This is a genomic window from Pantoea hericii (assembly GCF_014155795.1).
GTDB classification, from domain to species: Bacteria; Pseudomonadota; Gammaproteobacteria; order Enterobacterales; family Enterobacteriaceae; genus Pantoea; species Pantoea eucalypti.
In genome coordinates this window covers 171,392-227,663 of sequence record NZ_SCKV01000006.1, presented here as the reverse complement: position 1 = coordinate 227,663, position 56,272 = coordinate 171,392, and the positions used below count along the sequence as shown (strand labels likewise).

At 54.5% G+C, this 56,272-nt stretch carries 61 protein-coding genes (2 of these 61 cut by a window edge); 20 read left to right on the top strand and 41 right to left on the bottom strand.

The genetic code is table 11. From position 1 onward, the window contains the following. Positions 1-104 carry the end of a transcription-repair coupling factor gene (mfd, locus tag H7K52_RS15065; RefSeq protein WP_182630182.1) on the top strand. The gene continues 3,340 nt to the left of window position 1, outside the view, so the window shows 104 of its 3,444 coding nt (coding positions 3,341-3,444); the start codon falls outside the window, past its left edge; the stop codon is at positions 102-104. A gap of 142 nt (positions 105-246) precedes the next feature. Here the strand turns inward: mfd and H7K52_RS15060 are convergent, their stop codons facing one another. From H7K52_RS15060 to hinT, 8 genes are all read right to left on the bottom strand, one after another. After that, a complete protein-coding gene (locus H7K52_RS15060; RefSeq protein WP_003849847.1) occupies positions 247-789 on the bottom strand; it encodes a glycine zipper 2TM domain-containing protein in 543 nt (180 codons plus the stop codon). Between the two features lie 559 nt (positions 790-1,348). Then, positions 1,349-2,653, bottom strand: coding sequence for an NAD(P)/FAD-dependent oxidoreductase (locus H7K52_RS15055; protein ID WP_003849848.1), 1,305 nt, complete (start codon positions 2,651-2,653; stop codon positions 1,349-1,351). Between the two features lie 212 nt (positions 2,654-2,865). Beyond that, positions 2,866-3,408, bottom strand: coding sequence for an alpha/beta hydrolase YcfP (ycfP, locus tag H7K52_RS15050; RefSeq protein ID WP_182630181.1), 543 nt, complete (start codon positions 3,406-3,408; stop codon positions 2,866-2,868). A gap of 40 nt (positions 3,409-3,448) precedes the next feature. Continuing rightward, positions 3,449-4,489, bottom strand: a complete 1,041-nt coding sequence (nagZ, locus tag H7K52_RS15045) for a beta-N-acetylhexosaminidase (RefSeq protein WP_003849850.1) — start codon at positions 4,487-4,489, stop codon at positions 3,449-3,451. 39 nt (positions 4,490-4,528) lie between these two features. Beyond that, positions 4,529-5,311 carry a thiamine kinase gene (gene thiK / locus H7K52_RS15040; protein ID WP_050556826.1) on the bottom strand — a complete coding sequence of 261 codons (783 nt, stop codon included), beginning with the start codon at positions 5,309-5,311 and terminating at the stop codon, positions 4,529-4,531. Between the two features lie 16 nt (positions 5,312-5,327). Then, positions 5,328-5,924 carry a penicillin-binding protein activator LpoB gene (lpoB, locus tag H7K52_RS15035; protein ID WP_003849852.1) on the bottom strand — a complete coding sequence of 199 codons (597 nt, stop codon included), beginning with the start codon at positions 5,922-5,924 and terminating at the stop codon, positions 5,328-5,330. Positions 5,925-5,935: 11 nt separating this feature from the next. Further along, positions 5,936-6,304 carry a YcfL family putative periplasmic lipoprotein gene (locus H7K52_RS15030; RefSeq protein ID WP_003849853.1) on the bottom strand — a complete coding sequence of 123 codons (369 nt, stop codon included), beginning with the start codon at positions 6,302-6,304 and terminating at the stop codon, positions 5,936-5,938. 29 nt (positions 6,305-6,333) lie between these two features. Then, entirely contained in the window at positions 6,334-6,684 is a 351-nt protein-coding gene (gene hinT, locus H7K52_RS15025; protein ID WP_003849854.1) for a purine nucleoside phosphoramidase, read from the bottom strand. A gap of 359 nt (positions 6,685-7,043) precedes the next feature. On the opposite strand from hinT, the gene H7K52_RS15020 reads away from it, so the two are divergent. Continuing rightward, positions 7,044-8,642, top strand: coding sequence for an MFS transporter (locus tag H7K52_RS15020; protein WP_003849855.1), 1,599 nt, complete (start codon positions 7,044-7,046; stop codon positions 8,640-8,642). A 3-nt stretch (positions 8,643-8,645) separates the two neighbouring features. Beyond that, complete coding sequence (gene bglB / locus H7K52_RS15015) at positions 8,646-9,785, top strand: beta-galactosidase BglB (protein WP_008925936.1); 1,140 nt, start codon at positions 8,646-8,648, stop codon at positions 9,783-9,785. 52 nt (positions 9,786-9,837) lie between these two features. Here the strand turns inward: bglB and ptsG are convergent, their stop codons facing one another. The 14 genes from ptsG to yceD all read right to left on the bottom strand — a co-directional run bounded on the left by ptsG (position 9,838) and on the right by yceD (position 22,046). Beyond that, entirely contained in the window at positions 9,838-11,274 is a 1,437-nt protein-coding gene (ptsG, locus tag H7K52_RS15010; RefSeq protein WP_003849857.1) for a PTS glucose transporter subunit IIBC, read from the bottom strand. Between the two features lie 289 nt (positions 11,275-11,563). Beyond that, positions 11,564-12,355: a metal-dependent hydrolase gene (locus H7K52_RS15005; RefSeq protein WP_003849858.1), complete on the bottom strand. Its 792-nt coding sequence runs from the start codon at positions 12,353-12,355 to the stop codon at positions 11,564-11,566. A gap of 18 nt (positions 12,356-12,373) precedes the next feature. Continuing rightward, a complete protein-coding gene (holB, locus tag H7K52_RS15000) occupies positions 12,374-13,363 on the bottom strand; it encodes a DNA polymerase III subunit delta' (RefSeq protein WP_078804279.1) in 990 nt (329 codons plus the stop codon). Further along, a complete protein-coding gene (gene tmk, locus H7K52_RS14995; RefSeq protein ID WP_154926086.1) occupies positions 13,363-13,995 on the bottom strand; it encodes a dTMP kinase in 633 nt (210 codons plus the stop codon). The genes holB and tmk overlap by 1 nt, the downstream gene beginning before the upstream one ends. After that, complete coding sequence (gene mltG / locus H7K52_RS14990) at positions 13,985-15,004, bottom strand: endolytic transglycosylase MltG (RefSeq protein ID WP_182630180.1); 1,020 nt, start codon at positions 15,002-15,004, stop codon at positions 13,985-13,987. Before mltG ends, tmk begins: the two co-directional genes overlap by 11 nt. Further along, positions 15,001-15,816: an aminodeoxychorismate lyase gene (pabC, locus tag H7K52_RS14985; protein ID WP_182630179.1), complete on the bottom strand. Its 816-nt coding sequence runs from the start codon at positions 15,814-15,816 to the stop codon at positions 15,001-15,003. Before pabC ends, mltG begins: the two co-directional genes overlap by 4 nt. 91 nt (positions 15,817-15,907) lie before the next feature. Then, positions 15,908-17,149 carry a beta-ketoacyl-ACP synthase II gene (gene fabF / locus H7K52_RS14980; protein ID WP_008925932.1) on the bottom strand — a complete coding sequence of 414 codons (1,242 nt, stop codon included), beginning with the start codon at positions 17,147-17,149 and terminating at the stop codon, positions 15,908-15,910. 85 nt (positions 17,150-17,234) lie between these two features. After that, positions 17,235-17,471, bottom strand: coding sequence for an acyl carrier protein (gene acpP, locus H7K52_RS14975; protein WP_003849865.1), 237 nt, complete (start codon positions 17,469-17,471; stop codon positions 17,235-17,237). A gap of 154 nt (positions 17,472-17,625) precedes the next feature. Continuing rightward, positions 17,626-18,360: a 3-oxoacyl-ACP reductase FabG gene (gene fabG / locus H7K52_RS14970; protein ID WP_003849866.1), complete on the bottom strand. Its 735-nt coding sequence runs from the start codon at positions 18,358-18,360 to the stop codon at positions 17,626-17,628. 10 nt (positions 18,361-18,370) lie between these two features. Then, positions 18,371-19,303, bottom strand: coding sequence for an ACP S-malonyltransferase (gene fabD / locus H7K52_RS14965; RefSeq protein WP_003849867.1), 933 nt, complete (start codon positions 19,301-19,303; stop codon positions 18,371-18,373). A gap of 16 nt (positions 19,304-19,319) precedes the next feature. After that, entirely contained in the window at positions 19,320-20,273 is a 954-nt protein-coding gene (locus H7K52_RS14960) for a beta-ketoacyl-ACP synthase III (protein ID WP_003849868.1), read from the bottom strand. Continuing rightward, positions 20,274-21,314: a phosphate acyltransferase PlsX gene (gene plsX, locus H7K52_RS14955; RefSeq protein ID WP_003849869.1), complete on the bottom strand. Its 1,041-nt coding sequence runs from the start codon at positions 21,312-21,314 to the stop codon at positions 20,274-20,276. A 25-nt stretch (positions 21,315-21,339) separates the two neighbouring features. Further along, positions 21,340-21,510 (bottom strand): 50S ribosomal protein L32, encoded by a 171-nt coding sequence (gene rpmF, locus H7K52_RS14950; protein WP_003849870.1) that lies wholly within the window; start codon positions 21,508-21,510, stop codon positions 21,340-21,342. Between the two features lie 14 nt (positions 21,511-21,524). Then, positions 21,525-22,046, bottom strand: coding sequence for a 23S rRNA accumulation protein YceD (yceD, locus tag H7K52_RS14945; protein WP_008925931.1), 522 nt, complete (start codon positions 22,044-22,046; stop codon positions 21,525-21,527). Between the two features lie 140 nt (positions 22,047-22,186). Between yceD and H7K52_RS14940 the strand changes: the two genes are divergently transcribed. Then, positions 22,187-22,774 (top strand): Maf family protein, encoded by a 588-nt coding sequence (locus H7K52_RS14940; RefSeq protein WP_182630178.1) that lies wholly within the window; start codon positions 22,187-22,189, stop codon positions 22,772-22,774. Between the two features lie 13 nt (positions 22,775-22,787). On the opposite strand, the gene rluC is transcribed toward H7K52_RS14940, so the two are convergent. After that, positions 22,788-23,744: a 23S rRNA pseudouridine(955/2504/2580) synthase RluC gene (gene rluC / locus H7K52_RS14935; protein ID WP_003849873.1), complete on the bottom strand. Its 957-nt coding sequence runs from the start codon at positions 23,742-23,744 to the stop codon at positions 22,788-22,790. A 573-nt stretch (positions 23,745-24,317) separates the two neighbouring features. Between rluC and rne the strand changes: the two genes are divergently transcribed. After that, positions 24,318-27,770 carry a ribonuclease E gene (gene rne, locus H7K52_RS14930; protein ID WP_033761809.1) on the top strand — a complete coding sequence of 1,151 codons (3,453 nt, stop codon included), beginning with the start codon at positions 24,318-24,320 and terminating at the stop codon, positions 27,768-27,770. A gap of 391 nt (positions 27,771-28,161) precedes the next feature. On the opposite strand, the gene flgL is transcribed toward rne, so the two are convergent. The 11 genes from flgL to flgB all read right to left on the bottom strand — a co-directional run bounded on the left by flgL (position 28,162) and on the right by flgB (position 38,133). Further along, positions 28,162-29,127 carry a flagellar hook-associated protein FlgL gene (gene flgL, locus H7K52_RS14925; RefSeq protein ID WP_078804277.1) on the bottom strand — a complete coding sequence of 322 codons (966 nt, stop codon included), beginning with the start codon at positions 29,125-29,127 and terminating at the stop codon, positions 28,162-28,164. A 14-nt stretch (positions 29,128-29,141) separates the two neighbouring features. Beyond that, positions 29,142-30,791 (bottom strand): flagellar hook-associated protein FlgK, encoded by a 1,650-nt coding sequence (flgK, locus tag H7K52_RS14920; protein WP_182630177.1) that lies wholly within the window; start codon positions 30,789-30,791, stop codon positions 29,142-29,144. 123 nt (positions 30,792-30,914) lie between these two features. Next, entirely contained in the window at positions 30,915-31,877 is a 963-nt protein-coding gene (gene flgJ, locus H7K52_RS14915) for a flagellar assembly peptidoglycan hydrolase FlgJ (RefSeq protein ID WP_003849878.1), read from the bottom strand. Continuing rightward, positions 31,877-32,986 carry a flagellar basal body P-ring protein FlgI gene (locus H7K52_RS14910; protein ID WP_003849879.1) on the bottom strand — a complete coding sequence of 370 codons (1,110 nt, stop codon included), beginning with the start codon at positions 32,984-32,986 and terminating at the stop codon, positions 31,877-31,879. Before H7K52_RS14910 ends, flgJ begins: the two co-directional genes overlap by 1 nt. A 9-nt stretch (positions 32,987-32,995) precedes the next feature. Continuing rightward, complete coding sequence (locus H7K52_RS14905) at positions 32,996-33,706, bottom strand: flagellar basal body L-ring protein FlgH (RefSeq protein WP_008925927.1); 711 nt, start codon at positions 33,704-33,706, stop codon at positions 32,996-32,998. 60 nt (positions 33,707-33,766) lie between these two features. Beyond that, positions 33,767-34,549 carry a flagellar basal-body rod protein FlgG gene (gene flgG, locus H7K52_RS14900; RefSeq protein ID WP_003849881.1) on the bottom strand — a complete coding sequence of 261 codons (783 nt, stop codon included), beginning with the start codon at positions 34,547-34,549 and terminating at the stop codon, positions 33,767-33,769. A 17-nt stretch (positions 34,550-34,566) separates the two neighbouring features. Next, positions 34,567-35,322: a flagellar basal body rod protein FlgF gene (locus H7K52_RS14895; RefSeq protein WP_182630176.1), complete on the bottom strand. Its 756-nt coding sequence runs from the start codon at positions 35,320-35,322 to the stop codon at positions 34,567-34,569. Between the two features lie 20 nt (positions 35,323-35,342). Continuing rightward, positions 35,343-36,599, bottom strand: coding sequence for a flagellar hook protein FlgE (flgE, locus tag H7K52_RS14890; protein ID WP_003849884.1), 1,257 nt, complete (start codon positions 36,597-36,599; stop codon positions 35,343-35,345). Between the two features lie 26 nt (positions 36,600-36,625). Next, entirely contained in the window at positions 36,626-37,300 is a 675-nt protein-coding gene (flgD, locus tag H7K52_RS14885) for a flagellar hook assembly protein FlgD (protein ID WP_003849885.1), read from the bottom strand. 12 nt (positions 37,301-37,312) lie between these two features. Beyond that, complete coding sequence (gene flgC, locus H7K52_RS14880; protein WP_003849888.1) at positions 37,313-37,717, bottom strand: flagellar basal body rod protein FlgC; 405 nt, start codon at positions 37,715-37,717, stop codon at positions 37,313-37,315. Positions 37,718-37,719: 2 nt separating this feature from the next. Then, positions 37,720-38,133 (bottom strand): flagellar basal body rod protein FlgB, encoded by a 414-nt coding sequence (gene flgB, locus H7K52_RS14875; protein WP_003849889.1) that lies wholly within the window; start codon positions 38,131-38,133, stop codon positions 37,720-37,722. 154 nt (positions 38,134-38,287) lie between these two features. Between flgB and flgA the strand changes: the two genes are divergently transcribed. The 3 genes from flgA to flgN all read left to right on the top strand — a co-directional run bounded on the left by flgA (position 38,288) and on the right by flgN (position 39,798). Then, positions 38,288-38,947 carry a flagellar basal body P-ring formation chaperone FlgA gene (gene flgA, locus H7K52_RS14870; protein WP_008925924.1) on the top strand — a complete coding sequence of 220 codons (660 nt, stop codon included), beginning with the start codon at positions 38,288-38,290 and terminating at the stop codon, positions 38,945-38,947. 105 nt (positions 38,948-39,052) lie between these two features. After that, complete coding sequence (gene flgM / locus H7K52_RS14865) at positions 39,053-39,361, top strand: flagellar biosynthesis anti-sigma factor FlgM (RefSeq protein ID WP_003849894.1); 309 nt, start codon at positions 39,053-39,055, stop codon at positions 39,359-39,361. 5 nt (positions 39,362-39,366) lie between these two features. Further along, positions 39,367-39,798 (top strand): flagellar export chaperone FlgN, encoded by a 432-nt coding sequence (gene flgN, locus H7K52_RS14860; RefSeq protein ID WP_003849895.1) that lies wholly within the window; start codon positions 39,367-39,369, stop codon positions 39,796-39,798. A 308-nt stretch (positions 39,799-40,106) separates the two neighbouring features. On the opposite strand, the gene murJ is transcribed toward flgN, so the two are convergent. The 4 genes from murJ to rimJ form a co-directional block, all read right to left on the bottom strand. Next, on the bottom strand, positions 40,107-41,645 hold the full coding sequence (murJ, locus tag H7K52_RS14855; RefSeq protein ID WP_182630175.1) for a murein biosynthesis integral membrane protein MurJ: 1,539 nt from the start codon (positions 41,643-41,645) through the stop codon (positions 40,107-40,109). A 121-nt stretch (positions 41,646-41,766) separates the two neighbouring features. Further along, positions 41,767-42,687: a Gfo/Idh/MocA family protein gene (locus H7K52_RS14850; RefSeq protein ID WP_008925923.1), complete on the bottom strand. Its 921-nt coding sequence runs from the start codon at positions 42,685-42,687 to the stop codon at positions 41,767-41,769. Between the two features lies 1 nt (position 42,688). Further along, the gene (locus H7K52_RS14845) at positions 42,689-43,327 is read right to left on the bottom strand and encodes a DUF480 domain-containing protein (protein WP_154926076.1); all 639 of its coding nucleotides are present in this window, start codon (positions 43,325-43,327) and stop codon (positions 42,689-42,691) included. 16 nt (positions 43,328-43,343) lie between these two features. Next, positions 43,344-43,934 carry a ribosomal protein S5-alanine N-acetyltransferase gene (gene rimJ / locus H7K52_RS14840; protein WP_003849899.1) on the bottom strand — a complete coding sequence of 197 codons (591 nt, stop codon included), beginning with the start codon at positions 43,932-43,934 and terminating at the stop codon, positions 43,344-43,346. A 299-nt stretch (positions 43,935-44,233) separates the two neighbouring features. Here rimJ and grxB point away from each other — a divergent pair, with 299 nt between their 5' ends. The 9 genes from grxB (at position 44,234) to H7K52_RS14795 (ending at position 50,619) form a co-directional block, all read left to right on the top strand. Further along, the gene (gene grxB, locus H7K52_RS14835; protein WP_003849902.1) at positions 44,234-44,881 is read left to right on the top strand and encodes a glutaredoxin 2; all 648 of its coding nucleotides are present in this window, start codon (positions 44,234-44,236) and stop codon (positions 44,879-44,881) included. A 115-nt stretch (positions 44,882-44,996) separates the two neighbouring features. Further along, complete coding sequence (locus tag H7K52_RS14830; RefSeq protein ID WP_003849904.1) at positions 44,997-45,560, top strand: lipoprotein; 564 nt, start codon at positions 44,997-44,999, stop codon at positions 45,558-45,560. Positions 45,561-45,694: 134 nt separating this feature from the next. Continuing rightward, positions 45,695-46,738, top strand: a complete 1,044-nt coding sequence (gene pyrC / locus H7K52_RS14825) for a dihydroorotase (protein WP_003849906.1) — start codon at positions 45,695-45,697, stop codon at positions 46,736-46,738. 62 nt (positions 46,739-46,800) lie between these two features. Further along, positions 46,801-47,046, top strand: a complete 246-nt coding sequence (dinI, locus tag H7K52_RS14820; RefSeq protein ID WP_003849907.1) for a DNA damage-inducible protein I — start codon at positions 46,801-46,803, stop codon at positions 47,044-47,046. 144 nt (positions 47,047-47,190) lie between these two features. Beyond that, positions 47,191-47,463: a hypothetical protein gene (locus H7K52_RS14815; RefSeq protein ID WP_003849909.1), complete on the top strand. Its 273-nt coding sequence runs from the start codon at positions 47,191-47,193 to the stop codon at positions 47,461-47,463. A 246-nt stretch (positions 47,464-47,709) separates the two neighbouring features. Further along, entirely contained in the window at positions 47,710-47,964 is a 255-nt protein-coding gene (gene bssS / locus H7K52_RS14810; RefSeq protein ID WP_003849911.1) for a biofilm formation regulator BssS, read from the top strand. Positions 47,965-48,058: 94 nt separating this feature from the next. Further along, on the top strand, positions 48,059-49,171 hold the full coding sequence (gene solA, locus H7K52_RS14805) for an N-methyl-L-tryptophan oxidase (RefSeq protein ID WP_008925919.1): 1,113 nt from the start codon (positions 48,059-48,061) through the stop codon (positions 49,169-49,171). A 295-nt stretch (positions 49,172-49,466) separates the two neighbouring features. After that, entirely contained in the window at positions 49,467-50,042 is a 576-nt protein-coding gene (locus H7K52_RS14800) for a cytochrome b (protein ID WP_003849915.1), read from the top strand. Position 50,043: 1 nt separating this feature from the next. Further along, the gene (locus H7K52_RS14795) at positions 50,044-50,619 is read left to right on the top strand and encodes a YceI family protein (protein ID WP_078804271.1); all 576 of its coding nucleotides are present in this window, start codon (positions 50,044-50,046) and stop codon (positions 50,617-50,619) included. 39 nt (positions 50,620-50,658) lie between these two features. Here the strand turns inward: H7K52_RS14795 and trhO are convergent, their stop codons facing one another. Beyond that, positions 50,659-51,708 carry an oxygen-dependent tRNA uridine(34) hydroxylase TrhO gene (gene trhO, locus H7K52_RS14790; RefSeq protein ID WP_003849918.1) on the bottom strand — a complete coding sequence of 350 codons (1,050 nt, stop codon included), beginning with the start codon at positions 51,706-51,708 and terminating at the stop codon, positions 50,659-50,661. Between the two features lie 253 nt (positions 51,709-51,961). Here trhO and H7K52_RS14785 point away from each other — a divergent pair, with 253 nt between their 5' ends. The 3 genes from H7K52_RS14785 (at position 51,962) to H7K52_RS14775 (ending at position 54,222) form a co-directional block, all read left to right on the top strand. Continuing rightward, entirely contained in the window at positions 51,962-52,885 is a 924-nt protein-coding gene (locus H7K52_RS14785; RefSeq protein ID WP_008925917.1) for a Kdo(2)-lipid IV(A) acyltransferase, read from the top strand. Between the two features lie 537 nt (positions 52,886-53,422). Beyond that, on the top strand, positions 53,423-53,689 hold the full coding sequence (locus tag H7K52_RS14780; protein ID WP_182630174.1) for a hypothetical protein: 267 nt from the start codon (positions 53,423-53,425) through the stop codon (positions 53,687-53,689). Positions 53,690-53,820: 131 nt separating this feature from the next. Next, a complete protein-coding gene (locus tag H7K52_RS14775) occupies positions 53,821-54,222 on the top strand; it encodes a MysB family protein (protein WP_003849925.1) in 402 nt (133 codons plus the stop codon). On the opposite strand, the gene H7K52_RS14770 is transcribed toward H7K52_RS14775, so the two are convergent. Then, positions 54,213-54,452 (bottom strand): YceK/YidQ family lipoprotein, encoded by a 240-nt coding sequence (locus tag H7K52_RS14770; RefSeq protein WP_033743162.1) that lies wholly within the window; start codon positions 54,450-54,452, stop codon positions 54,213-54,215. The two genes, H7K52_RS14775 and H7K52_RS14770, sit on opposite strands and share 10 nt — an antisense overlap. Positions 54,453-54,580: 128 nt before the next feature. Further along, on the bottom strand, positions 54,581-56,272 hold the 3' portion of the coding sequence (mdoH, locus tag H7K52_RS14765) for a glucans biosynthesis glucosyltransferase MdoH (RefSeq protein ID WP_182630173.1). The gene runs 861 nt beyond the window's last position; 1,692 of the gene's 2,553 nt are visible here — the last part of the coding sequence; the start codon falls outside the window, past its right edge — the gene reads right to left on this strand; the stop codon is at positions 54,581-54,583.

Sequence of the window (56,272 nt, the reverse complement as noted above, 5' to 3'; positions counted from 1 at the left end):
ATGGCCCGACACGCCTGCGGTTTACCCGCGAGCTGTCGGAAAGAAAGATTCGCATGGAGTGGGTGCAGGGCTTTGTTTCACAACTGGCTGAGCATCAGGCGTAACACCTCTGCCCGCGCGCTACTGAGCTAATCGGTAAAGCGCGGGAAATGGCGATAAAAAAGGCGCATCATACGATGCGCCTTTTTCATTTTTTCACTATTACGTCGTGCTGTGTGGCCGCGAGTGCAGCAAAGCTTTGCCCAATTACGCCTGGTCGCCGTTGAGAACCAGCTGACCATTGCGATCCAGAGGAATACGCGTGCCGGGGTCATTTTCCATGCGGATTTTACCCTGCTGATCGCCTATTTTATAGGTCACGTCATATCCCAGTTTTTTCTCTTGTTTATCATAAACTGTTTTGCAGCGCTGTTCGGTTGTGGTGTAGGTATCCCGATCCTGCAGTCCACCCTGGACCTGATTACCGGCATACCCGCCCGCTACCGCACCCGCTACTGTCGCCACATCCCTGCCGCGACCGCCACCAAACTGGTGACCCAGCACCCCACCTGCCACTGCACCTAATACAGAGCCAGCAAGACGGTTTTCATCCTGTACGGCCCGACGGTGGGTCAGTGTGACGTTCCGGCACTCCTGACGTGGCTGTTTGATGCTCTCTTTGATTGGTGTTGCAGAGAGTACCTGAGCGTATTGAGGACCGCGATCAAACACATTCATGCCTGCTACGGCTGCAACACCCAGCGCTGCTGCCACACCAATACCGATACCCGCTAACATTGATTTATTCACAGGAAGTTCCTCCTGAAAAGTGTTACCGCGCAATCCTGCTGTTAAAGCATCCTCGTTAACTGAGGTATAACCGGCGTGCGCGACGCGCCGTGTTTGTTGAGATGAAGTTTTACAGATGGACCGAAAATGCAACATCAGATAAATGGAGGAAATTGGTCACTTTGCTATCAGGGCCAGTTTTTAGGAGAGTTCTGATGAGATGTAAGCCAGAAGTAATCGACACCAGAATTTACTTTAATCACTTCAAATTCAATACATTAAGAGATGACCAATATTGGCGCTACGCCCTGATCATATTGACACATGAACCCTGTCAGATTCGATACAGTGAGCCGATTCGCAGGAACAATAAGCGGCTGTAAACCAGTCAGACTGGTGATATCCCATTCACGCTGACGCCTCAGGGTTAGCGCGGCATAGCTGACTGAACGGGGCTCCAGCGCGACGAATAAACCGTTGCACGGCTGTCCGCCAGCCGCGACTCCCGGCCAGTCCGGCGCATAAAAAAGCCCCCTCAATATCGAGGAGGCTTAGCCTTGACCAGACTGATTACATTTGCTTAGTGCAGCTTAAGCCGGGGACGGATCACCCGGTTAATGCTGCCCACCAGCATCATCAGGCCAGTTTTAAAGTAGCCGTGCAGCGCGACCTGGTGCATACGGTAGAGTGAGATATAGACAAAGCGTGCAATACGCCCTTCCACCATCATCGAGCCACGCATCAGGTTACCCATCAGGCTGCCGACCGTACTGAAGCGGGAAAGCGACACCAGCGAGCCATGGTCTTTATAGACATAGGCTTTCAGCGGTTTACCGTGACGCTGCGCCAGGATGTTTTCCATCGCGCGTGAGGCCATCTGGTGCGCCGACTGGGCACGTGGCGGAACAAAACCGCCGCCTGGCAGGGCGCAGGAGGCACAGTCGCCAATGGCGTAAATGTCATCGTCCAGCGTGGTCTGCAAGGTCTCTTTCACCACCAGCTGGTTGATACGGTTGGTTTCCAGTCCGCCAATCTCTTTCAGGAAGTCAGGCGCTTTGATCCCTGCTGCCCAGACCATCAGGTCGGCTTCGATAAACTCGCCGCCTTTGGTATTCAGGCCATTACGCTCAGCGCTGGTGACCATGGTCTGCGTCAGAACGCGCACGCCCAGTTTGGTCAGCTCCTGGTGCGCAGCAGCAGAGATGCGCGGTGGGAGTGCAGGCAGAATACGTTCGCCCGCCTCCACCAGCGTCACGTTCAGCGCTTCGCGTCCGAGGCCTTTGAAGCCGTAGCTGTGCAGCTGTTTCACCGCGTTGTGCAGCTCCGCTGACAGCTCAACGCCTGTTGCGCCGCCGCCCACGATAGCGATGTTCACTTTCTCGACCTTGCCTTCGCTGGCAGAGAATTTCAGGAACAGGTTGAGCATTTCGTTGTGGAAACGACGCGCCTGATGTGGATTGTCCAGGAAGATGCAGTGATCTTTGACACCCGGCGTTCCGAAATCATTGGAGGTGCTGCCCAGCGCCATGACCAACTGGTCGTAGGCCACTTCACGCTGTGGCACCAGCACTTCGCCCTGTGCGTTCAGCACTTCGGCCAGGCGGATCACTTTGCGGCTGCGATCAATATCGGTGAGCGAACCCAACTGGAACTCAAAACCGTGGTTGCGGGCATGGGCCAGATAGCTCAGTGCGTCAATGCCTTCATCCATCGAACCCGTGGCCACTTCGTGCAGCAGCGGCTTCCACAAATGGCTATGGTTACGATCAACCAGGATAATTTCGGCTTTCTTTTTACGACCCAGTTTATGGCCCAGCTGCGTCGCCATTTCCAGGCCGCCCGCTCCCCCGCCGACAATAACAATTCTCTTAACAGACGTAGTCAACAAAGACCCCCTCAAATTGTGAACCAAAAGTTAACCAAAGGTTAAATTAAACCTTAAGAAACATAGGGTTGGCGAAGTTAAAATCGCAATCTGCGGGCAGAATAGCATGGCGGGAAGAGGAGAACATAAGAATATTGATATACATCAAAGCGGAGAAATAAAACTCAGATAATTACGTAATGAAAACAGGCACCTTGCGGTGCCTGACAGGTTTAACCTGATGTTTTAAAAGATTTTATCCGCTGAAGATGTGGGGATATGTTTATGAATTTGTGTCCTTCTGTCTCATCCCAGACGATGTCATAAAACGGATGCAACTGGTCGGCGATGCGCTGGCTGTCCAGCGCCTCATCATGACGGGAGAGGAAGGTCAGACAGCGGTCACGATTGCGCTCGCGAAAATCGCTGACGCATTTGGTGGCGATGTCCTGATACTCCTCGGGACGGTCGATCTTCCCTTCCATATTCTCCTGCGGAAAGAGGTTGGGATTGAAGATCGCCTGGCGGATGCCGCACAAAAACCCGATGCGCTCTGACCAGAAGCCGCCCAGCCCGACACCGCAAATCAGAGGGCGGTCATCGTCGGACAGCGTCAGCATCTTATCGGTCTCTTTCAGCAGAAACTGCATATCATGTTTAGGATGGCGGGTGCTGTAACTGATCAACCTGACGTCAGGATCGATAAATTGCAGTTGCAGCACCTTTTCGTGATTGCCCGGACTGTTGGAATCAAAACCGTGCAGATAAATGATCATGATAATCCTCAGGGTTGAGATAGCGCCGGGCAGTCACTGCTTACCACGACGCCTTGTGAGCCAGCCAGCGTTCCTGAAGCGCACTCAGTTGCTGGGCATTGGTTTTCCAGCGATGCGTAGCCTGCAGCTCACCGCGGGTAAACCTGCCCTGATGATACAGCTGCGTCACGCGCTCTGACCCGACCGGGATCAGGTTATCCAGCACACTGATGGCTCCCTGGCGCTGATTGCAGACCAGAATCATGTCGCAACCGGCAGAAAGGGACTGCTGCGCCCGCTCAGAATAGCTTCCCATCACGGCGGCGCCCTCCATCGACAAATCGTCGGAGAAAATCACGCCATTAAAGCCCAGTTGCTCCCGCAACACGGTTTTCAGCCAGTATGGCGAGCCGCTGGCGGGCAGCGGATCAACGTCGGTGTAGATGACGTGAGCAGGCATGATGGCATCCAGCGCCTGCTCGGTGATCAGCTTGCTGAAGATCGACATGTCATGCTCACGCAGCGTTTTTTCGTCGCGCGGATCCCGTGGCGTCTCTTTATGCGAATCGGCGCTGACCGCACCATGCCCCGGGAAATGTTTACCTGTGGTCTTCATGCCCGCCTCGTGCATCCCCGCAATAAAGCGGCGGGCAACAGCAAGAGCAATGGCCGGATTGGCGTGGAAAGAGCGGTCGCCGATGGCAGCGCTGATATGACCAATGTCGAGCACCGGCGCAAAGCTGATATCGATATCCATCGCGATCATTTCGGCCGCCATCTGCCAGCCCGCCTGCTGCGCCATCTCACCTGCGGTGTCTGCATCGTGAAGCGCGGCGAAGGATTGCATCGCGGGCAGTTGAGTAAAGCCGTCACGGAAACGCTGAACGCGACCGCCCTCCTGGTCCACCGCAACCACCAGCCGGGAGTGAGAGGCCGCGCGGATCTGCCGCACCAGCTCTGCCAGCTGAGCCGGGTCGTGATAATTTCGGGCAAATAAAATTAAGCCGCCGACCAGCGGGTGCTTCAGGATGTCGCGCTCTTCGCCATCCAGTTCATAGCCCTCAACGTCAAGCATCAGCGGGCCGGGTAAATGTGTTCTCATAACCTGAATCCTGTGGCGTTATGCAGCTGCATAACGCGATTAAATCTGTTCCCAGCTCTGTCGGGCCAGCTGGTGTAATGTTTCGTTTTCACTCTGACTGGCACGCAGCTGATACCAGCTGGCCATCAGCAAACGCAGCCAGGGTTGCCAGCGTCTGACCTGCTGCACCAGCGCGGGAAGCGGCAGCTGCATCGCCGCTGCATACTCTGCCAGCCAGTCGGCATCGTGCTGCGGATCGCTGGCACAGACGGCCGCCAGTTCCAGCGCCACGTCGCCATCGGCGGCATATTCCCAGTCAATCAGACGCAGGCCTTCGGGACCTTGTATGACATTGCCGGCATGCAGATCCATGTGCAGCGGTGCAAGCCTCAGCGGCCGGGGCTCACCCTGCTGCGTCAGGCGTCTGAGCGCTCGCAGCCAGCGATGATGCCGCTGAGGTGTAAGCTGCCAGTAATCCCACAGTAGCGATAACATCGACAGTTGATAGCCGGTCAGCGGCTGCTGGTGCAGTTGCTTCAGAAGGGCCACGATCTGCGGACGTTGCTCGCCGAAGCGTTGTGCATCCAGCGCCTCGCCCGCGCACCAGGTCAGGATAATTCCCTGACGATGTGACGCTACGGGCTGCGGCGCCAGCCCCGTGGTTCTCAACTTTCGTAACAGTCGGAATTCTCGCTGCCGGTCCACAAAGGGAATAGCCGGTTGCGGTGTCGCCCGAACGATAAAGGTGCCGGACGGGCTGACAATCTTCTGGCTGTGTCCGGTCAGACCGGCCAGCGGCATAATCAATGCTTTGTCTGGTTCGCCCGTGACCTGTTCAATGATCCGCTGGAATGCCGGATTAATTCTGAGCAATGCCGTTGCCGGACCAGATGATCTCGCCGGTCTGAACCAGCATCAGCTGCATCTGCAGGGTCGGTGTTTTAACATCGCCACGCGCGTTACTGTAGAGCACATACTGTGCGTTGAGGTTACGCGCCAGGCCAATGGCTTTACTGCGCGAGTTCAGGCTGTCATCCGGCGATAATCCCAGCGTCTGCTTGGCCTGTGCCAGTTGATCTGCAGAGACGAGGGTGAATTTACCGTTATTATTCAGCGCATTCTGGATTGCTGCCGTGGCTTTGTCGCTTTGCAGCGAGCCATTGGTGCTGTTTTTGATCCGATCGACCAGCAGCACGCTGCCAGGCTCGGCGCTGGCGGCCTGTAACATCTGCGCCACCAGCGGCTGAACGGTGGCATCCCAGTTGATAGTCACCAGTTTTGGCGGCTGCGGCACAGGCTGCGGTTGCGGTACCGGTTCAGGTTGCGGAACGGGCTGGGTTGGCTCAGCAGGCTGGGTCGGTTCAACCGGTGCAGGCTGCTGCTGTTGTTTCACAACACAGCCGGTCAGAATGAGCGCCATCAGAAGCGTTCCGGTACGATTAAAACTGCGTATCACGATGAAAATCCTTAAAGATAGAGATAAAGACGAACCTTACTGGCAGTCAGGTTACCCATTTGCGAGGCGGCGACTATGCTGCCCTGCGCCGGAACGGTGACGGTCTGCGCCGGTTCCTGCGGGGTGATTTCCAGCCCTTTGTCGTCATACCAGTAATAACGGTAGTGCACAACGACCGGTGTTTCGCGCTGATTATAGAGCACGCTGGTGGCACGTTTGAGTCCATCGTTCTCATCCAGCGTCGGCTCATCGGTAATAATCCCTGCCGACAGCACAGAGGACTCCATCACCAGTGACTGTGACGTATTGATCATCGGTTTATCACTGCTGCAAGCCGTCAGGCAGAGCAGGATCGGCAGGCCAGTCAGCCAGGATCGCATAGCACGTTTCCGTTATCAGTTATCAGTTATCAGTTAGAGAGCATCGGACCCAGCGGTTCGCCGCCCAGCAGATGCATATGAATGTGATAAACCTCCTGACCACCATGTTGATTGCAGTTCACAATCAGACGATAACCATTTTGGTCGATACCTTCCTGGCGGGCGATTTTCGCCGCGGTGGTAAACATGCGTCCCAGCGCGTGCTCGTGCGCGGCTTCCACCTCGTTGACCGTGGGGATCAGCACATTCGGCACGATTAAAATATGCGTCGGTGCTTTAGGCGAAATATCACGGAAGGCCGTGACCAGCTCGTCCTGGTAAACCACATCAGCGGGGATTTCGCGGCGGATAATTTTACTAAAAATGGTTTCTTCAGCCATGGTGCAATTCCTTTAGCCTGAGTCGTAATCAATCAGTATGCGGGAGAAATTTGTTTTCTTTCAACCTCAGTACCACTTTTCTTGCATTGTTCGCGTGCCTTTGCAGCAGCCCCTCACTCCCCTGCCTGAAACCCCAGTATGAATACCCATAAAGCAGCCGCCATCACATAAAAATGAAACGCTGTTTTATAAATTAGAATTATGCCCCCCTTTTCTTTGCCTGATTGCCACTTCAACGCTTTTGGTTGCCAGATTGCGAAGGTTTAACCGCCGCGTCAGCTCTACTTTGCTAATCAGTCCGGGGGAGATGTCTGGCGTCACCCGGTCAAATTGCCCCATAACATTAAGGAGCCTCACACATGCGCTCACGTAAAATTGGTCCTGGCCACTATCTGGCCTATGGATCTGGCGATTTTCTCGGAGCAGGCACAACGGCGCTGACTGCCGCCTGGTTACTCTATTTTTACACGACCTTTTGTGGATTAACCCCCATTCAGGCCACGCTGATTTTCGCCGCCGCTCGCGTGCTGGACGCCGTGGTCAGCCCGCTGATGGGCTTCCTTACCGACAACTTCGGTTCAACCTGGCTGGGCAAACGTTTTGGCCGCCGGAAATTCTTTATCCTGCTCGGCATACCCTGTGTCTTCAGTTATAGCCTGATGTGGGTTAGCGACATGAGTTTCTGGTGGTATCTCTGCACTTACCTGCTGTTTGATATCGTCTACACCATGATTCTGGTGCCTTATGAAACGCTGGTGCCGGAAATGACCGACGACTTTAAACAGAAGACCCGCTTTTCCGGGGCGCGAATTGGTCTGGCACAATTATCAGCGATACTGGCCGCATTCTTACCCGGTATTTTGCTGAGCATGCTGGGCAAAGAAAATCCCCTCTCCTTTTTCTATGCCAGCCTGGTGTTCTCAGTAATTTGCGCGCTGGTACTGACGCTGGTGTGGTGCTTTACCTGGGAACGTCACCCCGATGACTTTTCTGCCGAATCACGCCGTGCGGAGCAGGAAAAGCAGCAGCTGACGCTGATGCAGAGTCTTAAACGGCTCTATGTCGAACTGGCCTCAACCTTACGTATCCGTATCTTCCGGCAACACCTTGGCATGTATCTCGGCGGCTATATTGCTCAGGATGTGTTTAACGCCGTCTTTACATGGTACGTGGTGTTTGTGCTGATGCAGAGTGCACAGGTTGCCTCCAGCCTGATGGGCACAATGGCAGTCTTGCAGTTTATTGCTGTGATGGTGATGATCCCGCTCTGTATCCGTATGGGACCGGCCCCTGCCTATCGTCTGGTCGCCATACTCTTTGGCCTCGCCGCGCTCTCCTATGCCGGTCTTTGGTATACCGGAATGAACGACAACATGTCTCTGCTGCTGGTGATCTCTGCCGTCGCAGGCCTGGGGCGTGGCGGCATCAACTATGTGCCGTGGAACACCTACACCTATATCGCTGATGTGGATGAGGTGATCACCGGTCAGCGCCGTGAAGGGATATTTGCCGGCATCATGACCCTGACGCGTAAAGCGTCCCAGGCGGGTGCCGTCATGCTGGTGGGCATCGTGCTGCAGCTCTCCGGCTTTGTCTCTGGCCAGGCCACGCAGGCGCCGGGCGTCAGCCACACTATTCTGGCGATTCTCAGCATCGGCACGGTGGCCGTGCTGACCTGCGGCTTTATTGTCTCACTGCGTTTTAAACTGAATTTGCAGACGCACACCGTGCTGCGCCAGGAGACGCTGAAGATGCGCGAGGCAGGCCGTATCGTGCCGGAAAGTCTCACCCCGGAAGCACGGAGCATTGTCGAAACGCTGGCAGGCATGCCTTACGAGAATCTGTGGGGTAACAACAACATTGGCTTCCTTAATCGCAACAAGCCCGCGCCGGAAAAACTTACCGCACATCCCGTATTAACCCCTTCTTTAAACACCACCTTAAAACGACAGGAATAAACCATGACTGTATTTCCCGTTAAACACAGCAAGTTATTGTGCCAGCCTGAGTATCTGCTGCCACGCAGCGAACTGGTTCAGCTGATTCAGAAACTGACTCAGAATCTGGTCAATATCACGGATGAAACAGGCGAATTTTTATTACGGCTGGACGATGGCCGGGTGATTGATACTAAAGGCTGGGCGGGCTGGGAATGGACACACGGCATCGGCCTGTACGGCATGCTGCACTACTATCAGCAGACCGGTGACGCGCAGACGCTGGCCATCATTGACAGGTGGTTTACGCAGCGTCTGGCGGAAGGCACGCCGACCAAAAACGTGAATACCGTGTGCCCCTTTCTGACGCTGGCTTATCGTTACGAAGAGACCAGAAACCCGGCCTGGGTGCCGGTGCTGGAGCGCTGGGCAGAATGGGTCATGTATGAAATGCCGCGTACTGAACAGGGCGGCCTGCAGCATATTGTCTATAACAATGAGAACACCCAGCAGCTCTGGGACGATACGCTGATGATGAGCGTAATGGCGCTGGCTAAAATTGGTCAGTTGCTGAAGCGCGATGAGTGGGTTGAAGAAGCGAGCTATCAGTTTCTGCTGCATACCCAGTATCTGATGGATCGCGAAACCGGCTTATGGTTTCACGGCTGGAACTTTGATGGCCGCCATAACTTCGCCAATGCGCGCTGGGCGCGCGGCAACAGCTGGGTGACGATTGTCATTCCCGACTTCCTGGAGATGATGAACTGGCCTGAACATCACGCGACCCGTCGCTTTCTGCAGCAGGTGCTGGAGAGCCAGGTCAACGCGTTGAAGGCCTGTCAGCACAGCAGCGGATTGTGGCACACCCTGCTCGATGATCCGCACAGCTATCCGGAAGCGTCTGCCACCGCCGGGTTTGCCTATGGCATCCTGAAAGCGGTGCGCAAGCGTTATCTGCCCGCTGCGTATCGTGAGGTGGCAGAAAAAGCGCTGCGCGGCGTAATTGCCAATATTGATGAAGATGGTGAGCTGATGCAGGTCTCTTTTGGTACTGCAATGGGCAGTGACCTGGACTATTACCGCACGGTTCCTCTGACCTCCATGCCGTACGGTCAGGCGATGGCCCTGCTCTGTCTGACTGAGTATCTGCGTGTTTACCTCTGAGTCCTGGCCAAAAAAAAGCCCCGCTTAGCGGGGCTTTTTCATCTCTTAATGATTACATGCTGCGGATGTAATCATCCATATCGGTTTTCAGGTTATCGGATTTGGTTCCGAAAATTGCCTGTACACCGGAACCCGCAACCACCACGCCACGAGCGCCGAGGTTTTTCAGTTCAGACTGATCCACTTTCGCTACATCAGCAACGCTGACACGTAAACGGGTGATACAGGCATCCAGGTTGGTGATGTTCTCTTTACCACCAAACGCAGCTACCAGTTTGCCCGCCATCTCCGTTCCGGTCGCGGTAGACTGCTCGCTGCTGCTGCTCTCTTCACGGCCAGGCGTTTTCAGATCCAGTTTCGCAATCAGAACGCGGAATACGGTGTAGTAAACCAGGCCGTAGATGATGCCGATAATCGGGAACAACCAGATTTTGCTGCTGTTGCCGCTCAGCACGATGAAGTCGATCAGACCGTGTGAGAAGCTGGTGCCATCACGCATTCCGAGCAGGATACAGATTGGGAAGGCCAGACCTGCCAGCAGCGCATGGATCACATACAGAATCGGCGCCACGAACATGAATGAGAATTCAATCGGTTCGGTGATACCGGTCAGGAATGAGGTCAGCGCAGCAGAGATCATGATGCCGCCAACTTTGGCACGGTTTTCAGGTTTCGCTGAATGCCAGATAGCAATCGCGGCCGCTGGCAGACCGTACATTTTGAACAGGAAGCCACCTGAGAGTTTACCTGCGGTCGGGTCACCTGCCATGTAACGTGGGATGTCGCCGTGGAATACCTGACCTGCCGCATTGGTATATTCACCAATCTGCATCTGGAAAGGTACGTTCCAGATGTGATGCAGACCAAATGGCACCAGCGCGCGCTCAACAACGCCGTAGATACCAAAGGCAACAACCGGGTTCTGATAGGCCGCCCACTGTGAGAACTCCTGAATCGCAGCACCGACGGGTGGCCAGATAAAGGAGAGCAGCACACCCAGCACAATCGCCGCCAGGCCAGAGATAATCGGCACAAAGCGTTTACCGGCAAAGAAGCCCAGATATTCTGGCAGCTTGATGCGGTAGAAGCGGTTGAACATGTAAGCGGCGATGGAACCGGCGATGATACCGCCCAGCACCCCGGTATCGGCGAGGTGTTTCGCCTCGATCTCTGCCGCTGGCAGATGCAGCACCAGCGGTGCAACGACCGCCATGGTTTTCACCATGATGCCATACGCGACAACGGCGGCCAGTGCCGAAACGCCGTCGTTGTTAGTAAAGCCCAGCGCCACGCCGATAGCAAAAATCAGTGGCATGTTGGCGAACACCGATCCACCCGCTTCTGCCATTACATGGGAAACCACTGCTGGTAACCAGCTGAAATTGGCTGAACCGACCCCTAACAAAATACCGGCAATCGGCAGAACCGATACCGGCAGCATCAGCGATTTACCGACCTTTTGAAGGTTGGCAAAAGCATTTTTGAACATAGCGTGAAGCTCCTGAGTATGAGTGCATATTTGCGCAGAGCGCGTGGCAAAGAGGGAGGATTCTTTGCCGGGCTGGCGGTGACCGCCTTTTGATTTATTACGAAGGGTAAAATAAATCCCGAATTGTTACTTTGACGGCTATCACGTTTCAACAAACAGAGCCGCGCACTTTACGAAATTTCTGACTGATCCGCACGAGTAATCGACGATAAAAAGCTGACCCTGGCTGAATAGACAGGGTCATATAAGCAGGTTGCAGATTAATTACAGAGAGTGAAATAAAAGACGGTTAGCCGCCCAGCTTACTCATGGGGATATGAAACAGCGTTGAAAAGTTTTGAGTGGTGGCAGCGGCCAGCGTTTCCATATCCACGCCTTTTAATACGGCCAGATATTCGGCAACATCGCGCGTATAAGCGGGCTGATTCTCTTTACCGCGATACGGCACGGGTGCCAGATAAGGTGAATCCGTTTCCACCAGCATCCTGTCCAGCGGCACATAACGCGCAGCTTCGCGTAACTGTTCAGCATTGCGGAAGGTGACAATACCGGAAAATGAGATGTAAAAGCCCATATCCAGCAGCTTTGCGGCGGTGGGCTGATCCTCGGTGAAGCAATGCAGCACGCCGCCACAACGCTCGACCTGCTCTTCACGCAAAATCGCCAGCGTATCTTCGCGTGCATCCCGGGTATGAACAATAATCGGTTTATTCAGCGCGATGCCAGTACGGATATGTTCCCGGAATGAGCGCTGCTGCTGATCTTTGGTCTCTGGCTGATAGTGATAATCCAGCCCGGTTTCACCCAGTGCCACGACCTGAGGATCGGCAGAGAGCCGGCGAAACTCCTCAACGTCATAGGCCTCTTCCTGATTCAGCGGATGCACGCCGCAGGAGAGCGCAATGTTTTTTCGATCGCCAACCAGACTTTTCAGGGTGTGAAAACCCGGCAGCGTGGTGGCAATAGCCAGCATAAATTTCACATCACGCGCTGCTGCTTTAGCGATCACATCATCAAGGTCACGGTGGTGCTTTTCATAATCCAGGCCATCAAGATGGCAATGGGAATCAACAATAAACATAATTACTCTCAGGTAGGTTTAGCCGACCAGCGCGGGCTTCTGTAGGTCCGCCCAGCTCAGGAGCTGATCGGTCAGCAATAATTCGCGATTGACTGACGCCACATGCAGTAACTGCTCACGACAGCGCATCCATGCCTGGGTGCTGCTGTTGAGCGCACTAGCGGAAAAGTAACCGGCCAGGAGCTGCACCACATCCTGGCGATCAATATTACTCAGCCATTGTCCCGCATTTTGCTGCCATTTCATGGCATCCAGCAATAACGAGAGCAGCCAGCCGATACGTGCGGCCGCGTCGTCCGCGTTCAGTGCAGGCAGCAGTTGCAGGATGTCCTGCTGTAACGCAGCGGGCAGCGCATCACAGAGCTTCTGACGGGCTTGCCACGGTCCGGTTTCCAGCAGGCTCAGTGCCGCTCCGGGTGCGCCCGCGCCCAGGCGCAACGCTGCCAGCAGCATCTGTTCATCGTGGGAGGATTGCTTCTTCAGCCAAAGCAGACTTTGTCCTTCGTCCGGCGGTGTCAGATGAAGCGTCATGCAGCGGCTGCGCAGCGTGGCCAAAAGGCGTGAGGGGTCACGGCTGCTGAGGAAGAACCAGCTGTTGGCAGGCGGCTCTTCAAGGGTTTTCAGCAGTGCGTTAGCTGCGGCTTCCGAAAGCTGCGCAGCATCTGGCAGCCAGACCACTTTCGCGCCGCCCTGCTGACCAAAGTGATACATCTTTTCCGTCACCTGACGCACCGCATCAATGCCCAGGGTACTTTTGCCCTTCTCTGCCTCAAGCCGATACCAGTCAGGATGGGTGTTGGCCTGCATCAGCTGACAACCGTGGCACTCTCCGCAACTTTTCAGGCCATCCCGCTGCTGGCACATCAGCCAGCGGCTCATTCCCCAGACCAGTGCCTCATCGCCCATGCCCGCCATCGCCTGGATCATCAGCGCATGGTGCGCGCGATTTTCCTGGTGCTGACTGATCACCTGACGGTAAGGCTGATTCAGCCACGGATACCAGTTCATCACGCCTGCTCCGCCAGCCAGCTATCCAGCGTCGCTTTAAGTGACGCGGTCACTTCTTCCAGCGACTGAGTGGCATCAATGGTAAGAATGGTGGGATCGTCTGCTGCCAGCGTCAGATAGCGCGCGCGGGTGCGCTCAAAGAAGCGCAATGACTCCTGCTCAATACGATCCAGCTCGCCACGTGCACGGGCACGCTGGAGACCAATATCAGGTGTCACATCCAGATAGAGCGTCAGGTCGGGACGGAAATCGCCTAAGACAGCATCACGCAGCGTCTGCATCAGTTCACTGTCGAGTCCCCGACCGCCGCCCTGGTAAGCCTGAGAAGAGAGATCGTGTCGATCGCCAATCACCCAGGCACCGCGAGCCAGCGCAGGTTTGATGACGGTCTCCACCAGCTGAACGCGCGCTGCATAGAGCATCAGCAGCTCTGCTTTATCCGTAACCTGCTCACCCTCAATCCCCTGCTTGACCAGTGTCCGCAGCTGTTCTGCCAGCGGCGTGCCGCCCGGTTCACGGGTAAAGACCAGATCGTTGATGCCCCGGGCGCGCAGCGTGGCAACAACAGCATCACGCGCAGTGGTCTTTCCGGCGCCTTCCAGGCCTTCAATGACGATAAACTTACTGTTCATTTTTTTCCTTCAGTGTCTGCCGGTAAATCTGCACCGCTTTGTTATGGCTGGCAAGGTTGGTGGTGAACGTATGTCCACCCTTCCCGTCTGCAACGAAGTAGAGATAGTTCGTTTTTTCAGGATGCGCTGCTGCCTGAAGTGACGCTTTGCCCGGCATGGCAATCGGGCCAGGCGGCAGCCCGTTAATCGTGTAAGTATTGTACGCGCTGGCGGTTTCAAGATCTTTGCGGGTCAGCGTGCCGTTATAACTGTCACCCATGCCATAGATGACGGTGGGATCGGTCTGTAACCGCATTCCCGTGCGCAGGCGATTAATAAACACCGAGGCGACACGTGCGCGCTCTTCGCTGACACCGGTCTCTTTCTCAATGATGGAGGCCATCGTCACCATATCCTGTGGCGTTTTATAGGGCAGATTGTCCGCCCGTCCCTGCCACACCGCATCAATGGTCTTTTTCATCCGATCATGCGCCCGCTGCAACAGCGCCATATCGGTGGTGTTCGCCGTGTAGAGATAGGTATCCGGGAAGAAGTTGCCTTCCAGTTGTTCAGGCTCCACCTTGAGTGCGCTGGCCAGGGTGGCGAACTGATCGTCTTTCAGGGTGTGCCGGATGTAGGGCGCTTTACGCAGTTCACTCAGCCACTCTTTGAGCCGCTGACCTTCGACGAACCGCACCGGGAATTGCGTCTCTTTGCCGCTGGCCAGCAGCTGTAACAGCGAGCGTACGGTCATGGTTGGCTCAAGGCGATAAGTGCCCGCCTTAAAGGTCGCCAGTTCCGGCTCCAGACGCAGCAGCGCACCAAACCAGATACTGTGGGGAATAATTTTCTGCTCTTCCAGCTGCGCTTCAAGCGCAACCCGCCCCGTGCCGGCAGGCAGCGTATAAATCGTTTCCTGTTTCAGCGTCAATGGGGTGGCAGCAAACTGCTTAACCTGCCAGTAACTCAGCACCGCTGCGAGAACGACGATTGCCAGCAGGCTGACGAGAATCTTTTTACTTCGAATCATGATGCATCCATTATTTGTTCACAGCTTGCCAGCAGCTGCTTAAACAGCGAGCGCTCAGTAAACTGCACCGCTTCTATCTGTCGGACCGGCAGAACCGGCATCAGCGCGTTACATATCACCACTTCATCGGCTGCCAGCAGTTGCGCCGGTTCGCTTTTCACTATCTGGCAAGCCTGACCTGCGGCAGCAAGTTGCGCCATAAGACTCCGCCGCATAATGCCATCGACACCCGATGCCGAGAGATCGGGCGTGAAAATCTGCGTGCCCTGACGCCAGAATAAATTGGCCGCACAGCATTCCACCACCCAACCTTCAGTGTCAAGCACCAGCGCCTCGTCGGCGTCTGTCTGGTCAAGATGAGCCCGGATCATCACCTGCTCCACGCGGTTCAGGTGCTTGATACCGGCAAATTGCGGGTTTCGCGCCAGACGAATCGGACTAAGCCGGAGTCGGGCACCACGCTGCTGTATATCGGTGTAGTGTTGTGGCCAGGCGGTCAGAGAGACGATTCGCACAGGTTCACCACAGCCGCGACGGCTGTAACCCCGCCCGCCGCTGCCCGTGCTGATAATCACTTTCAGCACCGCCTGGGTTTGTTCATAAGCGGCCTGCTTCATCTCGGTCTCAAGCTGATGCCAGTCGACGCCAGCGATCCATAACCGCTCACAGCCCTCTTTAAGGCGCTGAATATGGCTTTCCAGCATCACAATTTTACCCTGACGCACGGCGGCGGTAGTAAAACAGCCATCGCCGAACTGCAGTGCGCGGTCGCTGGCGGCCACTGTCGATTGTCTGAACCCGTTAATCCACATCGTTCTCTCCTGAGCGTGACCTCTGATTTCACCGCATTTTGCAGGATAAAAAAAGGCCCGCATCGCGGGCCTTTTTAGCAATCAGCAACGATTACACTTTACGGAAAATCAATGAACCGTTGGTTCCGCCGAATCCGAAAGAGTTACACAGCGTGTATTCCAGACCAGAAACCTGACGCGCGGTGTGAGGTACGAAGTCAAGATCGCAGCCCTCATCCGGATTGTCGAGATTGATAGTCGGAGGAACAGCCTGGTCGCGCAGTGCCAGAATCGAGTAAATCGCTTCAACAGCGCCTGCGGCACCCAGCAAGTGCCCGGTCATTGATTTGGTTGAGCTGACCATCACACTGCTGGCCGCTGCCCCGAAGACCGATTTCACCGCCTGCGCTTCCGCTTTATCACCCGCTGGCGTGGACGTACCGTGCGCGTTGACATAGCCAATCTGCTCTGGCGTCATTTGGGCATCGCGCAGCGCATTGATCATGGCCGCCGCGGCACCTGAACCATCTTCTGGTGGTGAAGTCATGTGGTAGGCATCGCTGCTCATACCAAAACCTACGATTTCAGCGTAGATTTTTGCGCCACGCTTCTTCGCATGCTCGTACTCTTCGAGAACCACAATGCCGGCACCGTCACCCAGCACAAAACCGTCGCGATCTTTATCCCACGGGCGGCTGGCCGCTTGCGGGTTTTCGTTTCGGGTTGAGAGGGCACGTGCTGCACCAAAACCACCCACGCCTAATGGCGTACTGGCTTTCTCTGCGCCACCCGCCAGCATCACGTCAGCATCGTTATAAGCGATGATACGTGCAGCATGACCGATGTTGTGCACACCAGAGGTACAGGCTGTCGCGATAGAGATGCTTGGACCTTTCAGGCCATACATGATGCTGAGATGCCCCGCCACCATGTTAACGATGGTTGAAGGCACAAAGAATGGGCTGATTTTGCGCGGACCGCCGTTGACCAGTGAAGTATGATTCTCTTCAATCAGACCTAAACCACCGATGCCGGAGCCAATTGCCGCGCCAACACGGCCTGCATTTTCGTCGGTGACAACCAGACCACTGTCCTGCATGGCCTGCATACCGGCTACAATGCCGTACTGGATGAAGGCATCCATCTTGCGCTGATCTTTGCGCGAGATGTAGTCATCACAATTAAAACCTCTTACCAGACCTGCAAAACGCGTTGCATAAGCACTGGTATCAAAATGGTCGATCAGGGTAATGCCGCTCTGACCGGCAAGGAGAGCACTCCAGGTAGACTCTACGGTATTGCCGACAGGAGACAACATGCCAAGACCAGTCACAACTACACGACGCTTAGACACGTTCGTCCTCCAGGGAGGGGAAATAGGGAACTATGTGGGACAAACAAAAAAATCAGGCGGTCGAGCGACCGCCTGAAGATATTCATTAGCCTTTATGGCTATTGATATAGTCGATCGCTGCCTGAACGGTAGTGATTTTCTCAGCTTCTTCGTCTGGAATCTCAGTGTCAAACTCTTCTTCCAGAGCCATCACCAGCTCAACGGTATCAAGAGAATCGGCACCCAGGTCTTCTACGAAAGATGCAGAGTTGGTGACTTCTTCCTCTTTCACACCCAGCTGCTCACTGATGATTTTCTTAACGCGTTGTTCGATATCGCTCATACTATTTAATTTCCTATCAAAACTCGCTTTCGCGATGGTTTTCGTAGTGTATAAAATGGTGAAAAAGATGCAACAAAATCCCGGCTGGTCGAACCACGATTTTGCGTTATTTTGCGGTTTTAACCGCAAATAAAGCAAATGATTTCGTGATTTATCAGACCATGTACATTCCGCCATTGACGTGCAGCGTTTCACCTGTGATGTAGGCTGCTTCGTCAGAGGCTAAAAATGCGACAGCATTGGCGATTTCCTGTGCATCGCCTAAGCGACCCGCAGGGACTTCCGCCAAAATACCGGAACGTTGATCTTCGTTCAGTGCCCGCGTCATGTCAGTCTCAATAAAGCCTGGAGCCACGACGTTGACGGTAATGCCACGTGACGCGATTTCGCGCGCCAGTGATTTGCTAAAACCAATCAAACCCGCTTTAGCTGCCGCGTAGTTTGCCTGGCCCGCATTACCCATGGTTCCAACAACGGAACCAATGGTGATGATACGGCCCACGCGCTTTTTCATCATGGCACGCAGGACCGCCTTAGAAAGGCGGAATACCGATGTGAGGTTAGTATCTAAGATATCCTCCCACTCATCGTCCTTCATGCGCATGAGGAGATTATCACGCGTAATGCCTGCATTATTGACTAAAATATCCACTTCGCCAAATTCCGCGCGAATATTCTCTAAAACGCTGCTGATGGAGTCAGCATCTGTCACATTCAGTAACAGGCCTTTACCCTTGTCGCCAAGGTAAGCACTGATGGCGTCGGCGCCATTCTGGCTGGTTGCAGTACCCACAACTTTAGCACCACGTGCCGCCAGGGTTTCTGCAATCGCACGACCAATGCCGCGACTCGCGCCGGTAACCAGCGCAACTTTACCTTCAAAGCTCATGATTTTCCTCTTATTCCTTACCGAGTGCAGCTGTCAGGGATGCTGTATCGTTAACGGCAGCCGCTGTCAGACTATCGACAATACGTTTCGTCAGACCGGTCAGGACTTTACCTGGACCCATCTCCAGGAGTTGCGTAACGCCCTGTTCTGCCATCGCTTCCACACTCTCAGTCCAGCGAACCGGGCTGTAAAGCTGACGAACCAGCGCATGCCGGATTGCCGCAGCATCGGTTTCTGCTTTCACATCGACGTTATTAATCACTGGCACCGCAGGCGCAGCAAACGTAATGTTTTCCAGCGCGACCGCCAGTTTATCCGCTGCGGGCTTCATCAGTGCGCAGTGGGAAGGCACGCTGACGGGCAGTGGCAGGGCACGTTTAGCGCCCGCGGCTTTACAGGCAGCACCTGCACGCTCAACGGCTTCTTTGTTACCCGCAATGACCACCTGGCCCGGCGAATTGAAGTTAACCGGTGAAACCACCTGTCCCTGCGCGCTCTCCTCGCAGGCTTTGCGAATAGCTGCGTCATCCAGGCCAATAATCGCCTGCATCGCGCCAGTGCCTTCTGGCACGGCTTCCTGCATCAGTTTGCCGCGCAGCTCAACCAGCTTCACGGCATCAGCAAAGCTGAGCACACCGGCGCAAACCAGCGCAGAGTATTCACCCAGGCTGTGACCGGCCATCAGGACTGGCTGTTGACCGCCCTGCTGCTGCCAGACACGATAGATAGCCACCGAGGCGGCAAGCAATGCAGGCTGAGTCTGCCAGGTTTTATTCAGCTCTTCAGCCGGACCCTGACTCACTAACTGCCACAGATCATATCCCAGCGCGTCCGAGGCTTCACGAAAGGTCTCTTCAACCAGCGGATAAGTCGCGGCTAATTCAGTCAGCATGCCCACGGTCTGTGAACCCTGACCTGGAAAAACAAATGCAATTTGCGTCATCTTTCGTTCCTGTCAATCAAAAGCGAACCAGCGCAGAACCCCAGGTGAATCCACCACCAAAGGCTTCCAGCAAAATAAGGTGTCCGGGTTTGATGCGGCCATCACGAACCGCTTCATCCAGTGCACTTGGCACCGATGCGGCAGAGGTATTGCCGTGACGATCCAGTGTAACGACCACTTTATCCATGGTCATACCGAGTTTTTTCGCGGTGGCGCTGATGATGCGCAGATTAGCCTGATGCGGCACCAGCCAGTCCAGCATTTCGCGATCGAGATTATTGGCCTGAAGCGTTTCGTCAACGATGTGAGCCAGCTCGGTAACCGCGACTTTGAAGACTTCGTTGCCTGCCATGGTGACATAAGCAGGCTGATCCTGATGAGCGCGATCCTGATAAGGCAGCGTCAGCAACTGGGCATAGCGACCATCAGCATGAAGATGAGTTGAGATAATCCCCTGCTCTTCGCTCTGACCCAGCACGACCGCACCGGCACCATCACCGAACAGGATGATGGTACCGCGATCTTCCGGATCCAGCGCGCGCGCCAGGACATCAGCACCAATCACCAGAGCGTGTTTAACCGCGCCATTTTTAATGTATTGATCGGCCACGCTCAGCGCATAGGTAAAACCTGCACAGGCGGCAGCAAGGTCAAATGCCGCACAGTCTTTGATCTCCAGCATTTGCTGGATCATGCAGGCGGAGCTTGGGAAGGCGTGGCTGGAAGAGGTTGTGGCGACAATAATCAGCCCAATCTCGTTCGCGTCAACGCCGGCCATTTCAAGGGCGCGTTGCGCCGCACTGAATCCCATGGTGGCGACGGTTTCGTCAGGCGCAGCAATGCGGCGCTCACGGATGCCCGTACGGGTCACAATCCACTCGTCCGACGTCTCCACCATTTTTTCCAGATCGGCATTGGTGCGAACCTGGCTGGGCAGATAACTGCCCGTACCGATAATTTTGGTATACATCTAGGCTTTGTCACTCCTGGCTAATACAGCATCAAGGCGCGCAGCAATTCGCTCGGGAATTTGCTGCCTCACCGCCTGCTCTGCCTGTTCTATCGCCACGGCGAAAGCGTGTTGATTTGCTGCGCCGTGACTCTTGATCACTGTTCCGCGCAATCCTAACAGACAAGCGCCATTGTACTGGTCAGGGTTGAGTTGCCCGAAGCGCTTCGCCAGGCGTTTCTGGATTAAGCGTCCCAGCAACGTCAGCCACCATGACCGTTTTTTACCTTCCCCTGATGACTTCAGCAGAGAAAGAAACATTCTTACCACGCCTTCCATTGTCTTCAGCGTGACGTTTCCGACAAAACCGTCACAGACCATCACATCCGTTTTACCGGTAAGCAGGTCATTGCCTTCGAGGTAACCAATATAGTTGATTTGCGGTGATTCTCGCAGTACTACTGCGGCATCGCGAATAGTTTCCAGCCCTTTAGTCTCTTCATGACCAATATTGAGCAACGCGACACGGGGCCGTGAAATACCAAGCACATGCTCAGCCATTACCGACCCCATCACAGCAAACTGCACCAGCATGGCACTGTCTGAGTCAACATTCGCGCCCAAATCCAGTACCACCGTTTTACCCTGCTGCTGGTGCGGTAAAACGGACATCAGCGCCGGGCGTTTGATACCGTCCAGCGGTTTTAATAAGAGTGTTGATAGCCCCATCAGTGCACCGGTATTACCGGCGCTGATACAGGCCTGTGCACGTCCCTCTTTGACCATCTCCAGCGCGACACGCATTGAACTGCCGCGACTGTTCCGGATGGCCTGAGCAGGCCGCGCATCACTTGCAATAACCGATTCGGCAGGGATAACCTGCAAACGCCCCGTCAGGGAGGAATCCGCTTTGGCAAGCAATGGCATGAGGGTGTCGGGATTGCCGACCAGAAGAAGGAAAAGTTCCGAATGAGAGGCCAGTGCCTGCAATGCTGCAGGCACTGTCACGCAGGGACCGAAGTCCCCGCCCATGGCATCAATCGCCAGGGTCAAACGTGTCAAGGTATCGCCTTGCTAAGCAAGAAACTTACTTAACGATAACCTTGCGACCGCGGTAGTAACCATCCGCAGTGATGTGGTGACGCAGATGAGTTTCGCCAGAAACTTTATCTACTGACAGAGCAGCAGTGGTCAGCGCATCGTGCGAACGACGCATACCACGCTTAGAACGGGTGGGTTTATTCTGTTGTACGGCCATGGACCTTACTCCTATTACTTACGCTTTAAACTGGCTAATACGGCAAATGGATTTGGTTTCTCCGCCTCTGCAGGCAGTTTACCAAAGACCATGTCCGCCTCGGACACTTCACAGTGTTCAGAATCGTGCACCGGAACGACCGGCAGCGCGAGAATCAGTTCATCCTCGACAACCGCCAGCAAATCGATCTCACCAAACTCGTTGACATCGACCGGCTCGTACGCTTCCGGTAATGCTTCGGCCTGCTCTTCAGAAGAGACAGGGCTGAAGCAGTAACTCACTTTTACGTGATGGGGAAAGGTCTGGTTGCAGCGCTGACAACGCAACGTCACCTGTACTTCAGCAGTACCCGTCAGTACCGCCAGACGCTGGTTATCAACCGCAAACGACATGGCACAATCCACATCACTGTCCACACTAACGACCGACTCGGCCACACGCTCCACCTGTACAGATGTGTAGACACCCTGATAATCAAGGCGCTTCTGAGCGGTGCGGACAGGGTCCAGCGTTAGGGGTAATTTTACCTTTTGCATAGGGCGCGCATATTAACTTTGTAATGTCATAGAGTCAAAGAAAAAGGCCGTTAAACAGCATCTTTCAACCACTATTCGCATCCAGTGCGGCGCACAGTTTAAAATGACTGCCACCAATTCGCTATCACTATTGAAAAAAAATGACACCATCGATTCTTTTAGCTTCAACGTCGCCCTTCCGGCAGGCTTTACTGCATAAGCTTGGCTTGCCATTTATGACCGCCGCGCCGGAGGTTGATGAGTCCCCCGTGCCAGGTGAAACCGCCGAAGCGCTGGTAACACGCCTGGCCGTGGCAAAAGCGCAGGCGCTGGCAAAAACCTGGCCCAGCCACTGGATCATCGGCTCGGATCAGGTCTGCGTGCTGGATGGCACGATCACCGGAAAGCCTCACTCGGCGGAGAATGCATGCGCGCAACTGCGTGCCGCCAGCGGTAAAGCCATTACCTTCTATACCGGTCTGGCCCTTTTTCATCCGGGCAGTGGCAGACTGCTGCAGTGCTGTGAGCCCTTTGTGGTGCATTTCCGCACCTTAACCGACGCCGAAATCGCTGGATACGTGGAAAAAGAACAGCCGCTGCAGTGTGCCGGCAGTTTTAAAAGTGAAGGGCTGGGAATTTGTCTGTTTGATCGACTGGAGGGCCGCGATCCCAATACGCTGATTGGGCTGCCGCTGATTGCGCTGAATGAGATGTTGCAGCAGGCCGGTATCAATCCTTTAACGGACTGATACCGGAGAGCCGTTACGCCTTCATCTGACGCAGTTTATTCAGGCATTGCTTCAGCCCGTCATCGAGTGGCGCTTCGACCCGCATTACTTCGCCCGTGCCAGGATGGGTAAAGGTCAGCGCCGCTGCGTGCAGGAACAGCCGTTTTAATCCGGTTGAGGCCAGCTGACTGTCAAAGTCACGTTCGCCGTAACGATCGTCAAAGGCGATGGGATGCCCGGCATGCAGTGTATGAACGCGAATCTGATGTGTGCGTCCGGTGACCGGACTCGCTTTTACCAGGGTGGCAAAGTCGAACCGCTCTTCCACTTTAAAGCGGGTTTCCGACGCCTTGCCTTCACTGCTGACGCGCACAACACGCTCTCCGCTCTGCAGGATGTTTTTCAGCAGCGGTGCCTGAACCACCTTCAGATGTGAGGGCCAGTTACCGCGCACCAGAGCCAGGTAATCTTTCTGCATGCCCTTTTCACGCAGTTGCTCATGCAGAGAACGCAGCGCCGAGCGCTTTTTAGCAACCAGCAGAATACCTGAGGTATCGCGATCGAGGCGATGCACTAATTCCAGAAAGCGCGCTTCAGGTCGCAGGGCGCGTAACCCTTCAATGACGCCAAAGCTAAGTCCGCTGCCCCCATGCACGGCGGTACCGGAAGGCTTATTCATTACCAGCAGCGACTCATCCTCAAACAGGATGGCATCAGCCAGTGAGGCAACCTTTGCCAGTTTAGGGGAAACAGCGTCTTCATCGCGTTCCGCTACCCGAACAGGCGGAATGCGTACCTCATCGCCCTCCTCCAGCTTGTACTCTGGCTTAACGCGCTTTTTATTCACCCGCACCTCGCCTTTGCGTACGATGCGATAAATCATGCTCTTTGGCACACCCTTAAGCTGGGTGCGCAAAAAGTTATCAATGCGTTGTCCGGCATTTTCAGCCGTGATGGCGACAAAATGTACGCCGGGATTCTCTGTTTTCATGGCGGCGATTCTAAATAGTGTCCCCTGATAGCGCCACCCCTTTTTCTGTGCTTAACTCAGGAGTTGGTGTGACGGCAAGTCGCCTCTCTGCTGGCTTTTTCAGCAAAACGCTGCATTGTCGGACACATTAACGCGTTAAATGTAAAGAAACTTCACAAGCTGGCTAAAGTCGCCTTGCTATATGAAGGTTAGCAATGGAATAATGCCTGAGTTTCCTAACTGATGCATTTCAGGGCAGAAACCGAGCGAAATTGTCATTTTGCCGGATTGAGCAGACACGCAGCAATGGCGTAAGACGTAATGCGAAATCAGGCACTTAGCGGGCTGCGGGTTGCGGCCTGGACAGCAGTATGGGATGCACGGGTTTTCTTTATTCTCTCAGGCATTTCCACTATCTGGTGCTGTTTTCCCTTATGAAAAACAGGCCACCGACGTTATTTGCGCCCCTCGCGCGGTCGACAGCCGTGAGGTTGACGACATTGCACTAAGTCACGGGGCCATCGGTTGATACTCGTCCAGGGTAATTATGCCCGCAGCTGTAATCACTCATGAAAGAATAACGAGTAAGTCACGATGAAAAGAATGTTAATAAACGCAACTCAGCAGGAGGAGTTGCGCGTTGCCCTGGTTGACGGTCAGCGTCTGTACGATCTGGATATTGAAAGTCCTGGACACGAACAGAAAAAAGCCAACATCTACAAAGGTAAAATCACGCGCATTGAACCCAGCCTTGAAGCTGCGTTTGTCGATTACGGCGCAGAGCGTCACGGTTTCCTCCCGTTAAAAGAAATCTCCCGCGAATACTTCCCCTCCAGCTATAACGCGCATGGTCGTCCGAATATTAAAGACGTGCTGCGTGAAGGTCAGGAAGTTATTGTTCAGATTGATAAAGAAGAACGCGGCAACAAAGGCGCTGCGCTGACCACCTTTATCTCTCTGGCGGGCAGCTACCTGGTCCTGATGCCGAATAACCCACGTGCAGGCGGTATCTCTCGCCGCATCGAAGGTGACGACCGTACCGAATTAAAAGAAGCGCTGTCGGCGCTTGACCTGCCGGAAGGCATGGGACTGATTGTCCGCACCGCCGGCGTCGGCAAATCTGCCGAATCGCTGCAGTGGGATTTAAGCTTCCGCCTTAAGCATTGGGAAGCGATCAAGAAAGCCGCTGAAAACCGTCCTGCTCCGTTCCTGATCCATCAGGAGAGTAACGTGATTGTCCGCGCTTTCCGCGACTATCTGCGTCAGGACATCGGTGAAATCCTTATCGATAATCCTAAAGTTCTGGAACTGGCACGTCAGCATATTGCTGCGCTGGGCCGTCCGGACTTCAGCAGCAAAATTAAGCTCTACACCGGTGAAATCCCGCTGTTCAGCCATTATCAGATTGAATCGCAAATCGAATCCGCTTTCCAGCGTGAAGTCCGCCTGCCTTCCGGTGGCTCGATTGTCATCGACAGCACTGAAGCGCTGACCGCGATCGATATCAACTCAGCACGCGCAACGCGCGGCGGTGACATCGAAGAGACGGCGTTCAACACTAACCTTGAAGCGGCTGACGAGATCGCCCGTCAGCTGCGCCTGCGTGACCTGGGCGGCCTGATCGTTATCGACTACATCGATATGACGCCGGTACGCCATCAGCGCGCAGTTGAAAACCGTCTTCGCGAAGCTGTTCGTCAGGACCGCGCCCGTATTCAGATCAGCCACATTTCGCGTTTCGGCCTGCTGGAGATGTCCCGTCAGCGCCTGAGCCCATCATTAGGTGAATCCAGTCATCACGTTTGCCCACGCTGTAGCGGCACCGGCACCATCCGTGATAACGAGTCACTTGCTTTGTCGATTCTGCGTCTGATTGAAGAAGAAGCACTGAAAGACAACACCAAAGAAGTTCACGCTATTGTTCCGGTTCAGGTTGCCTCCTACCTGCTGAACGAAAAACGTGAAGCGGTCAACGCGATTGAAAAACGCCAGGGCGGCGTGCGGGCAATCATCGTTCCTGATGACAAGATGCAGACCCCGCACTACTCCGTGCTGCGCGTACGTAAAGGCGAAGAGACCCAGACCCTGAGCTATCATCTGCCGAAGCTGCACGAAGCCGAAATGGCGATGCCGTCGGAAGAAGAGCATGCAGAGCGTCGTCGTCCTGAGCAGCCTGCTCTGGCCGCGTTTGTGATGCCTGATGCACCGCCGGCTCCGGTAGAAGTTGAGCCGGAAGCGCAGCGTGCTGAAGCTCAGCCAGCGGCAAAAGCTAAACCTGCGGTGGCTGCACCTGCGACGGCCAGCACCGGTTTCTTCGGGCGTCTGCTTGGCGGCCTGAAAAAAATGTTTGCCAGCGAAGAAGCGCCTGCTGCTAAACCTGTGACCGCTGAGGTTGCTGAACCGCAAAAAGCGCCTGAAGGTGAGCAGGAAAACAACAACGGTCGTGGCGAACGACGCAGCAACAATAACAACCGTCGCAATAACAATCGTCGTGAGCGTACGCCGCGTAACGGGGATAACGCACAGTCGCGTGAGGGCCGTGAGCCTCGCGAAAGTCGTGAACCGCGTGAGAGCCGTGAACCGCGCGAAAGCCGCGAGCCACGTGAAAATCGTGAGCCGCGCGAGGGCAATAATAACAACCGCCGCAACAAGCGTGAGTCTCAGTCAGGTGAAGTACGCGAAGAGCGTCCGGCACTGAGCGAAGAAGCGCGCCAGCAGCGTGATGAGCAGCAGCAACAGCGCCGTGAACAGCGCGCTGAACGTCAGCGTCGTCGTCAGGAAGAGAAACGCGCCGGTGAAGAAGCCGCCAAAGTAGCTGAGCAGCCAGCAGTGGTCGCAGAAGCCCTGGACGCGACCGAGGTGCAGGATGATGAGCGCGTACAGGTTATGCCGCGTCGTAAGCCGCGTCAGCTGAACCAGAAGGTGCGTGTTGATGATAATCGTCAACCTATGCCAGCCGAAGCCAGCGACTTTGTCCAGCCTGCCGAAGTGCGTCAGCCTCAGCCAGCTGAAGTTGCACAGCCGCAGCCTGAGTTCCAGGCGCAGCAGAGTGACGAACAGGATGACAGCGACAACCGTGATAACGCCAATATGCCACGTCGCTCACGTCGTTCGCCACGCCATCTGCGTGTGAGCGGACAGCGTCGTCGTCGTTACCGTGATGAGCGTTACCCGACGCAGTCAGCCATGCCTCTGGCCGCAGCAGCAGCGTCTCCCGAGATGGCCTCTGGTAAAGTCTGGATTCGCTATCCGGTGAGCCAGGCCAGCGAAGAGCAGGTGCAGAATGTGACACACCAGACACCCGCGTACAGCGCGGAAGAAACAGCAGTGGCTACCCATGCCCTGCCCGTGGCTGCCGCTGTGGAATCGGGTGTGCAGGACGCGCCAGTGCAGCATGCTGAGCCGCAGGCAGAAACGCCAGTGCCGGTCGTCAACACTGATGATACCCGTGCTATTGACGCCCCGGTTGACGAACAGCCTTCTGTGGTTCCAGCTGCCGATGAAGTGAAAGCAGACGCTGTCGCGGCTGAAGCCGTGCCTGCTGAACCCGTCACTGAAGCGCCGGTTATGACACCTGCTGTTGAGACGGTACAGCCTGCAGAGGTTGCACAATCATCAGAGGTTGAACAGCCTGCGGACGTTACTGAGCAGTCAGCCACTGATGTCAGTGAAGAGATCGCAGCCGAGGTTGAAGAAGTGCTGAATGCGCCAGTCGCAGCAGAGGCTGAAACAGCACCGGTTCGTGAACCTCATGCTCCGGTTGCTGCACGTGATATCGCGCCGGCGGAACCTGTGAAGGCGACCGAACCTGCAGTGTCATTGCCTGCCGACGCATCTGTGCCAGCAGCTGCAGCTGTACCGAACGACGGTACACGCTGGAAGCATTTTGCTTCTGCGCCAATGACCAAAGCGCCTGCGCCAGTCTGGCAGTCAGAACCGGCTCCGCACAGTGATTGGGTGCGTGCACCGTATGAGTTCGACGGTCGCGGTTCTGCAGGAGCGCATAGCGCCACCCATCAGGCCACTGCACCGGCAACCAAGCCGTAACGCATAAGCTGTTGTGAACCGAACCCCGGCCTTAAAGCCGGGGTTTTTTTATGGCTGCAATTCTGCCCGCCAGCCGGATTACGGATAAACAGTCTCTGCAGGGGTCTCTTCAGGCAACAACGAAGGTTTACTCCGGCATTTCGGCTGTTAGGCTGTTGGGCTGTTGGGCTGTTGGGCTGTGGTGGGTGATTCCGGAGTCCGTGCGGTGAATACGTGAAAGCAGGATAACCATGCGAATTATTTTCCGCTGTCACAGAACCTGGTTTAAAAGCTAATGTTCCCGCCCGCCATCAACCGAATCGCAGGCAAAAAAAATCCCACCCTCCTTTAACGGGAGAGTGGGGAAAAGTAAGCGCATCCGGTTAAAGTACGCCTAAAATTTCAGGTCAGACTACGAATTCATCTGGAACAGTGACATCTTGGACATATCAGTAAAGGTCTTGTACGACGCCTGAAGGGCTGTCTGCTTCATGGTATAGCTGGACGCCGCCTCGGTTAAATCTACGTTAACCAGGTCACTCATCTGCGAGTTATAGATCACACTGCGGTCATCGCCCTGTGCATTCAGTGTATCGAGCTCTGAAAGCTGAGTACCAATCTCAGAACGTACCGTTAAAACATTATTCAGCGAGTTACCCAGGCCACGGTTGGTTTTATCCATCGCATCCTGGAAGGTCTGTTTGGTTGCAGCGTCTGCATCATCCTGCGGCACTTTCAATGCAGCAATGGCACTGTCCAGCATCGTAAACACATTGGTTTCGCTGGCGCTGCCATCCGGCTCTTTTTTAGCGTTACCGGAAATCGACATAAAGATACTGTCACCGGTATGCCCTACGGTCATGGTTCGGCTGGTGTCGACCTTCTGGGTGATTGCCTCGGTACCGCCTGTGTAGCTGACGCCGGTGCCTGCCGTGTCAACAAACGGCGCGCTGTCGGTTTTATAACCGGCAAAAATATAGCGGCCATTGGCATCCTGGCTGTTTGCCTGGTTCAGTAACTGAGCGCGAATGCCCTCCAGCTGAGTGGCAATCGATCCGCGGTCACTGTCGCTCAGGGTACCGGTTGAACCGTTAACGATCAGCCCCTGCGCCGCAATGATCCCATCGGTGACACCTTTCAGCGTATTCTCTTCCAGAGACAGGCCCTGATCGGCAAAGGTGCGCGCCAGCGCATATTGCTTGCCCTGCTGCTGGGTTTGTGACAACACCACAGCACGTGACGCCGCAATGGGATCGTCCGAAGGATTATTCACACGGCGGCCGCTGGAGAGCTCCTCGCCTGATTTCAGCCAGGAGGCCTGTGAGTCAGTGATGCCACGCACCTGCTGCTCAAAAATCATATTTGTACTGATTCGCATGTTATCTCCTGCCCTTAGCGAATATTGATCAATGCATTAAACACGGTGCTGGCGGTCTGCAGCACCTGCGCATTAGCCATGTAATATTGCTGATATTTAGTCAGGTTGGCGTACTCCTCATCAAGGTTTACGCCTGAGACCGATTGCTGACGTTGGGTCAGCTGACTGACCACGCTTTTCTGTGTATCGCTGGTGGTCTGCAGTGAACTGGTTTTGTTACCCACGCTACTGACGATAGCCGCGTAAGCCTGCGACAGCGTGGCGTTGCCACCGACCAGCTTCGCATCCTGCAGACTCAGCAGTTTTTGCGCATTGCGGTTATCACTCTCACCGCCAACGGCACCGGCAGCAGCGACCTCAGATTCATTGGTGATCGCGACGGACATGTCGTTGATCACGTTCTGGACCGGCTTCACCAGAAAACTGTCTTTAGCAGCCGGTGCAGGCGTGCCGGGAACGGTCAGCTTCAAACCATCAAAGCTCAGCGTGGTGTTGCCGCTGACGTCTTTAACCTGTGCAATGGTCACAGCGGTGCTGTCAGAGGCACGGGTGGCGCTCCAGTTAGTACCGTCAAAGCTGACGTTATAGTTGGTCGCTTTCAGCGCGCTGGTATCGGTCCACTCAGCGGTAACGGAGGCGGCGGTGCTGTTTTTACTGTTGCTTACCACCAGCGGGCTGCCGATATTAAAGAAATCAACGCCCTGATCGCCGTTACTGTCGAAGCCCTGCTTGTGAACATCGTTAAAGCTGGTCGTAAACGCAGCTGCTAACTGACCCAGCTGGTTCTGCGCCAGATCCAAATCCTGACTACGGAATGCCAGCAGACCGCCCAGCGAGCCGGTGGTGATCAGCTTTTCCGGAATCTCGACGTTGCCCGCCTGTTTATCGACATAGCCGATAGTAGTGCGTGTCGGATCGCTGCTGGAAGGCATCGCCACCAGATCGTGAGATTTGTCGCCGTTTACCAGCGTCAGGCCATTCGCCATGGAGACCGTGTAGCCGCCATCCTGCTGCGACACTGTGACGCCAACTACGTTATTCAGGGTATTCACCAGCTGATCGCGCTTATCAAGCAGATCGTTAGGAGCGGCACCGTTAGCGGTACTCAGTTTGCCAATCTGCTTGTTCAGATCGGCGATCTGGCTGGTAATGGTGTTGACCTGCTTGATGCTGGAACCGACGTCTGCATTGACGCTGTTCTGCATATTGTTCAGGTATTGCGCCGAGGTCTGGAACTGGCTGACCAGACCCTGTGCATTGCTGAGCATTGACTGACGTGCTGACGGATCGTTGGCATTGCTGACCACGTTCTGCAGGTTAGTAAAGAAGCCCTGCAGCGAGGTTGACAGGCTGGTCGTCGAAGTCGACAGCAGATCGTCAATGTTTGAAATCTGGCTGTGCTGGGTGCTTACCGCGCTGTAGTTCGCGCTGGAACCGCGTAACTGCGTGGCAATAAATGCATCATATTCACGTTGTACACCGGTGATATTCACGCCGTTACCATAATAGCTGTTGCCCTGCAGGGTACTGTTTGCCTGCGCCAGGATTGTGGTCTGACGTGAATAGCCAGCCACGGTGTAATTGGAAATATTGTTACTGGTGGTGCTCAGAGCGGCCTGCGCGGCACTCAGTCCGCTCATCGCGGAGTTAATTATGCTGGACATCTCGGTTCCTTACGTTCCCCGTTAACCGGGCTGGCAGACATCAAAGTGGGCGCCAGCAGGCGAAAACGCATCTGGCTATAGGGATGTTATCGGCTTGCTTAAGTGAAACTTGAGGCGCAATGATCAGAACAGGTCACCCATATCCTGGCTGTACGCTTTGACGACTTTGTCGCCCATACTTTTGAATTGCTGAATCATTCCCACCAGCTTTTGCGCATATTTCGGATCGGTGGCATATCCTGCCGCCTGTAATGCCTGCGCGCCCTGCTCTGCAGATGTGGCATTGGTCACCGCCGCATAGCGTGGGTTTTTGGTGAGAAGTTTGACGTAGTCTGTCAGCGCCTCGAAGTAGGAGTTATAAACACGGAAGCTGGCACGGACTTTCTTCGCTTCACCCTGCTCATATTCGGTAGTCATGATATCGGTGGTGTCACCTTTCCAGTCGCCGCTGGCTTTAATCCCGAACACGTTGTAGCTCGGTTTGCCGTCGCGGGTCAGGATCTGACGCTGGCCCCAGCCCGACTCCAGCGCAGCCTGCGCCAGAATCAGGTGATGCGGAATGCCACTCTGCTGACTGGCAGCCTGCGCCGGTTGCGTCAGCTGAGCGATGAACTCGCGGCTGTCGCTGGGCAGGCCTGTGGGTGACGCAACCGGCGGCAGACGCGGCATCGCCTTACGCACAATCTGCTCCAGCTGCTCCGCGGCCATGGGTTTTGCCCCGCTGGTGCTGAGAATAAAGCTGTTATCCAGCTTCATCGGCACCGTACCGGCTTTTTCATCCGGCGCGGTGGCAGGCTGCATCTGTTTGACGATGGTTTCCGCCAGGCCAAGGCCGCGCTTACCCATCTCCTGTGCAATCTGCTGATCATACATTGAGGTGAAAAGTTTGGTCTGTTCATTGCCCATAATCCCGTCCTGCGGCAACGCCTCGCGCATACTCTTCAGCATCATTTGTACAAACATCCCTTCGACCTGACGCGCGACCTGCAACGCATGTGCTTTCGGATCGTTGCTGGCCTGGCGTTTCAGTTCATTCAGGGAGCGGCTGTCAAAAGCCGAACTTGTCAGAGATTGCATGTCAGCCATCAGATAATTTCCAGTTTGGCACGCAGACAGCCGGCACTCTGCATCGACTGCAGAATCGACATCAGTTCGATTGGTGACGCACCCAGCGCATTCAGTGCACGCACCACGTTATTCAGGTTGGCGCTGGCGTTAACACGTTGCAGCGCACCGCCGGTCTGGCGCAGATCGATCTGCGTCTGCGTCGTCGCGACCGTCTGACCACCGGCCAACGGTGTATCAGGCTGACTCACGTTCTGTTGCTGGTTAACCGTCACCGACAGGTTGCCCTGGGCTACCGCACACTGATTCAGCGTCACTTCACGGTTCATAACGACTGAGCCGGTACGGGAGTTGATGATCACTTTGGCATCTTCTACCGGAATCGACACATTAATGTTCTGGATCTCAGCCAGCAGGCGCACCTGCGCACCATTATTAGGTGACACGCGGATCTGCACAGTACGGGCATCCAGCGGCTGTGCCGCGCCGTAACCGCCACGGGCGTTGATTGCATCAGCAATACGCTGTGCCATTGAGAAATCTTCGCTGTTAAGCTGCAGGTTGATGGTGTTCTGCGTACCAAAGTTGCTCTGCAGTTCACGCTCTACGGTTGCCCCGCCGGTGATACGTCCACCGTTCAGCTGGTTAACCTGAACACTGCTGCCGCCTGCTGATGCACCGGCACCGCCGACCAGAATATTACCCTGCGCCAGCGCGTAAACCTGGTTATCAACCCCTTTCATCGGCGTCATTAACAGCGTGCCACCACGCAGGCTTTTGGCGTTACCCAGCGAGGAGACCACCACATCCAGCGTCTGTCCCTGACGGGCAAACGAAGGCAGTTTGGCGGTGACCATGACGGCCGCCACGTTTTTCAGCTGCATGTTGGTGCCGGCAGGCACGGTAATACCCAGCTGTGACAGCATGTTGCTCACTGTCTGCGTAGTAAATGGCGTCTGGGTGGTCTGGTCACCCGTGCCATCCAGACCCACCACCAGGCCGTAGCCCAGCAGCTGGTTGTCACGCACGCCCTGTACGGTGGTTAAATCACGAATCAAATCGGCTTTGGCCAGCAGACTGACGCCCAGCAGCAGCGCCAGCCCGGCGCGTAACAGCGTTAACTTTTTCATTGAAACCTCTTACATCGGCGAGATGTTCAGGAAGAAACGCTGGAACCAGCCCATGGTCTGCGCCTCATTGATATAACCATTTCCGACGTACTCAATACGTGCATCGGCGACAGCGGTAGATAACACGGCGTTACTGGCGCTGATGGTGCGCGGATTGACCACGCCCGAGAAGCGAATGAACTCCGTGCCCTGATTAATGGCGATCTGTTTTTCGCCCACCACGTGTAGGTTGCCGTTTGACAATACCTGGTCCACGGTGACGGTAATGGTGCCGGTAAAGGTATTATTGGCAGATGCGCCGCCTTTACCTGCGAAATCGTTTTTGCCTTCGGCGCTGAGATTGGCTTTTTCGCCACCTGCACCGACCAGACCGGCCAGACCAGTCGGCACCCCGGTTATACCCAGGCTGTTGCTGCCATCGCGGCTGGCACTGGCCGAGGAGCTTTTGCTGGCGCTGACGTTTTCCTGCAGCGTAATGGTCAGGGTATCGCCGATGTTGCGCGGACGACGATCTTCAAACAGCGGCTGATAGCCGTAGTTAAGCGGCGCGACGCCCTGGAATATGGAGCCGTTGACCACCGGTGGCGCGGACGGCATGGGTTGCGCTGTGGTTGCACCTTCGACCAGCGGGGTACGCGGGACCAGAGCACATCCGTTAAGAGTTAGCAGCAACGAGGCGACTAACCAATGTCCAGGCTTGAGAATCTGTTGCTTCGCCACGGTGTCACGACCTTATTAATGTCTGTCATTCAGGCCAGCACGGGCTGGCCCTGTTCGGGATTAAAGCTGCGTTAATTTCGCCAGCATCTGATCGGAAGTGCTGATCGCCTTGCTGTTGATTTCGTAGGCACGCTGCGTCTGGATCATGGTGACCAGCTCTTCCGCTACGTTAACGTTTGAGGTTTCGGTGTAGCCCTGATAGAGCAGACCCGCGCCGTTCTGGCCTGGGGTGCTGTCTGTCGGTGCGCCCGATGCCTGTGTTTCTTTGTAGAGGTTTTCACCCACGCTATCGAGACCGGCATCATTCATAAAGGTGCTCAGGGTTAACTGACCAACCTGCGCGGCCTGAGCCTGACCCTGCTGCGTCACGCTGACCACACCGTCACGCGACACCGTAATGCTGGTGGCGTTAGCGGGAATGGTAATACCTGGCTGCACCGGGAAGCCGGAGTTGGTCACCAGCTGGCCGTTCTGATCAACCTGAAACGCGCCGTCACGGGTATAAGCCGAGGTGCCATCCGGCATCTGAATCTGGAAATAACCCTGGCCATTAATGGCGATATCTTTCGAGTTGCTGGTCTGCGACAGGTTGCCCTGAGTATGCAGACGCTCCGTCGTCACCGGACGGACACCGGTACCAATCTGCAAACCCGATGGCAGCGTCGTCTGTTCTGATGACTGGGTGCCCGGCTGGCGCATGGTCTGGTACATCAGGTCTTCGAACACGGCACGTGAACGCTTAAAGCCGTTGGTGCTGACGTTTGCCAGGTTGTTGGCAATGACGTCCATGTTCATCTGCTGCGCATCAAGACCGGTCTTAGCGATCCATAAAGAACGAATCATGTTGTTATCCTCGTGCCTCAGCCCATGCTCAGGAGCTGGTTGGCTTTTTGTTCATTTTCGTCGACGTTGGTGATGACTTTCATCTGCATCTCAAAACGTCGGGCGTTGGCGATCATATCGACCATGGTTTCTACCGGTTTGACGTTGCTGCCTTCCAGTACGCCAGGCATAACCTGCATGGTGGGATCCGCCTGTAACGCGGCTCCGCGGGTCGCCTGCGTCGACGCAGTAGGACGGAACATGCCGTCATCACTGCGCTGCAGCTCCTGCCCGGTTGCCCTGACCAGCTTCAGCTTGCCCAGCTGGACCGTGGCGTTCGGGGAATCACCGGCATTCAGCCCGGTGATCGAACCGTCAGCAGCAATGGTGATTTCAGTGCCCTGCGGGATCACAATCGGACCGCCATCGCCCATCAAAGGATTGCCCTGAACCGTCAGCGTACCGGTCGGACTGATTTGCATATTGCCGTTACGCGTGTAGGCTTCGCTGCCGTCAGGGGTGCGTACCGCCAGCCAGCCATCCTGCTGCACCGCCACATCGAGCGGACGCTCAGTGTAATCCATCGCGCCCTGACTCATGTCGGCGCCGGGTGTAGAGGCGGCGACCAGCGTGCGGGTCGGCAGCGACCAGCCACTCACCGGTACTGCGCGCAGCGCATTCAGCTGCGCACGAAAACCCGGTGTAGAGGCGTTAGCGAGGTTGCTGGCGGTCACCGCCTGCTGGTCCAGCGTCTGGCTGGCCGCGCCCATCGCGGTATATATCGCGTGATCCATATGGCAATCCTGTTAGCGAATTAACGTAAGTTAACCAGCGTGTTGAGAATCTGGTCCTGAGTTTTGATGGTCTGCGCATTCGCCTGATAGTTACGCTGCGCCACGATCATGTTCACCAGCTCTTTACTCATGTCGACGTTGGAAGATTCCAGTGCGCCGGCGGTCAGTGAACCAAAGGTGCCGGTGTTAGCCAGACCAATGGCTGCCTGACCGGATGCGCTTGACGCCTGCCAGACGTTATCGCCTTTCGACTGCAGACCTTCCGGGTTCGAGAAGCTCGACAGGACGATCTGACCCAGCAACTGGGTTTTCTGGTTTGAGTAGCTGCCAGTGATGGTGCCATCATTATTAATCGCGTAGCTGGTCAGATCGCCAGGGGCATAACCATCCTGGGTCGGGCTGCCAAAGTTGGTGGCGCCAGTGTTCTGCTGCAGGCTGCCCAGCATGCTCATAGTGATGGGCTGATTGGCGACCGCGCCATTGGCACCGCCCACGTTCAACGTCAGGCCAACAGTGCCATCGGTGGTGGTGCTCGCTACCGTACCGTTTGCATTCAGTTTAGAGACGCTGGTCAGCTTACCGCTGGTGTCAAACGCCATTCTGAAATCGCCCGCTGAAAGGCCGGTATTGGCATCAATGGTGCGCACGGTCCAGCTGTTGCTGGCGGTGTCTTTCGCGAAATACATGTCGAGCGCATGGTCATTACCCTGCGAGTCAAACACGGTGGCCGTGGTTTTCTTGTTGTAGCTGTCTGCGTTCGCCGTCGAGAAGGTAGGCACGGATGGCGTGGTATCCGTTGAGTTCAGGTTGGCAACCAGACCGGCGGTGGTAGTCGCGCGGGCGGGCATCTGCTCAGTAGGAATACGCAGTGCAACCGGGTTAGCACCTGCCTGGATGGTAGCCGGTGAACCGCTGGCCGGATAGCCGGTCACGTTCAGACCCTGGGTGTTGACCAGGTTACGGTTGGCATCCAGCGTTAACTGGCCATTGCGTGAATAGAAGACGCCGCCGCTGCTGTCGGTCATACGGAAGAAACCGTTACCGCTCAGCGCAACGTCCAGGCCACGGCTGGTGGTGGTGGTCGCGCCATCGTTAAAGTTCTGGATTACCGCAGCGACTTTGGTGCCGAGGCCGACGTTAGAACCGGCAAACATATCGGCAAACGCGATGGTGCTCGATTTAAAGCCCGCAGTGGCGGAGTTAGCAATGTTGTTACCGATGACATCAAGGTTACTTGAAGCAGCACCAAGGCCGCTGACCGCTTGGGAAAATGACATGTGTTTGTTTCCTGTCTACAGGTTAATCAGAGAATCTGACGTACGTCGTCAAGGGTGGCGGAGCCCATGGTGCCGAGATCCAGTTTTGTGGTGTTGTTCGCTGTACTCACCCCATTGACGTAGGCGTAGTTAAGCGGTTGTGCCACCAGTTGTGTGTTGCCATTGCTTGCGGCAATCGCAACGCTGTATTTACCATCTGGCGCAACGGAGCCATCGGTGAGCTTGCCGTCCCACGAGAAGGTGTGCACACCCGCGCTCAGCGCGCCCAGATCGACGGTGTTGATTACCGAGCCATTGGCATCTGTAATGGTGGCGGTTGCGCCGGTTGAGGCAGAGGCCAGTTCAACGCCAAATGGCGTCGTGGTGCCTTTGCCAACCAGAATCTGTCCGCCATTGACCATTACGCCATGCCCAATCAGCGTGGAGCTCTGCAGTGACTGGCTGGTGTTGATCTGGCCGGAGATCGATCCCAGCGTGGTATTCAGTTTTTCAATGCCGCTCAGGGTATTGATCTGTGCCAGCTGCGTGGTGAGCTGGCTGTTATCCATAGGATTCGTAGGATCCTGGTTCTTTAACTGCGTCACCAGCATGGTCAGGAACTGGTTCTGCAGATCCTGTGCATTGTTGCCCGTGCCACTGGTGTTAGAAGAGCTAAGAACCGTGGGGTCCAGCTTGTCGTTAACGCCTACCGCGATAGCCATAAATTTTCTCCGTTATTGCCCAAGGGTCAGGGTTTTCATCATCATCGACTTCACGGTGTTGAGCACTTCAACGTTGGCCTGGTAACTGCGTGACGCCGACATGGTGTTGACGCTTTCAGAAACCACATCCACGTTCGGCATCTTCACGTAGCCTTTGGCATCAGCCATGGGATTGCCCGGGTCATACACCAGCTTCGCGGGTGTGGGATCATCCACGACCTTTGCCACTTTCACACCGCCGGTGGCGGAGCCGGGTGCCGCATCGGTCTGGAAGACCACCTGCTTAGCAACATAAGGCTTACCATCTGGGCCGGTGACGCTGTCGGCGTTCGCCAGGTTACTGGCACTGACGTTTAATCGCTGTGATTGCGCGGTCATCGCTGAGCCGGCAATGTCAAAAATATTCAGCAAGGCCATAATTATTGCCCTTGTAACACGCTCATCATGCCTTTGATCTGGCTACTGATGAGGGTGAGGTCGGTTTGATATTTCAGGCTGTTATCCGCGAACTGCGTACGCTCACGGTCCATATCTACGGTGTTGCCGTCGGCAGAAGGCTGATCGGGAATGCGATAAAGCATATCCATCGATGGTGCGCCGTTTGTCTGTGCTTCAATGTGCCGGGCTGACGTGACTTTTAGCGCCATGCTGCTGCCTTCCGCACGACCATTGGACATCACCCGACTCAGCTCGCTTGCAAAGTCGATATCCCGGGCCTGATATCCAGGGGTATCGGCGTTGGCAATATTTGACGCCAGGATCTCCTGACGTTGAGCACGCAGGTTGAGGGCCTCCGTACCAAATTTCAGCGCCGCATCCAGTTTGTCGAGCATGTTTCCTCCGCGTATGAGAATTTCGAGCTCGCAGCTTAATTTGAAAAAGCAAGACGTCATCGTCTGAATAGCGACTTAAATGACCGCTATTTTGACAATTGAGGATTTTTCTTAAAGGTTACACTCGTCGCCATCATCAGTGAGGAAATGCACAATGCGTCGATATCTGACCCTGCTGACCAGTCTGCTGGTCGTGATTGCCCTGCCAGCTTCTGCCGGGGATCTCAATGCACAACTGAATCAATTTTTTAAAGCGCGTGACGCCCAGCATGCTGCTGGCATGGTCGTAGTGGTTCGCACGCCGAAAGAACAGTGGCCAGCCTGTGAGGCGCCACAGTTCACGCTGCCCGGCAACAGCCGGTTGTGGGGCAATATGAGCGTGGCGGCAAATTGCGGTGAGAATCGCCGTTATATCCAGGTACAGGTCCAGGTCACCGGCTCTTATCTGGTGGCGAACCGGCTGCTGAGTCAGGGCAGTAGCGTTAGCGAGAGTGATTTCACGCTGCAGACCGGCCGCCTGGACACCCTGCCCGCCCGCGCCCTGCTGAATGCGGACTCGGTCGCCGATGCTGTGGTGCTGCGCGATATCCAGCCCGGACAGCCGATTAATCCGTCCACGCTGCGTCAGCCGTGGCGGGTTAAGGCGGGTCAGAATGTGATGGTGATTGCCAGCGGTGATGGATTTGACGCCAGCGGTGAGGGCAAGGCGCTGAACAATGCCGCCCGTTCGCAGTCGGTCCGTGTCCGGATGGGAAATGGCCAGGTTGTCAGCGGTAAGGTCCGGGAGGATGGGAATATTCTTATAACGCTGTAAAGTGTTAAAGAAGCCCTAAGTGCTGCCGATAGAAGAATCAACAAAGCGATAACGCTATTATGATTCAGGTGGCAGACTTCCCCCTGACCGTACAGGAGCCCGAATATGAGCATTGACAGAACGCAACCGCTGAAACCCGCCAGCACCGTACAGAGCCGCGATAGCAGTGAGTCCGGTAACAGCAAAGTGCGCCAGAGCGCCAGCCCGGTGGCAGCCGCCACGACCCCTGCAGCAGCCCAGGTCAGCCTGAGCAGCGCGCAGGCGCAATTGATGCAGCCGAGCAGCAAAGATATTAACGTCGAGCGCGTTGAACAACTGAAAACCGCCATTCGTAATGGCGAACTGAAGATGGATACCGGCAAAATCGCCGATGCGCTGATTGCCGACACCAAGGCGTATTTAGAGGGTAACTAATTCCCATGAGTAATTTGCAGACCACATTAGATAAGATGCAGGACGTGCTGGCATCGCTGTCAGCCGTGCTGGAAGAAGAGCAGCAGCAGCTGGCAGCGGGCAGCATTAACAGCAACCTGCTGCAGCGTATCACCGAAGATAAAAGCGCGCTGCTCAGTACGCTCAACTATCTGGATGAGATGCGTCGCGCCGCTGAACAGAGTCAGGCGACATCAGCACCTTATCGTGGTCAGAACGACATGGCTCGCCGCTGGGATACGATCCAGCAGCATTCCCGTCGTCTGCAGGATGCCAATGTCCACAATGGCCTGCTGCTGCAACATCAGATTCGTTACACCGAAAATGCACTTGAAGTGCTGAAGCCGCATCAGACGCAGGCCTTTTATGGCCCGGATGGGATGGGTAAAGGCCAGGCGACGTTAAGCCGTAAAGCCTGAGTCGAAAAGTAGCGTAAAAAATCCCGCCAGGTGCGGGATTTTTTTATTGGTGCGTTATTTTCTTTATCACGATTCGCTTTGAGATTGTGCCTGTACAGGGAACCGGGTCAGATCGGAAAGACGCAAAAGCTGTCATCCATGACACGCTCGGCCCACGCGATTACGCACCTCATCCCTGAGGTGCGCCCGTTGCCGGGCCAACGCTTCGCGTTGTTCAAAAACGCTCCCGGCGTTTTTGTCCATGGCGTGGGACGCTTTCCTCCTATGCCCCCGTTCCCTGCACATTGAATTTCTCATGGCTGCAAACCTTACACAGTCGTGCGCCGAGCATAGTCGCGCAACCGGAAGCCCAGCAGCCCCAGTGCCAGGAAATAGGCCCCGCCGCCAACTGCACAGACCGCCGCCAGACGCAGCAGTCGCCACAGCATCGGGCCCTGCTCCCATGCGGGCATCCACTGCAGCATGGCGAACAGTGCACCAGCCATGACCACCACCGCGACCAGCAGGCGGGTCAGGAAGCTGCTCCAGCCTGGCTGCGGGTTAAAGATATTCTTCTTACGCAACTGCCAGTAAAGCAGCGACGCATTGAGACAGGCTGCCAGACCAATCGACAGTGACAGACCGGCATGTTTCAGCGGACCAATAAACGCCAGGTTCATTACCTGCGTCATGATCAGAGTAATAATCGCGATTTTAACCGGCGTTTTGATGTCCTGACGGGAATAGAAGCCCGGTGCCAGCACTTTAACCACAATCAGTCCCATCAGGCCGACAGAGTAAGCAATCAGGGCACGCTGCGTCATCAATGCATCAAAAGCGGTAAATTTACCGTACTGAAACAGTGCCACGGTCAGCGGGCCGGAGAGCATACCCAGGGCTACGGCGCTGGGCAGGGCCAGCAGGAAGCAGAGGCGCAGACCCCAGTCCATTAGTCGGGAATATTCATCATGGTTGCCACTGGCAAAACTTTTAGCCAGCGATGGCAGCAGAATAGTGCCCAACGCCACGCCGAGCACACCAGAGGGAAACTCCATCAGACGGTCAGCATAGTACATCCAGGAGACTGAACCTGAGACCAGGAACGAGGCGAAGATGGTATTGATGATCAGGGAAATCTGGCTGACAGAAACGCCCAGAATGGCAGGCCCCATTTGACGCATAACCCGCCAGACACCCGCATCACGCAGATTCAGGCGCGGAAGCACCAGCATCCCCAGCTTCTTCAGGTGCGGCAGCTGATAGCCAAGTTGCAGTACGCCGCCAGCCACCACGGCCCAGGCCAGCGCCATCACCGGTGGATGGAAGTGTGGCGCAGCAAACAGCGCAAAACCAATCATACTCACGTTCAGCAGAGTCGGCGCAAAGGCTGGCACCGAGAAACGGTTCCAGGTGTTGAGTACCGCACCCGCCAGCGACGCCAGCGAAATCAGCATAATGTAGGGGAAGGTTACCCGCAGCAGCGAGCTGGTCAGCGCGAACTTATCGGGACTGTCAGCAAAGCCGGGCGCCGTGACCATGATGACCCAGGGCGCAGCGATCATGCCCGCCACGGTGACCAGCGCCAGCGCCAGCGTCAGCAGACCCGAGACGTAAGCCAGGAAGAGTCTGGTCGCCTCTTCGCCCTGCTTACTTTTGTATTCAGCCAGAATCGGCACGAAAGCCTGAGAAAATGCACCTTCAGCAAAAATACGCCGCAGCAGATTGGGCAGTTTAAACGCAACAAAGAACGCATCGGTCGCCATTCCGGCGCCGAACACCCGCGCCACAATGGCATCACGGGCAAAGCCCAGTACGCGGGAAAACAGGGTCATAGAACTGACCGCTGCCAGCGATTTCAACAAATTCATAATTGACGGCGCATCCTGAAAAGAATCAGCAAAAAAGGAAAATTAGCGCGGGCACCTGAGCATGCCCGGCGACAGTCTACTGCCACAGAGGGAAATGACCAGCACGGAGTGTTACAAGGCGTTATTCGCGGGTGGCCTCGCGCCACAGTTTTTCCACGACACGCTGCGCCATCAGCGCCTGTTCACCGCTGGTTTCAGGCTTCGTCTGATTTTGTACACAGTCAATGAAATGGTGCGCCGCGCCGCTGAAACCGCGCTGAGCAAGATGGCTCTGCCAGGCGGGTGGCTGCGTAATTATCAGGCCATCACTCTGCTCTTCGTGCCAGTCGCGCATCTCGCTGATGTCGATGCACTTACCGTCACATACCGCACTGACCCGCTCGCGCTGACTGCCTGCGCGGCGGTGCATGCTGGTGGAGATCGTTAACCCTTCAACACTGAAATGGTGCTCAGCATAGAGCATCTGTCCCTGTTCGTTGGTGTCGATACGTCCCTGAACCTGGCGAAACGGTTTGCCGCCCAGCCAGAGTGCGGTGTCCACCACATGCAGGTAATCGTCGAGCAGGGTAAAGCGAAGATCCTGTGGCCCGACGCTATCGCTGCGATGCTTTTCAATCCGCAGAGAGGCAGCGTCGGTCATCTTCGCCCGCAGCTGCTGATAGCGCGGCGCGAATCGACGGTTAAACGCCACCATCAGTTTACGCTGACGTTTTTCCGCCAGCGCCACCAGCGACTCAGCCTGCTCCAGAGTTTCAGCCAGCGGCTTGTCCACACAGACATCTTTTCCGGCCAGCAGCAGTGCCCTGACCACGTCGTAATGCGTAGCGGTGCTGCTGTGGACAAAGACCGCGTCGCAGGCAGCCGCTAAATCATTTAACGAACCAAAATTTGAGATGCGATAACTGTCGCAGATTGGGCGGGCTTTGGCCTGGTTCGGGGAGAATGCGCCCACCAGCGTCCAGTCTGTTGCCGCAGAAAGCACAGGCAACCAGGCTTTCTGCGCGATACCGCCTAATCCCACCACACCAATACGTAGTGTCATTTCAGCGCTCCGTTTGCAGCAGTTGGGTGAGTTGGGCCTGAAGCGCCGCGACCTGCTGCTCCAGCAGGGTAATGCGCGTCGCCAGGTCTCCCTGCTCTTCCGGCGCGTCAGCGGCCTGCGGCTGATCACTATCATCACTCAGCAGATGCATAAAGCGGCTTTCACGCTTACCCGGCTCTCGCGCCAGGCGCATCACCTGTGCACTGTCGTCACGCTGCATCAGGCCTTCCAGCGTCTGCTCGACCTCGCTGACGTCACTGAACTCATGCAGACGACCGCTGCGGGTACGCAGTTCGCCAGGTGTTTGTGGCCCGCGCAGCAGCAGCAGCGTCAGCAGGGCGACTTCCGCGCTGTTGAGCTTCAGCGCACCAAACGCAGAGTTACAGAAACGCTGCTCATATTTCACTACCCGTTGCCCGGCGGCGCTGCTGGCGGTGATCAGATGCCGTTTTTCCAGCAGATCGAGCTGATTCTGAACCTCGCTTTCGCTTAGCTCCATGACCGGATCGCGATTCGATTTCTGATTACAGGCAACCACAACACCATTCAGTGACAGCGGATACTGCTCCGGCGTGGTGACCTGCTTCTCCAGCAGACAGCCCAGTACGCGCAACGCCTGCGCCGATAAAACCATCTTCATGCTCGCATCCTCATCATTATCCACGCCGGTCAGGCGTCCATTCCCGCAGAGTTAACGCTGTCAGCACGTGATCCTGCCAGCGCCCATCAATTAGCAGATAATCTTTCGCGTATCCCTCTTTCTCAAAACCCAGTCGCGCCAGAAGATCGCCGCTGCGCTGGTTGTGCGGCATGTAGTTCGCCATGATGCGATGAATATGCTGCTGGCGCTGCATATAGCGGATAGCCGCCTGCAACGCCTCAAACATCAGCCCTTGTCCCTGCCACTTTTCACCCAGTGAATAGCCAAGGTAACAGGCGTGAAACGATCCGCGCAGCACGTTGCTGAAATTCGCCACGCCCCGCACCTCGGTTTCATCGCTGTCCATGAGAATAAAATAGAAGGCGGAACCCTGCTTATGCATGTCCGAAATCAGTCCGAGCCTTGCCTGCCACCCTGAGGGATAGCAGTGGCTGTCATCGCGCACCGGTTCCCAGGGTTTTAAAAACTGGCGATTTTCCGAATAGTAATCTGCCATTCGCCAGGCATCACGTTCGTGAACCAGACGGACCACCAGTCTATCGGTGGTTAATCGCACCCTGGGCGCGGCAGAACGATAGCCAAACATCCTGACTCCTGAAATCAATGGCTGATGAAGATGAGCCGTCATTAACCGGCTTTCACTATAACCGTCGCCTGGGCTGCGGTAAAACGTTACAGCTTTTTCGCCATAAAGAGGTTGATTTTGCTCTGTTATCACCGCTTTCATTCATCAGAATGGCTGGTTTAAGCGGCGGTTCCTGTGATGCCTCTGCCAGGTGAGTTTGCCCTGTTGAGTAATCTCTTCCATACTTTTCACACGCCCGAAAACAGAAAGAATTGATTCGTTCTGTTTAACAATAACCCTCTGAAACCCGGGAGATCAGGATGAAGCTCTATATCTATGACCACTGTCCTTTCTGCGTTAAAGCGCGAATGATTTTTGGCCTGAAGAACAAACCGGTTGAGCTGGTGGTGATGCTAAACGACGACGAGGAGACGCCGAACCGGCTGATTGGGCAGAAAATGGCGCCGATTCTGCAGAAGCAGGATGGCAGCGCGATGCCTGAGAGTATGGATATTGTGCATTATGTCGATCAGCAGGATCGCGAGCCGCTGATTACCGGCGCGCTGAATCCGGCAATCGCTGACTGGCTGCGTCATATGAATAGCTATGTCAACAAACTGCTACTGCCGCGCATTGCTGAGTCGGCGTTTGCCGAATTCGCTACCCCGGAGGCGCGTGACTATTTCCGCACCAAAAAGCAGGCAAGCATCGGTGATTTTGACGCGCTGAAAAGTCACTCGGCCGGGCTGATTAAAAATGTCAGCCAGGATCTGCGCAAGCTGGACAAATTAATCGAACAGCCCAATGCGGTGAACGGCGAGCTGTCAGAAGATGATTTTAATCTCTTTCCACTGCTGCGCTCACTGACGCTGGTGGCGGGTATCGACTGGCCAGCACGGGTCGCTGACTACCGCGATAATATGGCTAAACAGACCCAGGTAAATCTTCTCTCTTCAATATCCCACTAACCCTGCCGCGATGAGAGACGCTGCGGCGTTTCTCATCCCTTTCCTGATGACACCCGCCCCGCATTCAGGCAGGCTATAGCCTGTTTACTGGCTCTGATATTCAGGATAAAGATCGATGAAAAAGGCATTTTTCGGGCTGACGGCCCTGTTGATTGCGCTGCTGGTGAGCGGATGTAATCAACTGACCCAATACACCATCAGCGAACAGGAAGTGAATCAGGCGCTGCAGAAGCATAACAACTATGAGAAAGACATTGGCGTATCCGGACTGGTTAACGCGCATATTGTGCTGAACAACCTGACCAGTCAGATTGGGCGCGAAGAGCCAGGAAAGGTGACACTTTCCGGCAATGCAAAAATTAACGTCACCTCACTGTTTGGTCCTCAGCAGGCCGATATGCAATTGAAGATGCGTGCTCAGCCGGTTTATGAGCCGCAGCAGGGCGCCATCTATCTTCGCGATCTGGAGATTGTCGATACGCAGGTTGCCCCGGAAAAAATGGCGTCAATTATGAAGACGCTGACGCCATACCTGAATCAGTCACTCAAAAGCTATTTTGATCAAAATCCTGCTTATGTACTGAGTGCTGACCGCAGTAAAGGCGAGTCGCTGGCGAAGAAATTTGCCAAAGGACTGGAAGTGAAACCGGGAGAACTGGTCATTCCGTTCACACAGTAATCCCGATCTCCGCGCCTTATGGCGCGGATTTTCTTTATCGACATAAAAAGCAGGTGCAAACGGTTGCCTGAATCCTTATGCTTAGACCCCGGCCAAAACATGCCTTTTGTTTCCCTTCTGCCGGAGCTTCACTGATGACAGCACAACCTCAGCAACTTACCCTGCGTCGCCCTGACGACTGGCATATTCATCTGCGTGATGATGAGATGCTCAACACGGTCCTGCCCTATACCAGCGCGGTGAATGGTCGTGCCATTGTCATGCCGAACCTGGTGCCGCCGGTAACCAGCGTGGCGGCAGGTGAAGCGTACCGCGATCGTATCCTGGCGGCGCTGCCCGCCGGGCACGCTTTTACGCCGCTGATGACCTGCTATCTGACCGACTCGCTGGATCCTGATGAGCTGGAGCGCGGTTTTACCTCGGGATTGTTCACCGCGGCCAAGCTCTATCCTGCGCACGCCACCACCAACTCCAGCCATGGCGTCACCAACATCGCGTCGATTGCCCGCGTGCTGGAGCGTATGCAGAAGCTCGGTATGCCGCTACTGATCCACGGTGAAGTTACCGATGCACACGTTGATATTTTTGACCGTGAAGCCCGGTTTATCGAAACCGTAATGGTGCCGCTGCGCAGCCAGTTTCCGGCATTGAAGGTGGTGATGGAGCACATTACCACGCAGGACGCCGCTGACTATGTCGCCGCCGCCGATGAGACGCTGGGCGCAACCATTACCCCGCAGCATCTGATGTTTAACCGCAACCATATGCTGGTGGGCGGTATTCGTCCGCACCTCTACTGCCTGCCGATCCTTAAGCGCAACGTGCATCAGGAAGCGCTGCGTAAGGTGGTAGCAAGCGGAAACCCACGATTCTTCCTCGGCACTGACACTGCGCCGCATCTGCGCCATCTCAAAGAAGCCAGCTGCGGCTGCGCTGGCGTGTTTAATGCGCCAACGTCATTGCCCGCTTACGCCACCGTTTTCGAAGAGCTGAACGCGCTGGAACATTTCGAAGCGTTCTGTTCTGAGAATGGGCCGCGTTTCTACGGCCTGCCGCTGAATGAAGGGACGATTACGCTGGTGCGTGAGCCCTGGCAGGTGCCTGAATCAATCGCGCTCGGCAGCCACGCTCTGGTGCCGTTCCTGGCGGGTGAAACACTGAACTGGCGCATCGCATAATTTTACTTGCCTCCGGCTCGTCGATACTGTAAATATATACAGTATCTTAACCGGAGGCTATTATGCGCGTTGAAATTACCGTATCCAATACCCGACCTCTTCCTGCTGGCGCGATTGAAGCGTTAAGCGATGAATTATCGCGCCGCATTGATGAACAGTTCCCTGACTCGACCAATCACGTCAAGGTACGTTACGCCAGTGCCAATAATCTCAGCGTGCTGGGCGGTGGAAAAGAGACGCGCGACCAGATCAGCGAAATCCTGCAGCAGACGTGGGAAAGTGCTGATGACTGGTTCATTACTGATTAACCGCCACTGTGCTTTTTTTCCGGGTGTCGCCACCCGGTTTTTTTATCTTTTCTTCCCTCTCGCACTTCCCCCTCTCTGCATCTAGACTCTTAATGATCAATGCCCTATCCTTGCGCTCGTCACGCATAACAGGAGGTGCGCACCATGACTACTGATAAACCGGAAGAGGCGATGACCTTTGGTGAGTTGTTAGCACTGATTGGTGATCAACAGCGTCGTTTGACGGTGCTGGAAAATGCCTTTTCCAGTCTGATTTTCTGTCTTGACGATCGCGCCAGTCAGCTGCTGGTGCACAATCTGTCGCTGGAAGCCCAAAATCAAAACCATGATGAACAGCTTCAGCAGCACTTTGCCCGTCTGGCAGAAACACTACAGAAACGCGGCGGCGGCATCGTGCCAGAAAGCCCGACGCTTTAAGCCCGCTCACGTGGCTTAAGCCACTTTTTACCTGCCCAATGAATAGTGATTAAAATGCCTGCCTGCCAGGCATTTTATTTTTTCCTCCGCGCCTTTCAAACGCAAATATTCTGTGAGAAGCTGACTCACGGCCTTTTTAAAGTCATGATTCCCTGGTTTACTGTTATAATAGTTTCGCTATTGGAATAAAAAAGCCGCATTGAACCTCACCATGCACTTCGTTTAACGAGTAATAAGGAGGTTATAATGGACAGAAGAAAAGACGTTATTCAGACTCATCCGCTGGTGGGCTGGGATATCAGTACCGTTGATAGCTATGACGCCATGATGATCCGCCTGCACTCGCTGTCGTCGCAGGATCAAAAAGAAGAAGAAGCGGATGTTGGCCCTACTTACTGGCTGACAACGGATGTGGCAAGGCAGTTTATCTCGATACTCGAAGCGGGCATCGCCAAGATAGAATCAGCCGAGCAGATAGAACGACTCCTCAATAAGCATTAATCTCTGCCGCATCAAAGAGGCGCCCTCAGGGGTGCCTTTTTCGTTTCTGTTTCTGGTATTCTTTTGATTATCTTACTCTTAGAGCACAGTTATCATGATTTATGATCTTATCGTCGTCGGCAGCGGCTCAGTGGGCGCGGCGGCAGGCTACTATGCTACCCAGGCGGGTTTATCGGTGCTGATGATCGACAGTGCACATCCTCCCCACAATCAGGGCACGCATCACGGCGAAAGTCGATTGATCCGTCACGCTTATGGCGAAGGCGAACGCTACGTTCCCCTGGTCCTGCGAGCGCAGACGCTGTGGGATGAACTGGAACAGCGCGCCGGTGAGCGCATTATGCATCGCAGCGGCGTACTTAACCTTGCGCCAATTCAGTCACCTTTTATTCAGAACGTCATCGACAGCGCCGCTCGCTGGCAACTCAACATTGAGGTAATGCAGCCCGATGACGTGCGAAAGCGCTGGCCGCAAATTAACGTGCCTGAGGGTTATCTGGGCGTCTTTGAGCCGGACTCCGGCTATCTGAAGTGCGAACAGGCGGTTCGCAGCTGGATTCAGCTGGCGGAGCAGGCGGGCTGTGCACAGCTGTTTAACTGTCCGGTCACCGAGCTGGGACGTGATGGCGATCTGCAGCAGGTCACCACCCTGGACGGTATCTATCGGGGTCGCAAAATGCTGGTCAGTGCCGGCACCTGGGTCGGTAAATTAGTTCCTGACCTGCCAGTGGCCCCCACCCGAAAAGTGTTTGCCTGGTATCAGGCTGATGGTCGCTACAGCGAAAACAATAAGTTTCCCGGCTTTACGGTGGAAATGACGAATGGCAGCCAGTTCTATGGCTTCCCGGCGGATAACAACGCGTTGAAGGTGGGGCGTCATGATGGCGGGCAGCCGATGCAGCAACCAGAGGATCGTAAACCTTTTGGTGCGGTCGCGGCCGATGGCAGTGAAGCCTTTGGTTTCCTGCGTCAGTTTTTACCCGGCGTGGGTGTCTGTCTGCATGGTGAAGCCTGCAGCTACGATTTCAGCCCGGATGAGGACTTTATTATTGATACGCTGCCAGGTGAACCTGACCGTTTATTGATTACCGGACTCAGCGGACACGGGTTTAAATTTGCCAGTGTATTAGGTGAACTGGCTGCAGAATTTGCTCAGAAAAAACCGTTCTCATTTGATCTGACCCCTTTCCGCCTTTCGCGCTTCTGACGCTGAAAATGGGTGGCATAAAGTGGGCGCCACCCATTGACATTAACTGACGTAAACTGAATTTTGCTGACATAATGACACTGTTTTATTCCGCACTTTAGGTTAATTCGCTGCCTTATTCGTTGACGAGCCCTTTGCCACAAATAACTCATTCAGAAATATTGCGCATCTTCACCTCCTTTTATTCAGCCATTTCATATTAAAAAATAAAATTTATAGAAACGTAAGGGCAATTGCTTTTATATTTCATAATGTAGATTCTTATTTCATATTATTTCTTTTTTGAAACGACATCATGTTATTACGCAATTCATCTCATCAGTTTGGACTGATTGCCGTGCTGCTGCACTGGTGTATGGCGCTGGCGATTTATGCCATGTTTGCGCTGGGGTTATGGATGGTCGGCCTGGGCTACTACGATAGCTGGTATCACGACGCGCCGGAAATTCATAAAAGCATTGGCGTGATGCTACTGCTGGCGTTGATTGTTCGTCTGGTGTGGCGTGTTATTTCGCCGCCGCCAAAACCGCTGAGCAGTTATTCCCCGCTGGTGCGTATCAGTTCAATGGTTGCGCACCTTTTGCTGTACACCCTGCTGCTGACCATTTTAATCAGTGGCTATCTGATCTCAACCGCCGATGGCAAACCGATATCTGTATTTAGCTGGTTTACCCTGCCTGCGCTGTTCAGCGGTGCAGGCGCGCAGGCTGACCTGGCGGGCGACATTCACCTCTGGCTGGCCTGGACGGTTGTGATCCTCTCGGTACTGCATGGTCTGGCTGCGTTAAAACATCATTTTATCGATCGTGATATCACCCTAAAACGGATGTCAGGTTTACGCATCCCTTCTCCCTCTGAAAAGGATAAATAATATGTTCAAAAAGACTCTGCTGGCGATGACCGGTGCCAGCCTGCTGCTCAGTTCGATGACCGCCAATGCTGCAGACTATAAAATCGATAAAGAGGGCCAGCACGCGTTTATTCAGTTCCGTATTCAGCATCTGGGTTACAGCTGGCTCTACGGCACCTTTAAAGATTTCGATGGCAGCTTCACTTTTGATGAGAAGAACCCTGCAGCAGACAAAGTCGACGTCACGATTAACACCAGCAGCGTCGATACCAATCACGCTGAACGTGACAAGCACCTGCGCAGCGCTGACTTCCTGAACACCAGTAAAAACCCGCAGGCCACGTTTACATCCACAGAGGTAAAAAAAGAGGGTGATGAGCTGAAGATTACCGGCAATCTGACGCTGAATGGCGTGACGAAACCGGTGACGCTGGAGGCGAAAATGCTGGGTGAAGGTAAAGATCCGTGGGGCGGTTACCGCGCTGGCTTTGAGGCCGAAGGGGAAATTGCACTGAAAGATTTCAACATCACTAAAGATCTGGGGCCCGCTTCGCAGAAGGTGCAGCTGATGATCTCAGTTGAAGGTGTACGTCAGTAAAACAACACGCCGCCTGAAGCTCACTTCAGGCGGCCACGTTTATTTCTTCACTGGCGAAGGAATAGTCATATTTAACAGGCCACGTGACTTGTTAAAGATCTTATTGCCATTCTCACGTCCCGCCCGGCGAGCGCGCTGCTCTTCCGGAGAGAGTTTTGCTTCTTCCTGACAGATTGGGCTGCAGCAGTTCTCAAACTTCTCTGCGCAGCTTTTGCACTGAATAAACAGCAGATGACAGCCGTCATTGACGCAATTGACGTGGGTATCACAGGGTTCGCCGCACTGATGACAGTTCGACAGCACGTCGTCAGAAATACGTTCACCCATCCGCTCATCAAAGACAAAGTTTTTGCCTTTGAAGCGTACCGGTAACCCCTGCTCACGCGCGCGGCGGGCATACTCGATGATCCCGCCTTCAATGTGATAGACATCCTCAAAGCCGTTGTGCCGCATCCAGGCGCTGGCTTTTTCACAGCGGATCCCGCCGGTGCAGTACATTACGATCTTTTTGTCTTTCTGATCCTGCAGCATATCAACCGCCATCGGCAATTGATCGCGGAAGGTGTCAGCAGGCACTTCCAGCGCATTATCAAAACGCCCCACTTCATATTCGTAGTGGTTTCGCATATCCACGAACAGTGCGTCAGGATCGTCCAGCATCGCGTTAACGTCTGCTGCTTTAAGATACTGACCCACATTGCTGGCATCGAAACTGCTGTCTTCAATACCGTCTGCAACAATGCGATCACGCACTTTCAGACGCAGCACCCAGAACGATTTTCCATCATCATCCAGTGCAATATTCATACGCAGATTATTCAGCGCCGGATCAAAGCTATAGAGCCACGCTTTCATCTTTTCATATTGACTGGCGGGCACGCTGATCTGCGCATTAATCCCTTCGTGCGCGACATAGACGCGGCCAAACACCTTGAGTGCTGTCAGGCCAACGTAGAGCGCATCACGGAATGCTTTTGGATCAGCAATCTGGAAATATTTGTAAAAAGAGACAGTGGTGCGCGGCTCAGTTTCAGCCAGCATGCGCGCCTTCAGCTCTTTATTGGAAACGAGGTTATGTAACACTGGCATGGTGTTCTTTCCTGTTATCAATAGGAGAATTTTAGCGGGCACATGATACCTGATTTCAGCAGGATGCAAAGGCCAGTGTAAGAACCGATCATCTTGTGCTGTTTTTTCCGCCAATATCTGGAGAGTTTACATCCGCCTGCAGTAGCCTGTTCCGTCAGTGATATTTATACGCTCGATAAAAACTGGCACAATGGCAGAAATTAATGAGATATCAGCACCGCACGGTGCGCGACGCAGGAAAATTAACCTTCATATGACCCAGTTGCCTCAGTTTTCACGAGAACTGCTTCACCCGCGCTATTGGTTGACCTGGGTGGGTGTCGCTTTTCTTTATCTTTTGGTGCTACTTCCCTATCCCCTGCTTTATGTTCTCGGCTGCAATATTGGTCGTATCGGGATGCGTTTTATGAAGCACCGCGTCAGTGTCGCCCGACGTAATCTGGAATTATGTTTTCCGGAAATGCCGATCAATGAACGTGAAGCGATGGTAAAACACAATTTCGAATCGGTTGGCATGGGATTGATCGAGACCGGGATGGCATGGTTCTGGCCTGACTGGCGCATCAATAAATGGCATAAGCCTTCAGGTCTGGAGCATATTCAGCAGGCGCGGGATAGTCAGCGTGGTGTACTGCTTATTGGCATGCACTTTCTGACACTGGAAATTGGGGCGCGCATGTTTGGTATCCATAATCCAGGCATTGGCGTCTATCGCCCTAATGACAACAAATTGATCGACTGGCTGCAGGTTAAAGGCCGGATGCGTTCAAATAAAAGTATGATTGACCGCAAAGATCTTAAAGGAATGATTCGCGCGCTGAAAAACGGCGACATTATCTGGTACGCACCCGACCATGATTATGGCCCACGCAGCAGCGTTTTTGCGCCCTTCTTTGCTGTGGAAAAAGCGGCAACCACGGTGGGCACCCATTTGCTGATTCGTACTGGTAAACCGGCGGTTATTCCCTTTGTGCCGCGTCGTCTGCCTGGTGGTCGTGGTTATGAACTGATGATACTGCCTGACATCAGCGACGAATTTACGCTGGAGAGCGATGTTGTCACCGCTGCCAGAATGAACAAAGTGGTTGAAGAAGGCGTGTTGCTGGCACCGGAACAGTATATGTGGCTTCATCGTCGCTTTAAAACCCGCCCCGAAGGCGAACCCTCCCGTTATTAATCCTTTCGCGCTAAATGTCTTTCTGGCATTTAGCGCTTTTCTTACTCTATGCTCTGCTGAATAAATCAGTCGCTCGTGGCGGGTTCATCGTTTCATCGAATTTTCAGGACCGTTAATTAATCAACCATGAAGTTCAAAATAGTTTATTTATCTATTTAAAATTCGATTTTATAATCAAAAACCTTACTAATAGGCGCTATTCTGCCTGATTTTCTTTTTAGTCATTAATTTTCAGCGTACTGTATTTAATGTTATCTGGTGCTAATTAACTTTCAAACCAGGCCTAATCCTATTTAGCCAGGCTTAACGATGTATTCTGGCTAATAGATCGATTAAAATTAACTTATATTACAAGCTTTTGCCTTGTTAATTTGACCTATATTCCTTTTTACATTTTTTTAACAGTCTGATAGACCGTTATGGCATTTGAAGAAGTTAAAGCTAATCGGTAGTTTCTTTCGTGACAGTCAGATCTTTAACCGCTCTGACAAAAATTATAAAAAGACAACACAGCAAACCTCTATCGGGACATATTATATGAACAAAGGTCTCTACTATTACGTCACAATTGGTACCGATCAGGAAAATTATCATTTCCTTCATCGTAAAGGGTGTAAGCGAATGCCAGATAAAGATGAAGTCATCTTCATTGGCACTTTATATAACCTGAACCAGGCGCTTTCCATCGCCAGAATTAATTTTAAGAAAGTTAAGCCCTGTATAAAATGCTGTATCCGCTACTCAGCGCCGGTGATTCATGACTCTGTTCAACCCGTTCTGCACTTTCCACAAAAGATGATCTGACCCTGACTGGCGGGAAATGGTTTATTTCCCGCCAGTTGCACTGACCCGCCCTTTCCCTCCCCTGAATTTCGTCTATCCTTCACTGAAATCAAATGAATCTGCAGTTAATGAACCCGGTAAGGAGAAGATTGATGAGCATGTACAGTACGTTAGAGGAAGCGATTGATGCTGCACGTGAAGAGTACCTCGCTAACAATCCTGAGGTGGATGAAGAAGAAGCATCGATCAGTCAGTTTGGCCTGCAAAAGTATGTCATGCAGGATGGCGATATTATGTGGCAGGCTGAGTTCCTGACCGATGAAGGTGAAGCGGGCGAATGCCTGCCCTTCCGCAGCGGTGACGCCGCACAGGCCATCTTTGATGCTGACTTTGACGAAGTTGAACTGCGTCAGGAGTGGTTAGCAGAAAATACCCTGCACGAGTGGGATGACGGCGAATTCCAGCTTGAGCCGCCGCTGGACACCGAAGAGGGTGAAGCCGCCGCGCAAGAGTGGGAAGATGATAACAGCGACTCCGATCGCAGTTATTCGTAAGGACCGTGACTGGCATCCACCGGTAACAACAGGGTGTCAACCACCAGCGACAGTGGCAAATCGAGGATCGTTAAGACTCGCCAGCCGCTGTCGCGTACATCCCACTGTACGCCGGGATAATACTGATTGCCGTGTCCCTGTCCCGGCAGGGTGCGACTGATGATACTGCCGCATCCGCTTAAGCAAAGCACCGCAGCTACAACAACGCCTGCCTTTAAAAATGCTTTCACCACTGATACCCGCTATGAACTGCCATTGAGAACGTCACGCGCTGCTCACGGTGACTGCCAGCAAACAATTTATCAGCGTATCGCTGTTTTAATCCCATAAAAAAGCGGCATCGCTGCCGCTTTTCAGATTACGCGTTTTTTGCCAGCGCGTTAGGGTTGAGGTTAAGTTTCTGATAACTCTCTACCCACTGATGATACTTATCCGCATTTTCCCACAGTCGGGTATGAACACGGGCCAGTACCACCGGATCGCTGATTAACTGCAGTCGCTGCTCGCGGCCCAGTTTATCCGGTGCATCGCTCAGTGCCTGATCCACACGACGGTCACGTGCATAGTCCAGCAGCTGACTCTGCTTATGGCGCGATGTCGCCAGTGCCGTTGCGAGTGCGTTAAACGCAGGATGGAACAGGGCATGCATAAAACCATTTTCCAGCGCACGTTCGCGGTTTAGCAGCACATAACGATCGGTATCCACCAGCTCCTGCGGCGGCGAGTACTCTTCCGGGATCAGGAACAATTTGGCTTTCTTGCTCTTAAGACCCAGTGTTGAGCGGCTCGACATCACAGAAACAAACGGAGACAGAATCAGCGAGAAGACAATCGGGGCCAGCCACCACAGGAAGTTAAGATCCAGCAGTCCCATACCCGTTGCCCACACCAGACCCAATGCCATCTGCGAACCGTGACGTTTAAATGCCTCGCTCCACGGTGTCGCATCGTCATCACGTTGCGGAGAGTTCCACACCACTTCCCAGCCGAGGAAGGCACTGACAACAAACACCGTATGGAACAGCATACGTACCGGCGCCAGCAGCACTGAGAACAGCGTTTCCAGCACCAGTGAAGCCAGCAGGCGCAGAGGACCTCCGTAGGCTTTTGACCCTTTGAACCAGATCAACACCACACTCAGCATCTTCGGCAGGAACAACAGCACCATGGTGGTCGAGAAGAGCGCTATCGCCAGCTCCGGACGCCACTGCGGCCAGACCGGGAACAGCTGCCGCGGTTGCAGGAAGTAGGTCGGTTCCATCAGCGTATGCACCACCTGCAAGGCAGTTGAAAGCGCAAGGAACATAAACCACAGCGGAGCAGACAGGTAGGACATAACCCCTGTCAGGAAGACCGCACGGTGGACCGGGTGCATCCCTTTTACCAGGAACAGGCGGAAGTTCATCAGGTTACCGTGACACCAGCGGCGGTCACGCTTCAGCTCATCCAGCAGGTTCGGTGGCAGCTCTTCATAGGATCCCGGCAGGTCATAGGCAATCCAGACGCCCCAGCCAGCACGACGCATCAGCGCAGCTTCCACAAAGTCATGGGACATGATCGACCCGGCAAAAGAGCCCTCACCCGGTAACGGAGCCAGTGCACAGTGCTCAATAAAGGGTTTTACGCGAATAATAGCGTTGTGACCCCAATAGTGAGATTCGCCCAGTTGCCAGAAGTGAAGACCGGCCGTAAACAGCGGACCGTATACACGCGTGGCAAATTGCTGACAGCGCGCATACAGCGTATCCATACCCGATGCTTTCGGCGACGACTGGATGATCCCGGCATTCGGGTTAGCATCCATCATGCGTACCAGACCGGTGAGACACTCACCGCTCATAACGCTATCCGCATCCAGCACGACCATGTAGCTATAGTTGCTGCCCCAGCGACGGCAGAAGTCATCGATGTTGCCGCTTTTACGCTTCACACGACGACGACGACGGCGATAGAAAATCTTGCCTGCGCCGCCAACATCCCGCACCAGCTCCATCCAGGCTTTCTGCTCGGCAATGGCGATATCCGCATCGTAACTGTCGCTGAGGATGTA

What these genes read in the sequence shown, in the direction of transcription:
- grxB (WP_003849902.1), top strand. Translation starts at nt 44,234, where the DNA reads ATGAAGCTCTATATCTATGACCACTGTCCTTTCTGCGTTAAAGCGCGA.
- acpP (WP_003849865.1), bottom strand. Translation starts at nt 17,471, where the DNA reads ATGAGCGATATCGAACAACGCGTTAAGAAAATCATCAGTGAGCAGCTG.
- trhO (WP_003849918.1), bottom strand. Translation starts at nt 51,708, where the DNA reads ATGCCAGTGTTACATAACCTCGTTTCCAATAAAGAGCTGAAGGCGCGC.
- H7K52_RS15030 (WP_003849853.1), bottom strand. Translation starts at nt 6,304, where the DNA reads ATGCGATCCTGGCTGACTGGCCTGCCGATCCTGCTCTGCCTGACGGCT.
- solA (WP_008925919.1), top strand. Translation starts at nt 48,059, where the DNA reads ATGATTTATGATCTTATCGTCGTCGGCAGCGGCTCAGTGGGCGCGGCG.
- flgK (WP_182630177.1), bottom strand. Translation starts at nt 30,791, where the DNA reads ATGTCCAGCATAATTAACTCCGCGATGAGCGGACTGAGTGCCGCGCAG.
- H7K52_RS14785 (WP_008925917.1), top strand. Translation starts at nt 51,962, where the DNA reads ATGACCCAGTTGCCTCAGTTTTCACGAGAACTGCTTCACCCGCGCTAT.
- flgE (WP_003849884.1), bottom strand. Translation starts at nt 36,599, where the DNA reads ATGTCATTTTCCCAAGCGGTCAGCGGCCTTGGTGCTGCTTCAAGTAAC.
- fabD (WP_003849867.1), bottom strand. Translation starts at nt 19,303, where the DNA reads ATGACGCAAATTGCATTTGTTTTTCCAGGTCAGGGTTCACAGACCGTG.
- H7K52_RS15020 (WP_003849855.1), top strand. Translation starts at nt 7,044, where the DNA reads ATGCGCTCACGTAAAATTGGTCCTGGCCACTATCTGGCCTATGGATCT.
- rimJ (WP_003849899.1), bottom strand. Translation starts at nt 43,934, where the DNA reads ATGTTTGGCTATCGTTCTGCCGCGCCCAGGGTGCGATTAACCACCGAT.
- bglB (WP_008925936.1), top strand. Translation starts at nt 8,646, where the DNA reads ATGACTGTATTTCCCGTTAAACACAGCAAGTTATTGTGCCAGCCTGAG.
- H7K52_RS14910 (WP_003849879.1), bottom strand. Translation starts at nt 32,986, where the DNA reads ATGAAAAAGTTAACGCTGTTACGCGCCGGGCTGGCGCTGCTGCTGGGC.
- flgG (WP_003849881.1), bottom strand. Translation starts at nt 34,549, where the DNA reads ATGATTCGTTCTTTATGGATCGCTAAGACCGGTCTTGATGCGCAGCAG.
- dinI (WP_003849907.1), top strand. Translation starts at nt 46,801, where the DNA reads ATGCGCGTTGAAATTACCGTATCCAATACCCGACCTCTTCCTGCTGGC.
- nagZ (WP_003849850.1), bottom strand. Translation starts at nt 4,489, where the DNA reads ATGAGAACACATTTACCCGGCCCGCTGATGCTTGACGTTGAGGGCTAT.
- tmk (WP_154926086.1), bottom strand. Translation starts at nt 13,995, where the DNA reads ATGAACAGTAAGTTTATCGTCATTGAAGGCCTGGAAGGCGCCGGAAAG.
- mltG (WP_182630180.1), bottom strand. Translation starts at nt 15,004, where the DNA reads ATGATTCGAAGTAAAAAGATTCTCGTCAGCCTGCTGGCAATCGTCGTT.
- murJ (WP_182630175.1), bottom strand. Translation starts at nt 41,645, where the DNA reads ATGAATTTGTTGAAATCGCTGGCAGCGGTCAGTTCTATGACCCTGTTT.
- flgN (WP_003849895.1), top strand. Translation starts at nt 39,367, where the DNA reads ATGAGTAATTTGCAGACCACATTAGATAAGATGCAGGACGTGCTGGCA.
- rpmF (WP_003849870.1), bottom strand. Translation starts at nt 21,510, where the DNA reads ATGGCCGTACAACAGAATAAACCCACCCGTTCTAAGCGTGGTATGCGT.
- H7K52_RS14940 (WP_182630178.1), top strand. Translation starts at nt 22,187, where the DNA reads ATGACACCATCGATTCTTTTAGCTTCAACGTCGCCCTTCCGGCAGGCT.
- pyrC (WP_003849906.1), top strand. Translation starts at nt 45,695, where the DNA reads ATGACAGCACAACCTCAGCAACTTACCCTGCGTCGCCCTGACGACTGG.
- bssS (WP_003849911.1), top strand. Translation starts at nt 47,710, where the DNA reads ATGGACAGAAGAAAAGACGTTATTCAGACTCATCCGCTGGTGGGCTGG.
- flgL (WP_078804277.1), bottom strand. Translation starts at nt 29,127, where the DNA reads ATGCGAATCAGTACAAATATGATTTTTGAGCAGCAGGTGCGTGGCATC.
- hinT (WP_003849854.1), bottom strand. Translation starts at nt 6,684, where the DNA reads ATGGCTGAAGAAACCATTTTTAGTAAAATTATCCGCCGCGAAATCCCC.
- H7K52_RS14830 (WP_003849904.1), top strand. Translation starts at nt 44,997, where the DNA reads ATGAAAAAGGCATTTTTCGGGCTGACGGCCCTGTTGATTGCGCTGCTG.
- H7K52_RS14960 (WP_003849868.1), bottom strand. Translation starts at nt 20,273, where the DNA reads ATGTATACCAAAATTATCGGTACGGGCAGTTATCTGCCCAGCCAGGTT.
- flgA (WP_008925924.1), top strand. Translation starts at nt 38,288, where the DNA reads ATGCGTCGATATCTGACCCTGCTGACCAGTCTGCTGGTCGTGATTGCC.
- yceD (WP_008925931.1), bottom strand. Translation starts at nt 22,046, where the DNA reads ATGCAAAAGGTAAAATTACCCCTAACGCTGGACCCTGTCCGCACCGCT.
- rluC (WP_003849873.1), bottom strand. Translation starts at nt 23,744, where the DNA reads ATGAAAACAGAGAATCCCGGCGTACATTTTGTCGCCATCACGGCTGAA.
- flgJ (WP_003849878.1), bottom strand. Translation starts at nt 31,877, where the DNA reads ATGGCTGACATGCAATCTCTGACAAGTTCGGCTTTTGACAGCCGCTCC.
- flgD (WP_003849885.1), bottom strand. Translation starts at nt 37,300, where the DNA reads ATGGCTATCGCGGTAGGCGTTAACGACAAGCTGGACCCCACGGTTCTT.
- rne (WP_033761809.1), top strand. Translation starts at nt 24,318, where the DNA reads ATGAAAAGAATGTTAATAAACGCAACTCAGCAGGAGGAGTTGCGCGTT.
- H7K52_RS15005 (WP_003849858.1), bottom strand. Translation starts at nt 12,355, where the DNA reads ATGTTTATTGTTGATTCCCATTGCCATCTTGATGGCCTGGATTATGAA.
- pabC (WP_182630179.1), bottom strand. Translation starts at nt 15,816, where the DNA reads ATGTGGATTAACGGGTTCAGACAATCGACAGTGGCCGCCAGCGACCGC.
- H7K52_RS14795 (WP_078804271.1), top strand. Translation starts at nt 50,044, where the DNA reads ATGTTCAAAAAGACTCTGCTGGCGATGACCGGTGCCAGCCTGCTGCTC.
- H7K52_RS14850 (WP_008925923.1), bottom strand. Translation starts at nt 42,687, where the DNA reads ATGACACTACGTATTGGTGTGGTGGGATTAGGCGGTATCGCGCAGAAA.
- H7K52_RS14775 (WP_003849925.1), top strand. Translation starts at nt 53,821, where the DNA reads ATGAGCATGTACAGTACGTTAGAGGAAGCGATTGATGCTGCACGTGAA.
- flgC (WP_003849888.1), bottom strand. Translation starts at nt 37,717, where the DNA reads ATGGCCTTGCTGAATATTTTTGACATTGCCGGCTCAGCGATGACCGCG.
- H7K52_RS14845 (WP_154926076.1), bottom strand. Translation starts at nt 43,327, where the DNA reads ATGAAGATGGTTTTATCGGCGCAGGCGTTGCGCGTACTGGGCTGTCTG.
- fabG (WP_003849866.1), bottom strand. Translation starts at nt 18,360, where the DNA reads ATGAGCTTTGAAGGTAAAGTTGCGCTGGTTACCGGCGCGAGTCGCGGC.
- holB (WP_078804279.1), bottom strand. Translation starts at nt 13,363, where the DNA reads ATGAACTGGTATCCGTGGCTGAATCAGCCTTACCGTCAGGTGATCAGT.
- H7K52_RS14895 (WP_182630176.1), bottom strand. Translation starts at nt 35,322, where the DNA reads ATGGATCACGCGATATATACCGCGATGGGCGCGGCCAGCCAGACGCTG.
- H7K52_RS14815 (WP_003849909.1), top strand. Translation starts at nt 47,191, where the DNA reads ATGACTACTGATAAACCGGAAGAGGCGATGACCTTTGGTGAGTTGTTA.
- flgB (WP_003849889.1), bottom strand. Translation starts at nt 38,133, where the DNA reads ATGCTCGACAAACTGGATGCGGCGCTGAAATTTGGTACGGAGGCCCTC.
- flgM (WP_003849894.1), top strand. Translation starts at nt 39,053, where the DNA reads ATGAGCATTGACAGAACGCAACCGCTGAAACCCGCCAGCACCGTACAG.
- ycfP (WP_182630181.1), bottom strand. Translation starts at nt 3,408, where the DNA reads ATGATCATTTATCTGCACGGTTTTGATTCCAACAGTCCGGGCAATCAC.
- ptsG (WP_003849857.1), bottom strand. Translation starts at nt 11,274, where the DNA reads ATGTTCAAAAATGCTTTTGCCAACCTTCAAAAGGTCGGTAAATCGCTG.
- H7K52_RS14800 (WP_003849915.1), top strand. Translation starts at nt 49,467, where the DNA reads ATGTTATTACGCAATTCATCTCATCAGTTTGGACTGATTGCCGTGCTG.
- H7K52_RS14780 (WP_182630174.1), top strand. Translation starts at nt 53,423, where the DNA reads ATGAACAAAGGTCTCTACTATTACGTCACAATTGGTACCGATCAGGAA.